Annotated in this window: 31 protein-coding genes and 1 pseudogene (2 of these 32 only partly in view); 18 read left to right on the top strand and 14 right to left on the bottom strand. The window is 62.9% G+C overall.

The genetic code is table 11. The features are described 5' to 3' along the window. Together DM807_RS07585 and DM807_RS07580 are read left to right on the top strand one after the other, a co-directional pair. Positions 1 to 415 carry the 3' portion of a class II glutamine amidotransferase gene (locus DM807_RS07585; RefSeq protein ID WP_060494509.1) on the top strand. Its footprint begins 359 nt before the window's first position, so the window shows 415 of its 774 coding nt (coding positions 360-774); the start codon falls outside the window, past its left edge; the stop codon is at positions 413 to 415. A gap of 9 nt (positions 416 to 424) precedes the next feature. Further along, a complete protein-coding gene (locus tag DM807_RS07580) occupies positions 425 to 946 on the top strand; it encodes a DUF2937 family protein (RefSeq protein WP_012273675.1) in 522 nt (173 codons plus the stop codon). Between the two features lie 276 nt (positions 947 to 1,222). Here the strand turns inward: DM807_RS07580 and DM807_RS07575 are convergent, their stop codons facing one another. Further along, on the bottom strand, positions 1,223 to 1,642 hold the full coding sequence (locus DM807_RS07575; RefSeq protein ID WP_179027224.1) for a hypothetical protein: 420 nt from the start codon (positions 1,640 to 1,642) through the stop codon (positions 1,223 to 1,225). A 209-nt stretch (positions 1,643 to 1,851) separates the two neighbouring features. Then, entirely contained in the window at positions 1,852 to 2,763 is a 912-nt protein-coding gene (locus DM807_RS07570; RefSeq protein ID WP_179027223.1) for a LysR family transcriptional regulator, read from the bottom strand. Between the two features lie 130 nt (positions 2,764 to 2,893). On the opposite strand from DM807_RS07570, the pseudogene DM807_RS07565 reads away from it, so the two are divergent. The 4 genes and pseudogenes from DM807_RS07565 (at position 2,894) to DM807_RS07550 (ending at position 6,566) form a co-directional block, all read left to right on the top strand. Beyond that, a pseudogene (locus tag DM807_RS07565) lies at positions 2,894 to 4,180 on the top strand (MFS transporter). A 9-nt stretch (positions 4,181 to 4,189) separates the two neighbouring features. Beyond that, complete coding sequence (locus DM807_RS07560) at positions 4,190 to 4,969, top strand: 5-oxoprolinase subunit PxpA (protein ID WP_012273671.1); 780 nt, start codon at positions 4,190 to 4,192, stop codon at positions 4,967 to 4,969. Then, positions 4,966 to 5,652: a 5-oxoprolinase subunit PxpB gene (pxpB, locus tag DM807_RS07555; RefSeq protein ID WP_012273670.1), complete on the top strand. Its 687-nt coding sequence runs from the start codon at positions 4,966 to 4,968 to the stop codon at positions 5,650 to 5,652. The genes DM807_RS07560 and pxpB overlap by 4 nt, the downstream gene beginning before the upstream one ends. Further along, positions 5,649 to 6,566 carry a 5-oxoprolinase subunit C family protein gene (locus DM807_RS07550; protein WP_060494507.1) on the top strand — a complete coding sequence of 306 codons (918 nt, stop codon included), beginning with the start codon at positions 5,649 to 5,651 and terminating at the stop codon, positions 6,564 to 6,566. The genes pxpB and DM807_RS07550 overlap by 4 nt, the downstream gene beginning before the upstream one ends. A gap of 51 nt (positions 6,567 to 6,617) precedes the next feature. Here the strand turns inward: DM807_RS07550 and DM807_RS07545 are convergent, their stop codons facing one another. The 3 genes from DM807_RS07545 to DM807_RS07535 all read right to left on the bottom strand — a co-directional run bounded on the left by DM807_RS07545 (position 6,618) and on the right by DM807_RS07535 (position 9,958). After that, the gene (locus tag DM807_RS07545; RefSeq protein ID WP_179027222.1) at positions 6,618 to 7,796 is read right to left on the bottom strand and encodes a vWA domain-containing protein; all 1,179 of its coding nucleotides are present in this window, start codon (positions 7,794 to 7,796) and stop codon (positions 6,618 to 6,620) included. A gap of 13 nt (positions 7,797 to 7,809) precedes the next feature. Continuing rightward, positions 7,810 to 8,655, bottom strand: a complete 846-nt coding sequence (locus DM807_RS07540) for an AAA family ATPase (RefSeq protein WP_012273667.1) — start codon at positions 8,653 to 8,655, stop codon at positions 7,810 to 7,812. A gap of 229 nt (positions 8,656 to 8,884) precedes the next feature. Then, the gene (locus tag DM807_RS07535; protein ID WP_179027221.1) at positions 8,885 to 9,958 is read right to left on the bottom strand and encodes a DUF748 domain-containing protein; all 1,074 of its coding nucleotides are present in this window, start codon (positions 9,956 to 9,958) and stop codon (positions 8,885 to 8,887) included. A gap of 135 nt (positions 9,959 to 10,093) precedes the next feature. Between DM807_RS07535 and cysK the strand changes: the two genes are divergently transcribed. Both cysK and DM807_RS07525 read left to right on the top strand, forming a co-directional pair. After that, a complete protein-coding gene (gene cysK, locus DM807_RS07530) occupies positions 10,094 to 11,068 on the top strand; it encodes a cysteine synthase A (protein WP_012273665.1) in 975 nt (324 codons plus the stop codon). A 173-nt stretch (positions 11,069 to 11,241) separates the two neighbouring features. Continuing rightward, on the top strand, positions 11,242 to 12,177 hold the full coding sequence (locus DM807_RS07525; protein ID WP_012273664.1) for an aspartyl/asparaginyl beta-hydroxylase domain-containing protein: 936 nt from the start codon (positions 11,242 to 11,244) through the stop codon (positions 12,175 to 12,177). A 53-nt stretch (positions 12,178 to 12,230) separates the two neighbouring features. Here the strand turns inward: DM807_RS07525 and DM807_RS07520 are convergent, their stop codons facing one another. From DM807_RS07520 to azu, 3 genes are all read right to left on the bottom strand, one after another. Next, the gene (locus DM807_RS07520) at positions 12,231 to 13,388 is read right to left on the bottom strand and encodes an ATP-binding protein (protein WP_179027220.1); all 1,158 of its coding nucleotides are present in this window, start codon (positions 13,386 to 13,388) and stop codon (positions 12,231 to 12,233) included. 155 nt (positions 13,389 to 13,543) lie between these two features. Further along, positions 13,544 to 15,196, bottom strand: a complete 1,653-nt coding sequence (locus DM807_RS07515; protein ID WP_012273662.1) for a cyclic peptide export ABC transporter — start codon at positions 15,194 to 15,196, stop codon at positions 13,544 to 13,546. A 36-nt stretch (positions 15,197 to 15,232) separates the two neighbouring features. Next, complete coding sequence (azu, locus tag DM807_RS07510) at positions 15,233 to 15,682, bottom strand: azurin (RefSeq protein WP_012273661.1); 450 nt, start codon at positions 15,680 to 15,682, stop codon at positions 15,233 to 15,235. 181 nt (positions 15,683 to 15,863) lie between these two features. Here azu and DM807_RS07505 point away from each other — a divergent pair, with 181 nt between their 5' ends. From DM807_RS07505 to DM807_RS07485, 5 genes are all read left to right on the top strand, one after another. Next, the gene (locus tag DM807_RS07505) at positions 15,864 to 16,847 is read left to right on the top strand and encodes a TauD/TfdA family dioxygenase (protein WP_069943261.1); all 984 of its coding nucleotides are present in this window, start codon (positions 15,864 to 15,866) and stop codon (positions 16,845 to 16,847) included. A gap of 183 nt (positions 16,848 to 17,030) precedes the next feature. Further along, positions 17,031 to 23,498: a non-ribosomal peptide synthetase gene (locus DM807_RS07500; protein WP_179027219.1), complete on the top strand. Its 6,468-nt coding sequence runs from the start codon at positions 17,031 to 17,033 to the stop codon at positions 23,496 to 23,498. A 1-nt stretch (position 23,499) separates the two neighbouring features. Next, positions 23,500 to 31,320, top strand: a complete 7,821-nt coding sequence (locus DM807_RS07495; protein WP_179027218.1) for a non-ribosomal peptide synthetase — start codon at positions 23,500 to 23,502, stop codon at positions 31,318 to 31,320. Position 31,321: 1 nt separating this feature from the next. Next, positions 31,322 to 34,666 (top strand): non-ribosomal peptide synthetase, encoded by a 3,345-nt coding sequence (locus tag DM807_RS07490; protein WP_179027217.1) that lies wholly within the window; start codon positions 31,322 to 31,324, stop codon positions 34,664 to 34,666. Positions 34,667 to 34,678: 12 nt separating this feature from the next. Then, the gene (locus DM807_RS07485; protein ID WP_179027216.1) at positions 34,679 to 46,507 is read left to right on the top strand and encodes a non-ribosomal peptide synthetase; all 11,829 of its coding nucleotides are present in this window, start codon (positions 34,679 to 34,681) and stop codon (positions 46,505 to 46,507) included. Between the two features lie 238 nt (positions 46,508 to 46,745). Here the strand turns inward: DM807_RS07485 and DM807_RS07480 are convergent, their stop codons facing one another. Next, the gene (locus DM807_RS07480) at positions 46,746 to 49,205 is read right to left on the bottom strand and encodes a TonB-dependent siderophore receptor (protein ID WP_012273655.1); all 2,460 of its coding nucleotides are present in this window, start codon (positions 49,203 to 49,205) and stop codon (positions 46,746 to 46,748) included. A gap of 127 nt (positions 49,206 to 49,332) precedes the next feature. After that, positions 49,333 to 50,193, bottom strand: a complete 861-nt coding sequence (gene pvdO / locus DM807_RS07475) for a dihydropyoverdine dehydrogenase (RefSeq protein WP_012273654.1) — start codon at positions 50,191 to 50,193, stop codon at positions 49,333 to 49,335. 165 nt (positions 50,194 to 50,358) lie between these two features. Between pvdO and DM807_RS07470 the strand changes: the two genes are divergently transcribed. Both DM807_RS07470 and DM807_RS07465 read left to right on the top strand, forming a co-directional pair. Continuing rightward, the gene (locus DM807_RS07470; protein WP_171577262.1) at positions 50,359 to 50,520 is read left to right on the top strand and encodes a hypothetical protein; all 162 of its coding nucleotides are present in this window, start codon (positions 50,359 to 50,361) and stop codon (positions 50,518 to 50,520) included. Between the two features lie 115 nt (positions 50,521 to 50,635). Then, positions 50,636 to 51,517: a DMT family transporter gene (locus DM807_RS07465; protein ID WP_012273653.1), complete on the top strand. Its 882-nt coding sequence runs from the start codon at positions 50,636 to 50,638 to the stop codon at positions 51,515 to 51,517. Positions 51,518 to 51,520: 3 nt separating this feature from the next. Here the strand turns inward: DM807_RS07465 and DM807_RS07460 are convergent, their stop codons facing one another. Together DM807_RS07460 and DM807_RS07455 are read right to left on the bottom strand one after the other, a co-directional pair. After that, the gene (locus tag DM807_RS07460; protein ID WP_012273652.1) at positions 51,521 to 51,979 is read right to left on the bottom strand and encodes a DUF4265 domain-containing protein; all 459 of its coding nucleotides are present in this window, start codon (positions 51,977 to 51,979) and stop codon (positions 51,521 to 51,523) included. 13 nt (positions 51,980 to 51,992) lie between these two features. After that, a complete protein-coding gene (locus DM807_RS07455) occupies positions 51,993 to 52,868 on the bottom strand; it encodes a DMT family transporter (protein WP_041166558.1) in 876 nt (291 codons plus the stop codon). Positions 52,869 to 53,035: 167 nt separating this feature from the next. Between DM807_RS07455 and aceK the strand changes: the two genes are divergently transcribed. Next, positions 53,036 to 54,745: a bifunctional isocitrate dehydrogenase kinase/phosphatase gene (gene aceK / locus DM807_RS07450; RefSeq protein ID WP_179027215.1), complete on the top strand. Its 1,710-nt coding sequence runs from the start codon at positions 53,036 to 53,038 to the stop codon at positions 54,743 to 54,745. A gap of 39 nt (positions 54,746 to 54,784) precedes the next feature. Here aceK and DM807_RS07445 read toward each other — a convergent pair whose 3' ends face one another. Both DM807_RS07445 and DM807_RS07440 read right to left on the bottom strand, forming a co-directional pair. Next, positions 54,785 to 55,141 (bottom strand): hypothetical protein, encoded by a 357-nt coding sequence (locus DM807_RS07445; RefSeq protein ID WP_060515018.1) that lies wholly within the window; start codon positions 55,139 to 55,141, stop codon positions 54,785 to 54,787. A gap of 126 nt (positions 55,142 to 55,267) precedes the next feature. Then, positions 55,268 to 56,137 (bottom strand): DUF6279 family lipoprotein, encoded by an 870-nt coding sequence (locus DM807_RS07440; protein ID WP_012273648.1) that lies wholly within the window; start codon positions 56,135 to 56,137, stop codon positions 55,268 to 55,270. A 147-nt stretch (positions 56,138 to 56,284) separates the two neighbouring features. Between DM807_RS07440 and DM807_RS07435 the strand changes: the two genes are divergently transcribed. Together DM807_RS07435 and DM807_RS07430 are read left to right on the top strand one after the other, a co-directional pair. Beyond that, positions 56,285 to 56,803, top strand: a complete 519-nt coding sequence (locus DM807_RS07435; RefSeq protein ID WP_305728966.1) for a sigma-70 family RNA polymerase sigma factor — start codon at positions 56,285 to 56,287, stop codon at positions 56,801 to 56,803. Further along, positions 56,800 to 57,671: the 5' portion of a FecR domain-containing protein gene (locus DM807_RS07430; RefSeq protein WP_060515019.1), read on the top strand. It continues 70 nt past the right edge of the window; only the first 872 of its 942 coding nucleotides appear in the window; it begins with the start codon at positions 56,800 to 56,802; its stop codon lies beyond the right edge, outside the window. The genes DM807_RS07435 and DM807_RS07430 overlap by 4 nt, the downstream gene beginning before the upstream one ends.

Here is a 57,671-nt window from a genome sequence, read left to right as displayed (position 1 = left end):
CTACCGGCCGGTCGGTGATACCGACAGCGAGGCGGCTTTCTGCGACCTGCTCAACCGCATTCGCAGTGCCTTTCCAGAGCCGGTGCCGGTGGAACAGCTGCTGCAGGTGCTGGTCGAAGCCTGTGCGGGTTACCGTGGGCAGGGCGTGTTCAACTGCATGCTCAGTGACGGCGACTGGCTGTTCTGCTTCTGCTCGACCAAGCTGGTGCACATCACCCGGCGAGCGCCGTTTGGCGCTGCACGCTTGAAAGATGTCGACCTGATCGTTGATTTTCATACCGAAACCACCCCCAACGACGTGGTCACGGTGATCGCCACCGAGGCCCTGACCGAAAACGAGACCTGGCACCGCTACGAGCCGGGTCAGTGGGCGCTGTGGCGCCATGGCGAATGCGTGGCGCACGGCCAAAGCTAAGGACGCTGCATGTTCAGAAGTTACCTGCGGTTGCTGCTGTTCACCTTCGGCCTGCTGGCCGGCATTCAGGTCCCGGGGCTGGTCAAGGACTATAGCCAGCGGGTCGAGGCGCACCTGTTCGAGTCGCGCGAGGCGCTCGACGGGTTTCGGCAAACGGCTGAGCGCTTTTTCAAAGGCGACCTGCAGGCGTTGCTGCAGCATTACCGCAGCAGTGACGACCCGGTGTTCAACAGTGATGCCAACAGCATCGAAAGCCTGATGATCCGCAACGAACTGCTGGAAAACGAATGGCAGGCGCTGCAAGGGCCGTGGGCCGAGCGTACCTGGCATGTGCTGGTGCAGGCCGACCCGCAGTTGCGCGAAGAAACCCTCAATGGTTACAGCTACCAGATTTTGCTGGTGCCCGAGGCGATTGGCTGGGGCGTTGGCGCAGGGTTTGTGCTGGCCTTTGTGGTCGAAAGCCTGTTGCTGGGGATTGGCTGGGTGATCCTGGGTGGGCGGCGCAGGGCGGTGAAAGAAAGCTGGCGCTAAGCTGCGCGCAGCGCCCCCAGGGCTTTAGCAGTGATGCCTAGATTGTCGGGCCGGCGACACTCTCTGGCTCCATGACCTGCAGGCCGTGGCCGGGCCTCTCATGCGAACGCAGTCGTCAGGACAAGGCGGTCGCATGAAAGCCATGTTGGTAATTGGAGAAGGAAACTGCATTTCATCACGTTTTGTCCGTGGATGATTTAGCAATATCCAAGAACTCAAAATTGCAGGATAGTTTGAACTTGGATGTTTCATTGTTTGTTTTGGGAGGGGCATTTTTCAGGGGGCGGGCATGTCTGGCGTCCTGCTGTAGTCAGCCTCGAAACTGCCAGAAACATCGGTAATCTTGAAGTTTCCCATTTTTGTATCAAACTTTACTGTTCCAACCATGCTGCCGGCAATCATGCCGTCATAAATGCATTTGACGAAGATATTATTGTTGAAATCGCTGGTCGAGTAAACTCCATCCGGAAGTCCTTTTTTTATAGATACGACGACGCGATCAAACGGTTTGTCTAGAATGGCGACACCTCTCCAATAGTTCGCATCACTGATAGTTAAATATACATCGATAGGTTTGAGAGGCGCTTCTCGTCCGAGTGGCCATTTCATCTTGCCTTTGAACTTTCCGGGGTGGCTGTCGGATGATTTGGGCTCACCGTAAAATGGATCCTCAAGCAGTTGCCGTTCACTTTTCATGATCGTTCACTCTACGCTGGTGTGCAGTAGTTGCACGAACGGTAAACTACGCGGCATAACCCGAATTTACTACTGGCAGAATTATCAGGTGCGGAGTTTGGCGTTTTCTCTGCTGGAACCGCCAGTTCAATCGTTTCCACAGGACTTGGGTGGCAGCCATTCACGGGATGAGAACCGTATGCGGTGGTCCAAAAACCACGCTGGTCGTATCAGAAGAGCATTATCCGCTGCCCCCCCACATCCCGCGCATACGCTTCCAGCACCTGTCGACAAACCCCAACCACCTCATCCACCAACGCCACCCCGGTCTGCCACGCCACCACCAGCTCCAGGCTCGGCGGCGGTTGCAGCCCCTCCAGCAGCACCAACTCACCCCGGCCCAGCTCGGCATCCACCAGCGCTGGGGGCAATGCGCCAATGCCAAAACCGTCGCGCAACAGCCGGGTGATCGCCGCCACCGAGTTCACGCAGTTCAACCGCGGCGCTTCTGCGCCCGCAGCTTGCAGCAGGCTCAGCACCTCTTGGTGCGGCCGTGAGTTCTTCGAGAAGGTGATGATGCGCTCGCGACCAAGCTCGGCCAGCGAGGCATAGTCCCGGTGCTGGTGCGAGCCGGCAGCCACTACCCAGCCCATCGGGTAGCGCGCCAGGTCGAGGCTGCGGATGGACTGCTCGCGCAGCAAGTCGGTCTGCAGAATCACGTCGAGAAAACCCTTTTGCAACTGCTCGCGCAGGTTCAGCGCGGTGTCGGCCACCAGCTCGATTTCCACCTGTGGGTAGCGCTCGGTCAGTTCCGCCACCAGCGCGCTCATCCAGGTGTGGATTACCGTGTCCATCACGCCAATACGAATTCGCCCGACCTTGGCCCGGTCGCTGTCCAGCGACTGCTTCATGGCCTTGGCGGTTTCCAGCATGCGCTCGGCATATTCCAGCACCTTGTCACCTTCCGGGGTCAGGCTGACACCCCGAGAATCGCGCAGCAGCAGTTTTACGCCCAGGTCGGCCTCCAGCGCGGCAATGCGGCTGGACACCGAGGCCTGGGTGGTGAACAGCTTTTGCGCCGTCAGGCGGAAGCTTTTGAGCCGGGCGACCCAGACGAAGGTTTCGAGGAAGCGAAGGTTCATGATCAGTTTTTCTTGTTCCAGACCGGCGGTTTTTATCGTTGGACTCAAGCGTCGCGGCCTCTGAACAATGGTGCCCAGGCCGCGACGCTTTATGTCGCCCATAAAACAATACCAACAAGCCGAGGCATCCATGAACCCCACCGGCGTGCAGCAGCAGGTCAGTTCCCCCCCTTCGTCCGGGCCCTTCGCCTGGTACCGCGACATCGACAAACAGCAACGGCGCACCTTCTGGAGCTGCAAGATCGGCTATGGCCTGGACGGCATGGACACGCAGATGCTCAGCTTCGTCATCCCCACGCTGATCATGCTGTGGGGCATCACCACCACCGAAGCCGGGTTGATCCACACCAGCACGCTGATCGCTTCGGCCGTGGGTGGCTGGGTGGCCGGTATTCTTTCCGACCGCATCGGCCGGGTACGCACCCTGCAGTTGACGGTGCTGTGGTTCGCCTTCTTCACCTTCCTGTGCGGCTTCGCCCAGAACTATGAGCAACTGCTGATCGCCCGCACCTTGATGGGCTTTGGTTTCGGCGGCGAATGGACCGCCGGTGCGGTGTTGATCGGCGAAGTGATCCGTGCTCAGGACCGAGGCAAGGCGGTTGGTATGGTGCAGTCCGGCTGGGCCATCGGCTGGGGCCTCACGGCGATTCTCTATGCGCTGCTGTTCTCATGGTTGCCGCCAGAGCAGGCCTGGCGTGCACTGTTCCTGCTGGGGCTGGTACCGGCGATCTTCGTGATTTTCGTTCGCCGCCTGGTCAAGGACCCCGAGGTATACCGCGAGGCCAAGTCGGTGGAAAACGCCGAGGCACCTTCGCACTTCTACGAAATCTTCGCACCGGGCATGCTCTGGACCACTGTACGTGCGTCCCTGCTGACCACTGGCGCACTGGGTGGGTACTACGCCATCACCTCGTGGCTGCCGACCTTCCTCAAGAACTAGCGCGGTTTGAGCGTGCTGGGCACGGGTGGCTACCTGGCCATGGTGATCGTCGGCTCGTACGTGGGTTATGTGGTCAGCGCGTACTTGTCCGACCTGCTGGGGCGCAAGAAGAACTTCATCCTGTTCGCCGTGGGCTCGTTCGTCATCGTGCTGCTGTATACGCAGATGCCGGTCAGCGATGGGGTGATGCTGTGGCTGGGCTTCCCGCTGGGCTTCTTCGCATCGGGTATCTTCAGCGGCATGGGCGCATTCCTGACCGAACTGTTCCCCACGCGCATCCGGGGCTCGGGGCAGGGTTTCTGCTACAACATCGGCAAAGTCATTGCGGCGCTGTTCCCGTTGCTGATCGGCATGCTCGGCCAGAACGTGCCCCTGGGCCTGGGTATCGGCGTGTTTTCTGCGGTGTCCTACGGCATTGTGATCGTGGCCGCCTTGAGCCTGCCGGAAACACGCGGCAAACAGCTGCTGGCGCGGTAAGGTAGACCTATGAACAACAACAAGGGAGACCGCGTGGTGGAACGCCTGCTACTCAATTGCGACATGGGCGAGAGTTTCGGCAGCTGGCGCATGGGCCTGGATGCCGAGGTCATGCCTTACATCGATTGCGCCAACATCGCCTGCGGCTACCACGCTGGCGACCCCAGCATCATGCGCCGCACCGTGGCTTTGGCGTTGGAGCACGGCGTGACCATCGGTGCGCACCCGGCCTACCCGGACCTGGTCGGCTTCGGCCGCCGCTCCATGGCCTGCAGCCCCGAGGAAATCCGCGACCTGCTGCACTACCAGATCGGTGCGCTGGACGGCATCTGCAAAGTGCTGGGTGGCCGCGTGGCCTACGTGAAGCCCCATGGTGCGCTGTACAACGACATGATGGCCGACCCGCTCAAACTGCGCACGGTGCTGGAGGCCGTGGCAGCCTACGACAGCACCCTGCCGCTGATGTTGATGGCCACCGCCGACAACCGCGCCGCCCAGGCCTTGGGCGATGAAATCGGCGTACCGCTGTGGTTCGAGGCGTTCGCTGACCGCGCCTACACCGCCAGCGGCCACTTGGTATCGCGCCGCTTGCCGGGTGCGGTGCATCACGACCCGGCGCTGGTGGTGGAGCAAGCCGTGCGCCTGGCCCGTGGTGACACACTGGTAGCGGACGATGGTAGCGCCCTGCGCCTGCAGGCAAGCACGCTGTGCGTACATGGCGATAACGACAGCTCGGTGGCGGCGGTGCGGCAGATACGCCAGGCCCTCGATGCCTTGGAGCCGCGATGAAAGCGCGCATTGAAGTGGTGGCCATCGACAGCCTGATGGTGCGCTTGTTCGACCGTATCGACGAGGCCAACATGCCGTGGATGCTTGCAGCCAGCCAGCGTTTGAGTGCAGCGTTCGGCGAGCATCTGCTGGACCTGGTGCCGTCCTACACCACGCTGATGGTGCAGTTCGCCCTGCCGCCTGGCGAGGCGAGGGCACTGATTGATCAGGCGCTGGAAGGTTTGCAGCCCGACGCCGGCGGCGGCGGGCGCCGACATGAGATCCCGGTGTGGTACGACGCCAGTGTCGGCCCTGAACTGCCTGTGCTGGCGGCCCGTAGCGGGTTGACTGAAGCCGAGGTTGTTCACTTGCACAGCGAACGTGATTACCCGGTTTTTGCTTTGGGGTTCGCCCCCGGTTTCGGTTTCATGGGCCTGGTGGACGAACGCCTGGCCAGCCCACGCCTGAGCACCCCGCGCAAGCGGGTGGCGGCGGGTAGCGTGGGCATTGCCGAGCGCCAGACGGCGGCGTATCCGGCGGTATCGCCGGGTGGCTGGAACCTGATCGGGCGTACCCCGGTGCGCTTGTTCGACCGAGAGCGTGAGGGCTACAGCCTGTTGCAACCGGGTGATCGGGTGCGTTTCGTGCCGGTTTCGCGTAGCGAGTTCCTGGCCTTGGGCGGTGATGTGGAGGCGCAAGGATGACGCAGTTGAAGATCGAGGCCAGTACGCCGTTGTGTCAGTTGCAGGACGCCGGGCGTTTCGGCGTGCGCCACCTGGGGGTGACCCAGGGCGGCGCGTTGGACTGGGTGGCGATGCACTGGGCCAACTGGCTGCTGGGCAACCCGTTGGACGCGCCGGTTGTCGAGGTGGCGCTGGGAGGTTTTTGTGCAGTGGCGGAGCAGGATTGTGTGCTGGCGCTGGCCGGTGCCGACCTGGACGCGCGCGTCGATGATCAGCCGATCGCACCTTGGCGCAGCTTTGCCCTGGGCCAGGGGCAGCGCCTGACCCTGAAGCAGCCCAGGCAGGGTGTGCGGGCATACCTGGCGGCACCGGGTGGGTTCATGGGCGAGGATGTACTGGGCAGTTGTGCCACGGTGGTCCGTGAAGAACTGGGTGGCATCGATGGCCAGGGGGCCGCGTTGGCTAAAGGTCAGGCATTAAGTTTCACCGGCAGCGATGCAACCCTGCGCGAGGTGCCGCACGCACTGCGTCCACAGTACCCGCAAAAGCCTGTACTTGACCTGGTGATGGGCGCGCAGATCGGTGAATTCAGCGGTACCAGCCTGTTCGAGGCCTTCAACCGGGAGTGGACACTGGACAGCCGGGCGGACCGCATGGGTATCCGTCTGTTGGGGCCGCAGCTGGTCTATCAGGGTGCACCGATGATTTCCGAAGGGATACCGCTGGGGGCGGTGCAGGTACCGCCGGATGGGCAGCCGATCGTGTTGCTCAATGACCGGCAGACCATTGGCGGTTATCCGCGGCTGGGGGCGTTGACGCCGTTGGCGCTGGCGCAGCTGGCGCAGTGCATGCCAGGGGCGGTGGTGCGGTTCAAGGCGGTGGTGCAGGACGAGGCTTGGCGGGAGCACCAGGTTTACCTGGACCGTTGGCGGTGAGGCTGCCAGCCCTTTCGCGGTAAACCCGCGAAAGGGCCCATAAAGGCTGCATCACTTGGACAGATACCGCATCCCTTCCTCCAACCCCTGCAAGGTCAACGGGTACATCTTGTCCCCGATCAAGTCCCTCACCAGATGGGTCGAAGCCGTGTAATCCCAGGCTTGCTTCGGATACGGGTTGATCCAGATGATCTTCCTGAATTTCTCCATGAACCGCTGCATCCACACGTACCCGGCCTCTTCGTTCCAGTGCTCCACGCTGCCACCTGGCTGGGTGATTTCGTAGGGCGCCATGGCCGCGTCGCCGACGAAAATCACTTTGTAGTCGTCGCCATACTTGTGCAGCAGGTCGAAGGTGGAATACCGCTCCGAGGTGCGGCGCAGGTTGTTCTTCCACACCGACTCGTAGAGGAAGTTGTGGAAGTAGTAGTACTCCAGGTGCTTGAACTCGGTTTTACAGGCTGAGAACAGCTCTTCGCAGACCTTGATGTGGGCGTCCATCGAGCCGCCGATATCGAACAGCAACAGCAGCTTGACGGTGTTGCGCCGTTCCGGGCGCATCTGGATGTTCAGCAACCCTGCGTCACGCGCGGTGTGGTCGATGGTGCCGTCGATGTCCAGCTCTTCGGCGGCGCCTTCACGGGCGAACTTGCGCAGCCGGCGCAGGGCCAGCTTGATGTTGCGTGTGCCCAGTTCCACCTGATCGTCGAGGTTCTTGTACTCGCGCTGGTCCCACACCTTTACCGCTTTGCCTTGGCGTTTACCGGCCTCGCCAACGCGAATGCCTTCGGGGTTGAAACCGCCCGAGCCGAACGGGCTGGTGCCGCCGGTACCGATCCACTTGTTGCCGCCAGCGTGGCGTTCCTTTTGCTCTTCAAGGCGTTTCTTGAATGCCTCGATCAGCTTGTCCAGGCCGCCCAGCGACTGGATCTGCGCGCGTTCTTCCTCGCTCAGCGAGCGCTCGAACTCCTTGCGCAGCCAGTCTTCGGGGATCAGTGCCTCGATATGCCGGTCGAGGTTTTCCAGGCCTTTGAAGTAGGCGGCAAAGGCCCGGTCGAACTTGTCGAAATGGCGTTCGTCCTTCACCAGGATGGCGCGGGCGAGGTAGTAGAATTCGTCCATGTCGGCGAACACCACGTGCTTTTGCAGGGCCTGATGCAGGTCCAGCAACTCGCGTACCGATACCGGCACCTTGGCCGCACGCATTTCATTGAACAGGTTGAGCAGCATGGCCCGGCTCCTGTCAGCGGTTGCCGCGCCGGCTCATGAAGGCCAGGCGCTCGAGCAGTTGCACGTCCTGCTCGTTCTTCACCAGCGCACCGGCCAGCGGCGGAATGGCCTTGGTCGGGTCGCGTTCGCGCAACACCGCTTCACCGATATTGTCGGCCATCAGCAACTTGAGCCAGTCGACCAGCTCGGAGGTGGACGGCTTTTTCTTCAGGCCCGGCACTTTGCGTACGTCGAAGAACACATCCAGCGCCTCACTGACCAGCGACTGGCTGATGTTCGGGTAATGCACGTCGACGATTTGCTGCAAGGTGGTGCGGTCGGGGAAGGCAATGTAGTGGAAGAAGCAGCGGCGCAGGAAAGCGTCCGGCAGCTCTTTTTCGTTGTTCGAGGTAATGATGATGATCGGGCGTTGCTTGGCCTTGATGGTCTCGTCGATTTCGTAGACGTAGAACTCCATCTTGTCGAGTTCTTGCAGCAGGTCGTTGGGGAACTCGATGTCGGCCTTGTCGATTTCGTCGATCAGCAGAATCACCCGCTCTTCGGCCTCGAAGGCCTCCCACAGCTTGCCCTTTTTCAGGTAATTGCGCACATCGTGCACCTTGTCCACGCCCAACTGCGAATCGCGCAGGCGGCTGACTGCGTCGTACTCGTACAGCCCTTGGTGGGCCTTGGTGGTGGACTTGATGTGCCAGGTGATCAGGCGAGCGCCGAACGAGGCGGCCAACTGCTCGGCGAGCATGGTCTTGCCGGTGCCCGGTTCACCCTTGACCAGCAGCGGGCGTTCGAGGGTGATAGCCGCATTTACCGCCAGTTTCAGGTCGTCTGTGGCGACGTAGTCGCGGGTGCCTTCGAACTTCATCGGTTTGTCCTCTGTTGTAAGCCTGTACAGGCCTCTTCGCGGGTAAACCCGCTCCTACACAGAACGGCGCAAGCTTGAGGGCTGCGCGGTCCTGTGCAGGAGCGGGTTTACCCGCGAAGAGGCCGGTACAGGCAACACATGAATTTATTTGTCACCGACTATAACGCGGGGTTAGGCAACTGAAAACGCAGACCGGGTATTCAGTCCCTGAATGCCCCGTCACGCCGACTCAGTCGGCATCCGGCGCCCCCCGCTCATACCGGGCATTGAACGCCTGGATAAACCCGTTGCGCAGGATCTGCAAGAACGCCTCGAAGGCGCTGATATCCTGCTTGTGCACGCTGCCACTGAGTTCCACGCGGGTGGCGAACTGGTTTTTCGGCTGGTTCTTCAGGACCGTCTCGGTCGCACCCACCAAGGCCTCCCACACCGAGCGGAAGAAGCCCTTGTCCTTTTCTTCGACGTCCTGTTGCCAGTCGAACACGTCGACATCGCGCAGCAGCGGCTTTATATAGCCATTTAGCCGGCCGTTTTCCGCCTGGGCCTCGATCACCACGTCACCATGCCCGGCATTGAAGTCGAACTTGCCATAGGCGCTGGCAAAATCATTCAGTTTGCGCAGTTCGATGCCGGTAGCGCGAAGCCTGAATTTGAAGTCATCGAAATCACTGAACGGGTCGAAGGTGGCACGGCTTTCTACCTTCGCATCGCCCGCGATGAGCGCCGTACCTTCGAAACTCGCATCGCGACGGCCTTTTTTGTCGCGAACATTGGTCAGGTTGCGGATGTTGGCGTTCAGTTGTGTGGCCTTGAGGTCGACCGGTGGTTTGGAGTTGAAGTTGCGGAAGGTCAGCACGCCGTTGTCGATTCGCACTTCGTTGAGGGTGATGGGCAGCAGTTTTTCCAGCTGCTGGCGCCAGTCGGTGCCCTGGCCCGTCTGCGATGCCTGTTTGCTGCCACCGTCGACGAAATTCAGCTCGGGGCGCACGAAGGTCACTTCGGCCACCACCGCTTTGTCGTACCACAGCGAACGCCAACTCACCGAAAGGTCGATCAGCGGCGCGTCGAGAAACGGTACCGGCACCTTGCCGCTGGTCTTGACGATTTTCAGGCCATTGATCTGGTATGCGCCGCGCCACCAGGCCAGGTCCACATCGGCTACCTGGCTGCGGTAGTCACCCATGTCGGCCAGTTTGTCGTTCAGGTAGTCGCGCACCAGGTAGGGCAGGGCCAGGTGCAGGGCAACCAGCAGCACGATCAGGCTGCCCAGGCCCAACAGCGGCCAGCGATAACGGGCTCTCATCGGAGCGTCTCCAAGGCAGGATGTGCGGTTGACCGCGACGCGCCCCGCTGAGTTCGAACAGGCTTTACGGGCCATCGGCCGGGGCTTACCCTTGAGGTCTTTCCCTGCTTTTTTTTCATGCCAAGGACCCCTGCCATGAGCCGTATCTTTGCAGACAACGCCCATTCCATCGGCAACACGCCGTTGGTGCAGATCAACCGCATCGCCCCTCGCGGTGTGACCATCCTTGCCAAGATCGAAGGGCGCAACCCAGGTTATTCGGTCAAATGCCGCATCGGCGCGAACATGGTCTGGGACGCCGAGAGCAGCGGCAAGCTCAAGCCGGGCATGACCATCGTCGAGCCTACCTCGGGCAACACCGGTATCGGCCTGGCCTTCGTTGCCGCTGCCCGTGGCTACAAGCTGATGCTGACCATGCCCGCTTCGATGAGCCTGGAGCGCCGCAAGGTGCTGAAGGCGCTGGGCGCCGAACTGGTGCTGACCGACCCGGCCAAGGGCATGAAGGGCGCCATCGAGAAGGCCAACGAAATCGTCGCCTCCGACCCCGCCCAGTACTTCCTGCCGGGCCAGTTCGAAAACCCGGCCAACCCGGCCATCCACGAAAAGACCACAGGACCGGAGATCTGGAACGATACCGACGGTGCGGTTGACGTGCTGGTGGCGGGCGTGGGTACCGGTGGCACCATCACCGGTGTATCGCGCTACATCAAGCACACCCAGGGCAAGGCGATCCTCTCGGTGGCCGTGGAACCCGTTTCGTCGCCGCTGATTACCCAGACCCTGGCCGGCGAAGAACTCAAGCCCAGCCCGCACAAAATCCAGGGCATTGGCGCCGGTTTCGTGCCGAAAAACCTCGACTTGTCGATCGTCGACCAAGTGGCGACGGTGACCGACGAAGAGTCCAAGGCCATGGCCATTCGCCTGATGCAGGAAGAGGGCATCCTGTGCGGCATTTCTTGCGGTGCGGCCATGGCGGCGGCCGTGCGCCTGGCCGAAAAGCCGGAAATGCAAGGTAAGACCATCGTCGTAATCCTGCCCGATTCGGGCGAGCGTTACCTGTCGAGCATGCTGTTCAGCGACCTGTTCAGCGAGCAGGAAAACCAGCAATAATCGGCGTTGCCGCTGATCCGGCGCAAGGTTGGGCGGCCTGGTTTATTGCAAAATCTTCATCAATGCGATCCCGCCCGGGTTGTTTTTACCTCGGCGGGATCGGTTTATGATGGCAGGATGATTTTTTGGAGAGCAGGCCGCGCAGCCCTGGCTCTTCCCCAAGGAGTGAAAGCATGACCTTTTCCTTTGCAGCCAAGGCGGGTGTCTTGCTGGTGTTTTTCGGCAGCGTGCTGTTCGTGCACCTGCGCGGCAAGGCCCGCCTGCCGGTGTTGCGCCAGTTCGTCAACCATTCGGCGTTGTTCGCCCCCTACAACGCGTTGATGTACCTGTTTTCCGGCGTGCCGTCCAAACCCTACCTGGACCGCCAGCGCTTCCCAGAACTGGACGTGCTGAAAGACAACTGGCAGGAGATCCGCGAAGAGGCCATGCGCCTGTTCGACGAGGGCTATATCCGCGCCGCCGAAAAGGATAACGATGCAGGCTTTGGCTCGTTCTTCAAGAAGGGCTGGAAGCGCTTTTACCTGAAGTGGTACGACAAACCGCTGCCGTCGGCCGAAGCTTTGTGCCCGCGCACGGTCGAGCTGGTCAGCAGCATCCCCAACGTCAAAGGCGCGATGTTCGCCCTGCTGCCCGGCGGCAGCCACCTGAACCCGCACCGCGACCCGTTCGCAGGCTCGCTGCGCTACCACCTGGGCCTGTCCACGCCCAACTCCGACGCCTGCCGCATTTACGTGGATGGCCAGGAATACGCCTGGCGTGATGGCGAAGACGTGATGTTCGACGAAACGTACGTGCACTGGGTCAAGAACGAAACTGACGTTACGCGGGTGATCCTGTTCTGCGACATCGAGCGCCCACTGAGCAGCCCGCTGATGACCCGCATCAACCGCCAGGTCAGTGCCTTCCTCGGCCGTGCCACCGCGCCGCAGAACACCGACGACGAGCGCGTGGGTGGGATCAACCAGGCGTATGCCTGGAGCAAGCGCTTCAGCAACAAGATCAGCAGCCACGTGAAGCAGTTCAAGCGCGCCAACCCCAAGGCCTACCGCGTGCTGCGGCCGGTGCTGGCGGTGGTGGTGGCTTACGCACTGTACCGCTGGTTGTTCTGATTGCGGCCTGCGTAGAGCGCCAGATTGATGGGGCGCTCTACGTACAGGAACCTTCAGCCAAGCCCTTCCAGCAAGCCATCAGCGCGGACCAGATCGACGATTACCTGCTCATCTACCGCGTATACGCCCCGTGATGCCCTCCACACCAGATGCTTGTCCTGCAAGGCGATGAGCGCTTGCTGAACCCCCGGCACCTCGGCCTTGATTTCGCTTTCCTGCACACCCGCCCGTTCCATCGCTTTGGCGTACAGTGCCAGGGTTGGGGCCTCAAACGGTGCGTATTCATTACCCTTTACGCACATGACGCGTAGAACGGCGGATTGAATCGGAGTGAGGCTGTGGATCACCTTTTTCAGGTTCGCGTTAAGGTCATTGGCTTGCGCCTGAACAAGCTCTCGGAACCGTGCCGGTACGGCTTCGGGCTCGATGCTGAAGTCGAAGCGTATTTCATCCGCTGCCGCGCCCAGTAACTCAGGGCGGTAGCCGCTTTCTTTGAACAGTTGGAACACCTCTACCGGGTCGAGTGCGCAGGGGAGATCGATGTTGGCGCAAAGCCAGTCGATGAAGCCCTGATCCAGCGTTGGGAACTGCACCATCGCAGCGCCGAAGAACGCCTGATCTTTGCTATTGCGCAGCATGGCCAGTTTGTCCCGGTTCGAGCCCGTGCAAACGATGCGCAACCCATGGTGCTTCGAGCTGTTGAGTTCGTCCCGGGCCGCTTTGAGGGCGAACAAGGCTGCTATTCCCTGGTCGGTCGTGATTGCATGTTGCGCCTCGTCGATGATCAGCACGATGATCTTGCGTGATTCGTCGGAGAGCGCGACCAGCGCACTGGTGAGATCGACATCTTGCCCCAGCCCGATCTTGTCCACGCTGAAATTCAGGCCACCTACGGTTACCTTCTCCATGCCAGTGGACTTTGCCAGCCGCGTAATGAAGCCTTCGTTACGCCCGAGCGCCTCACGCACGGTTTCCACGATGACTTGGCCTGGGTCTTTGGTCAGGTCTTTCCAGAGGTCGGCGTACAGCACGATTGCCTGCGCAGCTTCGAGAGCGGGTCGAAGGTCTTCGCGTGCAAAGGTGGATTTACCGGTACGCCTGGGGGCCGCCAGAAACACCCCCGAGCTTGCTGCACTGCCCACGGCAACTTGCATGATCAATTTCGACAGCCGCGATGCTAGCGCTGGGCGGTGATAGACGGTTTCCGGCATTACGGCCTCCCATACAGCTTTATAGTCAATTATAGAGTGATTATAGAGCTATTATAGGCCGTATGAGAGGCGTGGTTTATAGGCAATTATAGGTCGACTATAGATCGATTATAGGGAGCGTAAAGGTGATGGGGCGCATAGCGCCCCTCGGTCACTCAAGCCGGCTCCAATGCCTCGACCACCTTCCCACGGCTCAGGTGCACCACCTTGTCCGCCGTATCGAAGTACCGGTCATCATGCGAGATCACGATGATGGTCTTGCCCAAACGCTTCAGGTCCGGCAACAGCTCGGTGTAGAACACCCGGCGGAAGGTTGGGTCCTGGTCCGCCGCCCACTCATCGAACACCAGTACCGGCCGCCCATCCAGCCAGGCATTGACCAGCGCCAGGCGCTTGCGTTGCCCGGTCGACAAGTCGGTGGTGGTGAAGGCGCCATCGCGTACGCTGACCTTGTGGGCAATTTCCAGCCGTTCCAGGTAACGCGTGGCATCGCTGGGCAGGCTGTGCTCGTGCTCGGGCAGGTCTTCGAACAGGTAGTAATCGGCGAACACGGTGGTGAACAGCTGGCGATAGTCGTCCAGCGCCTCCGGGCCGACGGCCTTGCCGTTCAGGCGCACTTCACCGCGTTGTGGGGCGTACAGGCCCAGTAGCAGCTTGATCAGCGAAGTCTTGCCGCAGCCGTTTTCCCCGACGATGAACAGGATTTCGCCCGGTTCGATGCTCAGGTTCACAGGCCCAACGCGAAACGGCTCGTTGCCGTCCACGGGTGGGTACGCGTATTCGACGTTGTGCAGCTCCAGGTGCGCGGTAGCCGGGGTTTCGCGCTTGACCGGCGGCTCCAGCAGCAGGTGCGGTTCGGGCGAGGAGAAGCGTTCGGACAGGTCGGCTATACGGCGGAACGCCACCTGGGCGCGGCCGAGGATCGGCAGGTTGCCGATCAGCGTTTCCAGCGGGCCTTTCATGTACAGCAGCACCAGCACGAAACCGCTCATCACCGCTGGGTCATTGCTCGGCCACAGCGATTGCAGGGCCAGGGTCAGGCCGATGACCACGAAGAACAGCATCGACCCCAGGCTCTTGGCCGCCACGAAGATGTTGATGGCGCGGATGTGAGTGTTGGCGATGAAGTCGGCGGTGCCCTGGATGTTGCGCGTCAGCATGGCATGGCGGCGACGGCGGTCGATGCGCAGCTCCTTGGCCCCTTCGGCAATGGCCGAATAGTGCTTCTGCAGGTTGTCTTCGGCATCGCGGGCGGCGTTGAAGCCAGCCACGCCTTTTTGCCGTGCCACGTACTGGATGCCGCTGCCGATGCCGATGGCTGCCAGGGTGATGAGGAAGATCGGCCATGACAGCCACGCCAGGTAGGCCATGCAACCGGTTACCGTGGTGAGCGAAATGGCCAGCGGTGCAAAGGCGAAGGCAAAGTCGCTGATGGTGTCGACGTCGCGGGTCAGCACAGGGATCAGGCGGTGGGTGCGGTAGCGCTCGATCTGCTCGATCGGTGCCGACAGCACCTTGGCGCCCAGGTCCTTGCGCAACCGGGCAATGACCTTCTGGCCGACGTAGTTGGTGCCGCTGTCGGCCGCCACGCTACTGACCAGGGCCAATACACAGAGGCCGGCAAAGGCCAGGATCACACCCTGGCTCATGCCGCCTTCAGCGTGCAGGCCCTGGTTGACGGTGGCCAGCAACGCAGTGACGGCCAGGCCGCCGACCATGCCCAGCAGCACCGAGACGATGACCGCCGGGCGGTAAGGTTTGAGCAGGCCCAGCAGTTCGCGGATGGCCCCGGGGGAGGAGGTTTTCATGAAGCGTGATCTCGCTGGTGAAAGTGGGGGGCGGGGTCAGCTACCAAGGGTCAGGGTGCCCTTCATCAGGGTGCTGTGGAACGGGAACGAGCAGTAGAAGCTGTAGTCGGTACCGGCTTTCAGCGCCTTGGTATCGAGGGTGACGCTGTCCTTCTCGCCACCACCGATCAGGCGGGTATGAGCGATCACCCGTGTGTCGCCAGGCTTGACGTAGTCCTGTGCCTCGCCGGCCTTCAGGCCGTCATCCAGTACGCCCTGCATGTCGGCCTGGGTGCTCAATACCCAGTTGTGGCCCATCACGTTCTTGGGCATGTCGCCTGGGTGGGTGAGGGTAACGGTGAACGTGGTGCAGGTTTTGGGCACGCTGATGGCGGCCTTGTCGAAGGTCATCTGGTCGGTGCCGTGGATTTCCATGGCGCATGGCTCCGCCGACCAGGCGGCAGGGGCCGTGGCGAGCAGGGCTAGGAGCAGAAGCTGGCGAGTCATGTACGGTTCCTGGGCGATAAAAGGGTGCACATCGTTCAGACGAACCGGCACGCGCTGGCTTTACCTGTGAGTGCTGCCCTGGTGAATTTCCCGCGGGCCCGCTCGTTCACCTAGTCAGGCGCCGTGATGGCGCACAACCCGATTTCGCCGCCAACGCGGCCCTGGCTTGAGGTGACCGTACATGAGTGAACTGCTGAGCTTTGCCATCGAACCGCTGGACGCTGCGCGCGGCAACCTGCCGCTGCTGGTGCGCGCACCAGAGCCGGGGATCGACCTGCTGGAGGCTTTTGCCGAATTGCAGCCGCTGGTGGATCGGCACCTGCTGCAGGCTGGCGGCATCCTGTTCCGCGGCTTCGAGGTGGGTGGCGCCGAAGCCTTCCGCCAGTTTGCCGCCTCCTTCGGTCACCCACTGCTCAACTACGAGTTCGGTTCTACCCCCCGCAGCAACGTGACCAAAGGCGTGTACACCTCAACCGAATACCCGGCGCACCAGAGCATTCCCCTGCACAACGAGCAGGCCTACACCCTGGAATGGCCGATGAAGATCTGGTTCTACAGCGTCATCCCCGCCGAGACCGGCGGCGAAACGCCAATTGCCGATAGCCGCGAGGTGTACCGACGCATGCCGGCGCGCATTCGCCAGCGCTTGGAGGAGAAAGGGCTGATGTACGTGCGCAACTACGGCAACGGCCTGGATGTGGAGTGGTCGCAGGTGTTCAACACCGAAGACCCGCGCCAGGTCGAGGCGTACTGCCGGGCGCATGCCATCGAGTGCATCTGGAAGGACGACGGCGAGCTGCGCACGCGCCAGCGCTGCCAGGTGGTGGCGCGCCATCCGGTAACCGGGGATGACGTGTGGTTCAACCAGGCCCACCTGTTCCATGTGTCGAACCTGCAGCCAGAGGTGCGTGAATCGCTGATGGACATTGTCGAGGAAGAGGACCTGCCACGTAACGTGTATTACGGCGACGGTACGACCATCGAGGATTCGTTGCTCGATGAAGTGCGCGGGGTGCTGGATGAATGCACCATCAGCTTCCCCTGGCTGACAAACGATGTGCTGATGCTCGACAACATGCTCGCGGCCCACGCCCGCTCGCCGTTTACCGGTAAGCGCAAGGTGGTGGTGGCGATGGCCGAGGGGCACAGCGAGGTGTTGGGCTGATAGGTGTTTGTCGTGGGAGGTGCAGCGCCTGTGAGATCGAGCGCCGCCCGCGCGGCGCTCGATCTCACAGGCGCCAAATTCCCAACGGCGGGCCCCTGGTGGCCCTGCTTCAATCCCCCCCTAAATCAGCCCCCCATGCCTTCGTCTGACAGTTACCGCTCGACTGCCAGGACACCGCTCGACATGAATGCTGATCAAACGCTCAAGCTCGCCCGCCGCTTCATCGAACTCAGCCCCGACAAGCGCCGCCTGTTCCTCAAGGCGCTGCAGGGCGAGGGCATGGATTTTTCCGTGCTGCCGATCGCGCACGGGGTGGAGGTGGCCGAGCGCGACCAGCTGTCGTATGCCCAGCGGCGCATGTGGTTCCTCTGGCAGCTCGACCCGCAGGGCGCAGCGTACAACCTGCCGATGGCCGTGCGCCTGCATGGTCCACTTGACCTGGCCGCTCTACAGCAGGCTTTCGATGCCCTGGTGGCGCGCCACGAAACCCTGCGCACTCGGTTTGTCGCCGACGGCGATGACGTGCGCCAGCAAGTAGACGCCGTGGCTGCTCCGTTGCAGCTGCGCCAGGACGCCTTGGCCAGCTTGGACGAAACCGCCCGCCAGGCCGCGGTCGAACGCATCGCCGAAGCCGAAGCTCTGGCCCCGTTCGACCTGGCCAGTGGCCCATTGCTGCGCGTACGCCTGCTGCAACTGGCCGCACAGGAGCATGTACTGCTGCTGACCCTGCACCACATCGTCGCCGACGGCTGGTCGATGAACGTGCTGATCGATGAATTCCTGCACCTGTACGAGGCCGCCGTGGCCGGCACCGAGGCCACACTCGACGCGCTGCCAATCCAGTATCGCGACTTCGCCCTGTGGCAACGCAGCTGGCTGGAGGCTGGCGAGCAGGAGCGCCAGCTGGCCTACTGGCAGGCCCGCCTGGGCGAGGACCATTCGCCGCTGGAGCTGCCACTGGATCGTGCCCGCCAAGGCCGGCCCAGCTACCGGGGCGCGCGCCACGAATTCCCCGTCGCCGCAGACGTTGCCGAGCGCCTGCGCGGTGTGGCGCGCAAGCACAACGTCACCCTGTTCATGGTGTTGCTGGCTGCCTTCAAGCTGCTGTTGCAGCGCTACAGCGGTCAGGCCGCGATCCGCGTCGGCGTGCCCATCGCCAACCGCAACCGTGCAGAAGGCCAAGGGCTGATTGGCTGCTTCATCAACACCCAGGTGCTGCACACCGAGATCGACCCGCTGCTGGATATCGCCGGCCTGCTGCAGCGCGTGCGCGAAACCGCCGTGGGTGCACAAAGCCACCAGGACTTGCCCTTCGAGCAGTTGGTCGAAGCCCTGGACCTGCCGCGCAGCAACGAAAGCCCGCTCTTTCGTGTGCTGTTCAACCACCAAGCGCAGGTGGCGGATGTGCAGGCCATCGAGACTCGCTCCGGCCTGAGCCTGGCGCCCATTGCCCTGGAAAAGCACAGCGCACGCTTCGACCTGGCGTTGGACACCCACGAACGCGCCGGGCAGTTGCATGCCGCGTTCACCTACGCGACGGATGTATTCGAGGCGGCCACCATCGAAGCCCTTGGCGAGCAGTGGCTGGCGCTGGTGCAGGCGCTGGCTGCCGAAACGGCTGGTGCTGTAGGCGAGCTGGCATTGCCGGGCCTGGCCGCAACCCTGGGCGCCCCCGCGCAGGCCGCCGAGTCGCCCAGTGTGCAGCAACGCTTTGCTGCAGCCGCCAGTCGTCACCCCGAGCGCATCGCGGTAGTGGCTGCGGGCGAACAGGCGAGCTTCGCCGAACTCGATGCCCGCGCCGAGGCCATTGCCAGCCGCCTGGTCAAAGCCGGGGTAGGGCCAGACACACTGGTTGGCGTACTGGCCGACCGCAGCGTCGGCATGCTCGCCAGCATTCTGGGGGTACTCAAGGCGGGGGGCGCCTACCTGCCGCTGGAGCCCGAGCAGCCGGCTGAGCGCCTCGCCTACATGCTGACCGACAGCGGCACCCGCCGGGTGCTGGCCCCCGGTAACTGGCAGGCCGAGTTGCCCGCGGCTGTGCAGCACCTTGACTGGGCGCAAGCGGGCAACGGCAGCGTCGCACGCACCGCGCCGGCTGCGGCAAACCTGGCCTATGTGATCTACACCTCTGGCACCACCGGCCAGCCCAAGGGCGTGGCGATCAGCCACGGCGCCCTGGCCAACTATGTCGATGGCATGAGCGCACGCCTGCCTGTCGAGCGAATCCGCAGCATGGCCCAGGTCTCGACCCCGGCTGCCGACCTTGGCCACACCATGCTGTTCGGCGCACTGTGCGGCGGCCACACCTTGCACCTGTTGCTGCGCGAACAGGTGCTGGATGCCGAAGGTTTCGCCGCGTACCTGGCCGAACACCAGGTGGATGCCCTGAAGATCGTGCCTTCACACCTGGAGGCCATGCTGGTGGCTGGCCGCGCGGCGCTGCCGAGCCAGTGCCTGGTATTGGGTGGCGAGGCCATCAGCCCAGGCCTGCTGGGCAAGATCCGCCAACTGGCCCCGGCGCTCAAGGTGTTCAACCACTACGGCCCGACCGAAACCACCGTCGGCGTGCTGGTTGCCGAACTGAGCGAACAAAGCAGCCTCGGCCAGCCGTTGGCCAACACCCGCGTGGCAGTGCTTGACCGCTGCCTGCAGCCACTGCCGGCCAAGGCCAAGGGCGAGCTGTACATAGGCGGTGCAGGCCTTGCCCGTGGCTACCTGAACCGCCCGTCGCTCACTGCTGAGCGCTTCGTGCCCGACCCGCACGGCAGCCACGGCCAGCGCCTGTACCGCAGCGGTGACTGGGTACGCCAGGGCAACGACCTGCAATTTGCCGGGCGTATGGATGGCCAGGTGAAGATTCGTGGCTACCGTGTCGAGCTGGCCGAAATCGAAAACCAGCTGCGCGCACTGGACGGTGTGGCCAATGCCCTGGTCCGCGTGCAGGGCCAGGCGCCGCAATTGCAACTGGCTGCCTGGCTGGTGCCCAGTGAAATGCCTGCCGACTGCCAGGCCTGGCAGGATTCGACCCGCGCCACCCTCAAAAGCCGGCTGCCCGAACATATGGTGCCGACCCACTTGATGGTGCTGGAGCACCTGCCGGTCACCGCCAACGGCAAGGTCGACGTCAAGGCGCTGCCCGAGCCGGTCGCCACCCTGCAGGCCTACCAGGCACCAGAGAGCCCGCTGCAAGTGCAGTTGGCAACGATCTGGGCCGAAGTCCTGCAAGTGCCGCAGGTTGGCCTGACCGACAACTTCTTTGCCCTCGGTGGCCATTCGCTGCTTGCAACCCAGGCCGTATCTCGCGTGCGCAAGCAGTTGGGCGTAGATATCCCGCTGCGCACCCTGTTCGACACCGTCGACCTGCTGGCCTTCGCCCAGGCGGTGGCGGAGGGCGAGCAGGGCACGGGCCTGGACATCGAAATCCTCGACCGCCAGCAGCCGCTGCCGGTGTCCCGTTCGCAGAACCGCCAGTGGTTGTTCTGGAAGCTCAACCCACAAAGCCTGGCCTACAACACGCCGATGGCCGTGCGCATGCAGGGCAACCTCGATCGTTCGGCGGTGCAGGCCGCACTGGATGCACTGGTGGCCCGCCACGAGTCACTGCGCACGGTGTTCGTCGAAGCCGACGGCTTGCCGTGGCAGCGCATCCTGCCAGCCGCCACGGTGCCGATCGGCTTCGAAGACCTCAGCGGCCAGGACCACGCGGCGCAGCTGCGCAAGCTGGAAGCCGAAGCCTTTGTCCCGTTCGACCTGGAGCATGGGCCTCTGCTGCGTGCCCGTCTGTTCAAGGTGAATGCGCAAGAGCACCTGTTGTCGCTGACCCTGCATCACATCGTCTCCGATGGCTGGTCGATGAGCCTGCTGGTGCGCGAGTTCGCTGCCGTCTACAACGCGGCGGCCACAGGCCGGCAGCAGGCCATCGAACCCTTGCCGGTGCAGTACGCCGACTTCGCCGCGTGGCAGCGCAAGTGGCTGGCCGAAGGGCAGATGCAGGCGCAGATCGATTACTGGAAGGCCCGCCTGGAAGACGACTTCGAAGTGCTCGAACTGCCCGCCGACCGCATTCGCCCGCAGGTCAAGAGCTACCAGGGCAGCCGCTTCGACGTGCGCCTGCCGCTGGCCCTGACCGAGCGCCTGCGGGCCCTGGCAGTGGCGTCCAACGCCACGCTGTTCCATGTATTCCTGGCGGCCTATGCCATCGTACTGTCGCGTTACAGCCGCAAGGACACGTTGAACATCGGGGTACCCGTCACCAACCGCAACCGCCTGGAGCTGGAGGGGCTGATCGGCTTCTTCATCAACGTGGTGGTAGCCCGCATCGGCGTCGATGGCAGCCAGCCGTTCCCGCAACTGCTGGCGGCGATCAAGGAAACCACCTTGCAGGCTCAGGCCAACAAAGATGTGCCGTTCCTTGAAGTGGCCGAGGCGCTGTACCCGGACCGCGACCAGGGTGTGAACCCGTTCTTCCAGGTGCTGTACAACCACTTGCGCGACCTGGGTGAGCAGGTATCCAGCGATGCCCTGCACGGCTTGCAGGTCAAGGAAGTGGACCTGCTGGAGCCCGGTGCGCAGTACGACATCTCGCTCAACACGCTGGAACGTTCCGATGGGGTGACGGCCTCGTTCAACTACTCCACCGACCTGTTCGACGCCGCACGCATCGAACGCATGGCCGGTCATTGGCAGGCGTTGCTGGAAGCTATCTGCGCCGAGCCGCAGCGCTGCATTGGCGAGCTGGGCTTGCTAGGCAGTGCCGAACACCAGCAACTGACCCATGGCTGGAACCCGGCGCCGCAGGCCTGTAGCGGCCTGTGCGCACACCAGTTGCTGGAGCGCCAGGCAAGTCTGCGACCAGACGCTGTGGCGTTGATCTTCGACGACCAGCAAATGACCTACGCCGAGCTCGACCGCTGCAGCAACCAGCTGGCGCATCGTTTGCGGGCGCTGGGCGTGGGCCCGGACCGTCTGGTCGGCGTGGCTGTCGAGCGCGGCCTGGGCATGGCCCTGGCGCTGGTTGCCATCCACAAGGCGGGTGGCGCTTATGTGCCGCTGGACCCGGACTACCCGCAGGAGCGCCTGGCCTACATGGTCGAGGACAGCGACATCGGTTTGTTGCTGGCCGACGTGCCTTCGCGTGAACGCCTGCAGTTGAGCACACCGCTGCCCTGCGTGGTGCTGGAGCCGGGTAATGACTGGCTGAGTGCCTGGCCTGCCGAGCCGCTGGCCAACCTGGCCGCGCCGGAGAACCTGGCCTATGTGATCTATACCTCCGGCTCCACCGGCATGCCCAAGGGCGTGGCCATCGATCACCATGCCTTGTCGGTGTTCTGCCAAGTGGCTGGTGACTATTCGCGGCTGAGCCCGAATGACCGCGTGTTGCAGTTCGCCACCTTCAGTTTCGACGGCTTCATCGAGCAGTTCTTCCCGCCGCTGGCCCAAGGCGCTTGCGTCGTGCTGCGCGATCTGCGGCTGTGGGACACCGCGACTCTGCTGGATGAAATCAACCGCCACGATGTCACCGTAGCCGACCTGCCAGCCGCCTACTGGCGTTTACTGGCACTGGAGCGCCGCGCACCGGAAGCCTATGGCCGGCTGAAGCAGATTCACGTCGGTGGCGAGGCGGTGCCAGAAGACGCCCTGCGTGCCTGGCTGGCCGATGGCCCAACCGCAGTGCGCCTGTTGAACACCTATGGCCCGACCGAAGCCACCGTGGTCGCCACCACCTATGACTGCTCGCAGATGACCCCGCAGCAGATCAGCCAGGGTGGCGTACCCATTGGCCGTGCCATACCAGGCCGCAGCCTGCATGCCCTTGACGATGGCCTGGCGCCAACCCCGGTGGGGGTGCCAGGCGAGCTGTTCATCGGCGGGGCAGGTTGCCTGGCACGCGGTTACCACCAGCGGCCATCGCTGACTGCCGAGCGCTTCATCCCTGACCCGTTCGACCCGGTTGGCGGCGGCCGCCTGTACCGCACCGGTGACCTGGGTTGCTATGACGAAAACGGCCAGCTGGCCTATCGCGGCCGGGCCGATCACCAGGTGAAAGTGCGCGGCTTTCGCATCGAACTGGGCGAGATCGAGCAGTACCTGCGCGCGCACCCGGACGTGCGCGAAGCCACTGTACTGGCCATCGACCTGCCTGCGGGCAAGCAGCTGTGCGCCTATGCCGTGCCGGTTGAAGGCCATGACGGCGACCTGCGCCTGGCCTTGAAGCACTACCTCAAGGCCAGCCTGCCGGACTACATGATTCCGTCTTATCTGGTGACCCTGCCGAGCATGCCGCTGACCCCAAGCGGCAAGCTCGACCGCAAGGCCCTGCCGCTGCCTGACCCGAGCCAGCCGCAGCATGACTACGAGGCGCCGCAGACCGAGCGGCAACAGCAGTTGGCCAATATCTGGGCGCAATTGCTGAGCGTCGCCAGGGTCGGCTTGAACGACAACTTCTTCGAGCTGGGCGGCCACTCCTTGCTGGCCGCCCAGGCAGTGTCGCGGATCAACGTCGAGCTGGGGCTGGACATCCCACTGCGGCTGATCTTCACCCACCCCGAGTTGCGCGCCTTCGCCCTGGCGCTGGATGAACAGGCCCTGTCGCTGACCGACGATGGCCTGAGCGATATCGAAAAAATGATGAACGCATTCACAGAGGCCTGACATGGAACTCACTGCAGCACAACGCATCGCCCAACGTTTCGTCGGCCTCCCCGTGGAGCAACGCCAGCAGATCCTGGACAAGATGCAGGCCAGCGGGCAGAGCTTCCGCCTGCTGCCCATCGTGCCGGCACGCCAGGGCCTGGCGCGCATCCCGCTGTCGTACGCCCAGCAGCGCCTGTTGTTCCTCTGGCAACTGGAGCCCGACAGCCCGGCCTACAACGTGCCCATTGCCGTACGCTTGAAAGGCGCACTGGACCAGGCGGTGCTGCAACAGGCGCTGGACGCCCTGGTGCAGCGCCACGAATCGCTGCGCACGCGCTTCGCCTCCGTGGAGGGTGAATTCCACCAGGAAATCCTCGACCCGTGCCCGCTGCCCCTGGAGCTGGTGATGTTCGACGGCGAGCCCGACGCAGCATCGCTGAGCGTGGCCGTGGACGCGGCCCTCACGCAGCCGTTCGACCTGCTGAGCGGGCCGCTGCTGCGGGTGACCTTGCTGCGTGTGGCGGACCAGGAGCACGTACTGGCGCTGAGCATGCATCACATCATCTCCGACGGTTGGTCCAGCGATGTGCTGGTGCAGGAGTTCATCCAGCTGTACACCGCCCTGGCCGAGGGGCGGCAGGCCGATTTGCCGGCTTTGCCGATCCAGTACGCCGACTACGCCATCTGGCAGCGCGCCTGGCTTGAAGCCGGTGAAGCACAGCGCCAGCTGGCCTACTGGCAAGCGCAGTTGGGTGACGAGCAGCCGGTGCTGAGCCTGCCACTGGACTTCGAACGCCCGGCCACGCCAAGCCAGCGCGGTGCGGTGGTGCGCGTGGATATTGCGGGCGAACGGGCCGAGGCCCTGCGCAGCCTGGCACGCAAGGGCGGCCACACGCTGTTCGTGCTGGTACTGGCGGCCATGGCGGTGGTGCTGTCGCGCTACAGCGGCCAGGCCGACATCCGTATCGGTGCACCGAATGCCGGGCGTAACCGCAAGGAACTGGAAGGCCTGATCGGCTTTTTCATCAACACCCAGGTGCTGCGCGTGCAGGTGGACGAGCGCGCCACTTTCACCGCACTGCTGGAACAGGTGAAAGAGGTGATCGGCGGCGCCCAGTCGCACCAGGAGTTGCCGTTCGAGCACCTGGTCGACGCCTTGTTGCCTGAGCGCAACCTGGCCCACAACCCGCTGTTCCAGTTCAAGATCAACCAGCATGTGGCCACCAGTGAGGCGGGGCGTCAGCGCCTGGGCGCGCTGGAGGTGGAAGGCTTTGCCCGTGACGGCGGCGATGCTCGCTTCGACTTGGCCTTCGACTTCGCCGACAAGGCCGACGGTATCGAAGGCTACTTTACCTTCGCCACCGACCTGTTCGAGCAGGCCACCATCGAGCGCATGGCGGTTTCGCTGCGACAGGTACTGGAGGCACTGGTCCGCGACCCGCAGCAGGCGATCGTCGATTGCCCGGAAGTACCAGTAGTGTTGCCAATGGCCGGACAGGCCTATCCACAGGGCGACTTCCTGGGGCTGTGGCGCCAGGCAATGGTTCAAGGCCAGGCGCGCGGCGGCGTGCGTGCTGGTGACCGGTTCATGACCCAGGCCGGGCTGGAGGCAGGGTCCAACCGCCTGGCCAATTACCTGCGCCAGCGCGGTGTTGGCGCAGGCAGCGTCGTTGCCTTGTGCCTGCCGCGCTCCATCGAATGGGTCAGCGCCTTGCTTGCGGTGCTCAAGACCGGTGCGGCCTACCTGCCACTGGACACCCAGCAACCGCAGGAGCGCCTGCAGCAACTGCTTGCCGACAGTGCTGCCACAGTGCTGCTGCACGAGCCAGGTGATTCGCGTTTCGTGGGCCTGGATGGCCTGCAGGTGATTGCCTGCGACCACAGCGCCTGGGCAACCTGCAGCGACAGCCCGCTCGACGTGGCAGTCGCCCCCGAACAGCCGGCTTACCTCATCTACACCTCGGGCTCGACCGGGCAGCCGAAAGGCGTGGTGATCAGCCATGGGGCGCTGGCCAGTTATACCCAGGCGGTGCTGGAGCGCCTGCAATTGCCGGCAGAGGCAAGCATGGCAATGGTCTCCACCACGGCGGCCGACCTTGGCCATACCGTGCTGTTCGGCGCCTTGGCCTCGGGCCGCCTGCTGCACTTGCTGCCACAGGAATTGGCTTTCGACCCGGATGGTTTCGCCAGTTACATGGCGCAGCACCAGGTTGGCGTGCTGAAACTGGTGCCGAGCCACCTGCAAGGCTTGCTGCAAGCAGCCCGCGCTGCCGATGTGCTGCCTGGCGAAGCGCTGATCCTTGGCGGCGAAGCATGCAGTTGGGGCCTGTTGGAAAAGATCCGCGAGTTGCGCCCTGGTTGCCGGGTGATCAACCACTATGGCCCGACCGAAACCACGGTTGGCGTGCTCACCTTCGAGCCCGGCCAGCCCGTGCCAGGCTGCCGCACGGTGCCGGTCGGTCGCCCACTGGGCAACGCTAGCGCGCAGGTGCTGGATGGCTATCTCAACCCGCTGGCGGCGCATGTGCCCGGCGAGTTGTACCTGGGCGGGCAGGGCGTAGCCCAGGGTTATCTCGGCCAGCCTGGGCTGACGGCCGAACGCTTCGTGCCCACCGAGGACGGTGCCCGCGTGTACCGCACCGGCGACCGTGCGCGTCTGACTGCCGATGGCCTGATCGAGTTCGTTGGCCGTGCCGACGACCAGGTGAAGATTCGTGGCTACCGCGTGGAGCCGGGCGAAGTGGCTCGCCTACTGGCGGGCTTGCCCGCAGTCCATGAGGCCGTGGTGCTGGCCCTGCCGCTGGACAGTGATGCCGAGCGCCTGCAACTGGTGGCTTATGTGGTCGCCGAGGCTGGCGTCACCGAGCAGCAACTGCTGGCACAGTTGCAAGCACGCTTGCCTGAGTACATGGTGCCGGCACAGATGCTGCTGCTCGAACGCCTGCCACTGACCGCCAACGGCAAGCTCGACAAGCGCGCACTGCCGGCACCGGGCGCTGTCAGCCGAGGCTTCGTGGCGCCGCAAGGTGAAATCGAAGAGAAGCTGGCCGCCGTATGGGCCGATGTGCTCAAGCTGGAGCGGGTCGGCAGCAGCGACAACTTCTTCGAGCTGGGCGGCGACTCGATCCTCAGCCTGCAGATCATTGCCCGGGCCAAACGCCAGGGCATCAAGATCACCCCCAAGCAGTTGTTCGAACAACAGACCATCGCCCAACTGGCGCAGGTGGCCAAGCGTATCGAGGCCAAGCAGCCAGCGGCGGCGCTCGTGGACACGGCCCTCAGCGGCGAGGTAGCCCTGCTGCCGGCCCAGGCGCGGTTCTTCGAGATGGATGTGGCGCAACCGGCGCACTGGAACCAGTCGGTACTGCTCAAACCCGCCAGCCCGGTACAGTTGCAACAGCTGGAGGCCGCCTTGCGTGCGGTGGTCGAGCAGCATGATGCCCTGCGTTTGCGCTTCACCCGTGGCGATGGCCAGTGGCGGGCACGCTTCCAGCCGTTGGGCAGCGCACCGTTGCTGCACCAGCGCCAGTTGGCTGCGCTAGGCGAGCTGGATGCTGCCGGCAACGAGGTACAAGCCAGCCTGAACCTGGAACAGGGGCCATTGCTGCGTGCCGAACTGTTCGATTTCGCCGATGGCCAGCAGCGTTTGCTGCTGGTGGTTCACCATCTTGTGGTCGACGGCGTGTCGTGGCGGGTGCTGCTGGAAGACCTGCAAGAAGCCTACAAGCAATTGCTGAACGGCCAGGCCGTAAACCTGCCCGCCAAGACCGCTGCAGTACAAACCTGGGCCGAACGCCTGGTCGCCCACGCCGGCAGCCCTACGCTGCAAGCCCAGTGCGACTACTGGTTGCAAGCGCTGGCCGACAACAATGCTGAATTGCCACGCGATAACCCACAGGGCAGCCTGGACAATAGCCACGCCCGCACCGCCGCTACACGGTTGGATGCCGAGCGCACTGCCAAGCTGCTGAAGCAGGCTCCGGCAGCCTACCGCACGCAGATCAACGACCTGCTGCTGACCGCACTGGCGCGCACGCTGTGCCAGTGGAGCACGCAAGACAATGTGTTGGTCCAGCTCGAAGGCCATGGCCGCGAAGACCTGTTCGACGACCTCGACCTAAGCCGCACCGTGGGCTGGTTCACCAGCCTGTTCCCGGTGCGCCTCACGCCGGGCGTGGACCTTGGCCAGTCGATCAAGGCCATCAAGGAGCAACTGCGCGCCGTACCGGACAAAGGCATTGGCTACGGCCTGCTGCGCTACCTCGGCGATGCCCACGTGCGTGGGCAACTGCAACGCGCCGCCCAGGCCCGTGTCACCTTCAACTACCTGGGCCAGTTCGATGCCAGCTTTGCAGGTGAGGCTGGCGCACTGTTCACCCCAAGCGGCGAAAGTGCGGGCCGCACTCAATGTGCAGGCGCGCAGCTAGGCAACTGGCTGAGCATCACTGGTCAGGTGTATGGCGGCGAGCTGTTCCTGGAATGGACCTACAGCGCCGACGTGCACCACCCGGAAACCATCGAAGGCTTGGCTAACGCCTATGAACTGGCCCTGGTCGAGCTGGTCGAGCACTGCTGCGATACCCGCCACCAGGGGGTGACCCCGTCGGACTTCCCGCTGGCCGCGTTGACCCAGGCGCAACTGGACAACCTGCCGCTGGCGGCAGCGCAGATCGCCGATGTTTACCCGCTGTCGCCCATGCAGCAGGGCATGCTGTTCCACACCCTTTACGACCAGCAGGCCGGCAATTACATCAACCAACTGCGCGTGGAAGTGCAGGGGCTGGATGTGCAACGCTTTCAGCAAGCCTGGCAGGCCACGCTGGACGCCCACGACATCCTGCGCAGCGGTTTTGTCCTGCAGGGTGAGCTGGTGCAGGCCGTACAGGTGGTACGCAAAGCCGTCGACCTGCCCTTCAGCGAGCACGACTGGCGCGGCCAGCCTGCCCTGGAGCAAGCCCTGCAGACGCTGGCCGAGGGTGAGCGCCAGCGCGGCTTCGACCTGGCCGCCGCGCCGCTGCTGCGTCTGGTACTGGTGCGCACCGGCGATGCCAGCCACCACCTGATCTACACCAACCACCATATCCTCATGGACGGCTGGAGCACTTCGCGCCTGTTGGGTGAAGTGCTGCAACGCTATGCAGGTGTGGCGCCGCAAGCGCCGGCCACGCATTACCGCGACTACATTGCCTGGCTGCAAGGCCAGGACGCAGCCGTTGCCGAAGCGTTCTGGAAGGCCCAGCTTGCCACGCTGGACGAGCCGACCCGCCTGGCCCAGGCCATCGCCGGTAGTGCAGGCGTCAGCGCCAGCGGCTACGGCGATTACCGCCTGGCCTTCGACCGCGAGCACACCACACGCATCGAAGCCTTCGCCCGGGCCAACCGGGTCACGGTCAACACCCTGGTGCAATCTGCGTGGCTGCTGCTGTTGCAGCGCTGCACCGGCCAGGCCAGCGTGTGTTTCGGCGCCACCGTGGCCGGGCGACCGGCAGACTTGCCAGGCGTGGAAGAGCAGATCGGCCTGTTCATCAATACCTTGCCGGTGATCGGCACACCGCGTGCAGAGCAGCGCGTGACTGAGTGGATCGGCCTGGTGCAGGCCGGCAACCTGGCCGTGCGCGAGTTCGAGCACACGCCGCTGTACGACGTGCAGCGCTGGGCGGGGCAGGGCGGCGAGGCGCTGTTCGACAGCATCCTGGTGTTCGAAAACTACCCGGTGGCCGAAGCGTTGCAACAGGGCGCGCCGGGTGGCCTGCGCTTTGGCGACGTAGCGGTGCAGGAGCAGACCAACTACCCGCTGACCCTGGTGGTGGAACTGGGCGCCACCTTGTCGATGCACTACAGCCACGACCGTGCGCTGTGGAGCGACGAGACAATCGGCCGCCTGGCTGGCCACTTTGCCAACTTGCTGCAGGCGCTGGTCGAGCGTCCAGATGCCGTTATCGGCGAGCTGCCAATGGTGGGCCAAGCGGAACAACAACGAATGGTCGAAGGCTGGAACGATACCCAGGCCGCGTACCCGGATGAGCGCAGCATTCATCAGCTGATCGAGGCCCAGGTGTTCGCCACCCCGGATGCTCCGGCGCTGGTGTTTGGCGAGCAGAGCCTGAGCTATGCCGAACTGAATGGCCGTGCCAACCAGCTGGCGCACAAGCTGCGCGAACAGGGCGTTGGCCCCGATGTGCTGGTGGGCATCGCCATGCAGCGCAGCCTGGAGATGGTCATCGGCCTGCTGGGTATCGTGAAAGCCGGCGGCGCTTACGTGCCGCTGGACCCTGAGTACCCGCAGGACCGCCTGAGCTACATGTTCGACGACAGCGGCATTGCCTTGCTGCTGACCCAGTCGCACCTGCGCGAGACCCTGCCGATTCCAGCCGGCCTGCGCAGCCTGGACCTGGATACCGAGGACCTGAGCAGCTATAGCGATGCCAACTTAAACTTCGACGTGGCGCCGCTGAACCTGGCCTACGTGATCTACACCTCCGGCTCCACTGGCCGCCCGAAAGGCGCCGGCAACAGCCATCAGGCGCTGGTCAACCGCCTGTGGTGGATGCAGAAAACCTATGGCCTGGATGCCAGCGACAGTGTGTTGCAGAAGACCCCGTTCAGCTTCGACGTGTCGGTGTGGGAGTTCTTCTGGCCGCTGATGACCGGTGCCCGCCTGGTCATGGCCCAGCCGGGTGCTCATCGCGACCCGCAATTGTTGGTGGAAACCATCAATCACCATGGCATCAGTACGCTGCACTTCGTGCCGTCGATGCTGCAGGCGTTCATGACCCACGAAGCGGTCGAGAGCTGCGTTAGCCTCAAGCGCGTGGTGTGCAGCGGTGAAGCGCTGCCGGCCGAGCTGGCGCGCCAAACCTTGCAACGCCTGACGGCGGCGGGCCTGTACAACCTCTACGGCCCGACCGAGGCGGCCATCGACGTCACTCACTGGACCTGCCAGCCAGACGAAAGCATCAGCGTGCCGATCGGCCAGCCGATCGACAACCTGAAAACCCACATCCTCGAAGGCAGCCTGCAACCCGCCGTGCGCGGCAGTGCCGGCGAGCTGTACCTGGGCGGCGTGGGTTTGGCCCGTGGTTATCACCAGCGGCCAGCACTGACCGCCGAACGCTTCGTGCCGGACCCGTTCAGCGACAACGGTGGCCGTCTGTACCGCACCGGTGACCTGGCGCGCTACCGCGCCGACGGGGTGATCGACTACGCCGGGCGTATCGACCATCAGGTGAAGATCCGTGGCCTGCGCATCGAGCTGGGCGAGATCGAAGCGCGCCTGCTGGAGCTGCCGAGCGTGCAGGAAGCTGTGGTGCTGGCCCAGGACGGGCCGAACGGCCAGCAACTGGTGGGCTACGTGGTGCCTGTCGACAGCACGCAAGACCAAAGCGCATTGCGCGACAGCCTGCGCGAGGCCCTCAAGGTTGGCCTGCCGGACTACATGGTGCCGGCGCACCTGCTGCTGCTCGGCAAGCTGCCGGTGACGCCGAACGGCAAGCTGGACCGCAAGGCCCTGCCGCAGCCGGATGCCAGCTTGCTGCAGCGTGAATACGTTGCTCCACACAGCCAGCTGGAGCAGCAGATCGCGGCGATCTGGGCGGATGTGCTGAAACTGGAAAGGGTTGGGCTGACCGATAACTTCTTCCAACTCGGCGGGCATTCGCTGTTGGCCACACAAGCGGTGGCGCGCCTGCAGATGGAACTGGGGGCCGAGACACCACTGGCCCTGATTTTCCAGACCGACAACCTACGCGATTACGCCGCCGCGGTCAGCGCTGCAAGCACTGACCGCACGGCTGACCTGGACGAGTTCCGCGACTTCATGAATGAGCTTGAGGCAGTTTGAGATGAGCACCGATACCCGCAACACCGACCTGGTTCACCGCTTCATTCGGCTGCCACTCGAGCAGCGCAGGCTGTTTCTGGAAAAGCTGGCCTCCAAGGGCAGCAGCCTGGCGCAGTTGCCCATCCCGCAGGTGCGTGGGGAATTTGCGCAACTGCCGCTTTCCTTCGCCCAGCAGCGACAGTGGTTCCTGTGGAAGCTCGACCCGAACAGCGCGGTGTACAACATCTCTTCGGCCTTGCGCTTCAAGGGCGAGCTGGACCGGGCCGCTCTGCAGCGTGCCTTCGACACGTTGCTGGTCCGGCATGAAGCGCTGCGTACAACCTTCAGCCAACAGGGCGAGAAGGTGGTACAAGTGGTTCACCCGAGCCTGCCATTGACCGTGGCCTACGAGCACTTGAACGGTGCCGGCGAACATGCCCTGCGCGAGCAGGTGGAGCGTGAGGCCCGTCAAACCTTCGACCTGGAAAACGGCCCATTGCTGCGGGTGAAACTGCTGCAATTGAATGCTCAAGAGCATGTGCTGGTGCTGGTGCTGCACCACATCATTGCTGACGGCTGGTCCATGCCAGTGATGGTGGAAGAGTTGGTGCGCCTGTATGCAGCATACAACCAGGAGGGCGACGTGCAGTTGCCTACCCTGCCGATCCAGTACGCCGACTATGCTATCTGGCAACGCAGCTGGATGGAGGCCGGTGAGCAGGAGCGGCAGCTGGCTTACTGGACCGCCCAACTGGGGGGCGAGGACCCCGTGCTGGAATTGCCGACGGACCGCCCGCGACCTACGGTCAGCAGCCTTAAGGGCGAGCGGCTGGCGATCGACCTGCACGAGCAGCAAGCACATGCACTCAAACAGTTCGCCCAGCAACAGGGCGTGACGCCATTCATGGTGCTGCTGGCCAGCTTCCAGACCCTGTTGCACCGTTATTCGGGGCAATCTGATATCCGCGTCGGAGTGCCGGTGGCCAACCGCAACCGTGTGGAAACCGAGCGCCTGGTGGGGTTGTTCGTCAACACCCAGGTGCTGCGCGCCGAGTTCGATGTGCAGATGTCTTTCAGCGAGTTCCTCGGCCAGGTCAAACAGCGGGTCGTCGAGGCCCAGGCTCACCAAGACCTGCCGTTCGAACAGCTGGTAGAGGCCCTGCAGCCAGAGCGTAGCCTTAACCACAGCCCGCTGTTCCAGGTGATGTACAACCATCAGACCCAGGCCCGGGGCGAGCAGCACAGCTTGCCGGGGCTGGAAGTGCAAGCCGTGGCGTGGGACAACCATACCGCCAAGTTCGACCTGACCCTGGAAACCTACGAGCATGACAAGGGTATCGGCGCGGCGCTGATCTACGCCACCGACCTGTTCGATGCTTCGACTGCTCGCACGTTCGCCCGGCATTGGCAGAATCTGCTGACGGTCATCATTGAACAGCCTGCTCAGCGCATCGCCGACCTTGTCCTGCTGGACGATCATGAGTATCAGCAGATCGTCGAAGGCTGGAACGCGACCCTGGCCAGCTACCCTGATGACAGCTGTATTCACCAGCTGTTCGAAGCACAAGTGACGAAAGCCCCAGATGCGCTAGCGCTGATTTTTGGCGAGCAGACGCTGAGCTATGGCGAACTCAATCGCCGGGCCAATCAACTGGGGCACAAGCTGCGCGAGCAGGGTGTCGGCCCGGATGTGCTGGTGGGCATTGCCATGCAGCGCAGCCTGGAGATGGTCGTGGGCTTGCTGGCTATCCTCAAGGCGGGTGGCGCCTACGTGCCGCTGGACCCGGAATACCCGCAGGACCGTCTGGAATACATGCTCGATGACAGCCAGGCGATCCTGCTTTTGTCAGAGACCAGCCTGATCACGCGCATGCCTGCGCAGTTCCAGTCGCGTACGCTGCTGCTCGATCAGTTGACGCTCGACGGCTACCCGGATACTGACCTGGCCTGTTTGACCACCGCCCGCAACCTCATCTATTGCATCTACACATCAGGCTCCACCGGCAAGCCCAAGGGGGTGCAAATCGAGCACCGCAGCGTGGCGGCCCTGATCGGCTGGTCGCTGTCGGTATACAGCCAGGCGGACCTGTGCGGTGTGCTTTTCTCCACCTCGATCTGCTTCGACCTGTCGGTATGGGAGCTGTTCGTCACCTTGTCGGCTGGTGGCTATGCGGTGTTGGCTGCCAACGCCCTTGAACTGCCTGACCTGGCGGCCAGGGACCGGGTGCGGCTGGTGAATACCGTGCCGTCGGCCATCAAGCAGCTGTGCGAAACCGGCAACATTCCGCCGTCGGTAAAAATCATCAACCTTTGCGGCGAAGCGCTAAAGCAGTCGATCGTCGACGATTTGTACCGCTTGGAGCATGTGAGCGATGTGTACGACCTTTACGGCCCGTCCGAGGACACTACCTACTCTACCTGCACGCTCAGGGCCGCTGGCGGCAAGGCCAATATCGGCCGGCCGTTGGACAACAGTGCAGCCTATGTGCTCAGCGGCGGCTTGCAACCTGTGCCGGTGGGGGCGGTAGGCGAATTGTACCTGGCCGGTGCCGGGTTGGCCCGTGGTTACCTGAAACGCCCGGGGCTCAGTGCTGAGCGGTTCTTGCCCAACCCTTTCGATGAGCAGGGCGGGCGTATCTACCGTACCGGTGACCTTGCCCGCTATCGCCCCGACGGTGTGCTGGAGTACGTCGGCCGGGTGGATCATCAGGTGAAGGTCCGCGGCTTTCGGATCGAACTGGGTGAGATCGAAACCCGCCTGCAGCAAGAGGCGGTGCGCGAAACCGTGGTCATGGCCATCGACGGGCCGGCGGGGCAACACCTGGTGGCCTATGTCGTGCCTACCGATGCCCGCGTGATGGCCGATGTGGCCGCACAGGAGACGCTGCGTGAAAACCTACGGGCTGCGCTGCGCAAGAGCTTGCCGGAGTACATGGTGCCCTCCCACCTGGTGCTGATGGACAGACTGCCACTCACGCCCAACGGCAAGCTGGACCGCAAGGCGCTGCCGCGCCCGGACACTGCCCAGCTCGCAGAGGCCCATGTGCCGCCGCGTACGCCGCTGCAGCAGCAGGTGGCCGCTATCTGGGCCGATGTACTGAAAATCGAACGGGTTGGCCTGAACGACAATTTCTTCTTCCTTGGCGGGCACTCGCTGATCGCCACCCAGGTGACCGGTCGCGTCCAGGAGCAGGCGGGGTTGGCGGTCAGCCTGAAGGCACTGTTCGAAAACCCTGTGCTTGGCGACTACTGCACGCAGTTGGAGCAACTGGCACCGCTGGCGGACCCCGTTCAGAACGAACTGGCTAAATCCCTGGAGGCCTTGAAACGTCTATCTACGGAGGAAATTGAAAAGCTGCTTTCTTAGGAGATTTTTACTGTGCAAGAGCTGCTTGAGTCTGTAAAGCTACTGTCCACCAAAGAGCGCCAGGCCCTGGCAGCCTTGCTCAAGCAGCAGGGGGTGAACCTTTATGGCGTCACCCCGATCTTCAAGCGTGAGCCTGAAGCCTCCCTACCGCTGTCGTATGCCCAGCAGCGGCAGTGGTTTCTGTGGCAACTTGACCCTGGTGCACCGACGTACAACGTCCCGGCCGCGCTGCGTCTGCGCGGCCGCTTGGATGCCGAGGCTTTGCAGCGCAGTTTCCAAGCCTTGATCGCCCGCCACGAGACCCTGCGTACACTCTTCAGGGAAGAGGCACAGGGTACCGTCCAGGTCATTCACCCCGAAATCACCTTGGTGCTCGACATCCTGATGCTGCAGAGCGCCGCTGAGCGTGACGTGCTGGAGCAGGTGCAGGCCGAGGCGCGTCGCCCATTCGACCTGCAGCAGGGGCCGCTGCTACGGGTCAAGTTGCTGCGCCTTGCGCAGGACGAGCATGTGCTGGTGGTGACAATGCATCACATCGTCTCCGATGGCTGGTCGATGCCACTGATGATCGACGAGCTGATGCAGCTGTATGCGGGATACAGCCAAGGTGAAGACGTGCAGCTGCCAACGTTGCCAGTGCAATATGCCGACTATGCGATCTGGCAGCGTCAGTGGATGGAAGCGGGTGAGCAAGAGCGCCAACTGGCGTACTGGAAGGCGCAGCTTGGCGATGACCAGCCGGTGCTTGAGTTGCCGACCGACCGCCCACGTGCTGCCGCCAATAGCCACCGTGGCGCCCGGCACGAGGTTCGGCTGCCGGACGCGTTGGTGCATTCACTCAAGCAGCTTGCCCAACAGCAGGGTGCGACCTTGTTCATGCTGCTGCTGGCCAGCTTCCAGACATTGTTGCACCGCTATAGCGGGCAGCCGGACATTCGCGTCGGGGTGCCGGTTGCCAACCGTAATCGGGTAGAAACCGAGCGGCTGATCGGCTTTTTCGTCAACACCCAAGTGTTGCGCGCTGAGTTCGATCTGCAGATGACCTTCAGCGAGTTGCTGGAGCAGGTCAAGCAGCGAGCGTTGGGGGCGCAAAGCCATCAGGACTTGCCCTTCGAGCAACTGGTCGAGGTTTTGCAACCAGAGCGTAGCCGGAGCCACAGCCCGCTGTTCCAGGTGATGTACAACCACCAGATGCAGGCCAAGGGCAAGCAACGCAGCGTGCAAGGGTTGCACGTGGAGGGGCTGAGCTGGGATCACGACACGGCCAAGTTCGACCTGACCCTGGATACCTTCGAATACGAACACAGCCTTGGCGCCGCGTTGAGCTACGCGGTCGACCTGTTCGATGCTGCCACCATCGAGCAGATGGCACGGCACTGGGTGAACCTGCTGGAGGCCATCGTTCGCCAGCCTGGGCAGCGGATCGTCGAGCTGCCGTTGATCGGCCAGCAGGAGCAGCAGCAGATCGAGCGCGCCTGGAACCCGGCGCTGGCCCACTACCCGGCAGAGCGGCCGCTTCACCAACTGATCGAAGCCCAGGTCGAGGCCGCCCCAGATGCCGTGGCGCTGGTGTTCGGTGAGCGTTCCCTGAGTTACGCCGAGCTCAACCGCCGCGCCAATCAACTGGCACACAAACTACTGGAACTGGGCGCCGGGCCGGATGTGCTGGTTGGCCTGGCTGTGGAGCGCAGCCTGGAAATGGTCATCGGCCTGCTGGGCATACTCAAGGCTGGCGCTGCCTATGTGCCGTTGGACCCAGAGTATCCACAGGACCGTCTCAGCTACATGTTCCAGGACAGCGGCATTCATCTGTTGCTGACCCAGCAGCATTTGCGTGATGCGCTGCCAGTACCGGCAGGGGTGAAAACCCTTGTGCTGGATGGCCACGCCGGCCTCGCGGGCTACAGCGACGCCAACCCCGTGTGCCGAGTGACCCCAGACAACCTGGCCTATGTGATCTATACCTCCGGCTCAACCGGCAAGCCCAAAGGCACGCTGTTGCCACACCGCAATGTGGTACGCCTGTTTGCGGCCACCCAGCACTGGTTCAACTTCGATGCCAGCGATGTGTGGACGGTGTTCCATTCCTACGCCTTCGACTTCTCGGTGTGGGAGTTGTACGGCGCGTTGCTGTATGGCGGTAAGGCAATCATCGTACCCAAGGATGTGGCGCGCTCCAGTGAAGACTTCCACGCATTGCTGGTTCGCGAGCAGGTCACCGTACTCAACCAGACACCTTCTGCGTTCAAGCCGCTGATCCCGGTGGCCTGCGAGGCGATGAAAGCGGGGCAGGGCCTGGCCCTGCGGCACGTGGTGTTCGGTGGCGAAGCCCTGGAAGTGAGCAGCCTGAAGCCTTGGTTCGAGGTATTCGGCGACCGTCGGCCGCGCATGATCAACATGTATGGCATCACCGAAACCACCGTGCACGTGACGTATCGGCCGGTCACTTTCGAAGACTTGCACAAAGGTGCCAGCAGCCCGATTGGCGAGGTGATTCCCGACCTGTCGTGGTACTTGCTCGATGCAGCATTGAACCCGATTCTGCCGGGTTGCACGGGGGAAATGTTGATTGGCCAGGCGGGCCTGGCGCGTGGCTATCATGGCCGCCCCGGGCTGACAGCCGAGCGCTTCGTACCGAACCCGTTCGATGGCAATGGCGGGCGCCTGTACCGCTCGGGCGACCTGGCGCGTTACCGCAGCGATGGCGTCATCGAGTACATCGGGCGAATCGATCATCAAGTGAAGATTCGCGGTTTCCGTATCGAGCTGGGCGAGATCGAAGCACGCCTGATCGAACAACCAGCGGTACGGCAAGTGGCGGTGCTGGCGGTGGATGGCGCCAGTGGCAAGCAACTGGTGGGTTACGTGGTGCCAGTTGAGTCTGAGGTGCTGCAGGACACCGAGCAGCAGGCCAGGCTACGTGACAGCCTGCGAAGCGAACTGAAGGCAAGCCTGCCCGAGCATATGGTGCCCGCGCATTTGCTGTTCCTGGAGCAGCTGCCGCTGACCGGCAACGGCAAGCTCGACCGCAAGGCCTTGCCTGCGCCTGATGCGAGCTTGTTGCAGGGCGAGTACGTGGCACCGCAAACCGAGCTGGAACGAGAGATCGCGGCCATCTGGGCCGACGTGCTCAAGCTGGAAAGAGTCGGCCTTGCCGACAACTTCTTCGAGCTGGGCGGCGATTCGATCATGTCGCTGCAGGTGGTCAGCCGTGCTCGCCAGGTGGACATACAGTTCACGCCCAAAGACCTGTTCCAGCACCAGACCGTGCAAGGTTTGGCTGCGGTTGCTCGGCGTGAGGTGAGTACGTTGATCGACCAGGGACGGGTAGTGGGGAGCATGCCGCTGACGCCGATCCAGCACTGGTTCTTCGAGTCAGATATCGTCGAGCGCCACCACTGGAACCAATCGGTGATGCTGCAAACCAGCGAGGTGTTGGACGAACATCACCTACAAGCGGCCGTGCAGGCGTTGGTGGCGCACCATGATGCCTTGCGCTTGCAGTTTACCCAGGCGCATGGCCGCTGGCAGGCCGAGTTCGGCGATGCAGAGCACGCCCTGTTATGGCGTCGTACGGTGGTAGATTCCGAGGCGTTGACGCAGCTGGCTGACGAGGCGCAACGCAGCTTGAGTCTGACGCATGGGCCGCTGCTGCGCGCCGTTCTGGCCGATTTGCCAGGCGGCGGCCAGCGCTTGCTGCTGGTCATCCATCATCTGGTGGTGGACGGTGTGTCGTGGCGTGTGCTGCTGGAAGATCTGCAGCAGGCTTATGAGGCGCTGCGCGATGGGCAGCCGTTGAAACTGCAGCCCAAGACCACCTCGTTCAAGGCCTGGGCCGAGCAGCTGCAGGACTATGCAGCCAGCGCGCAGCTGCAAGCGGAACTGGGGTATTGGCAGGCGCAACTGCAAGGCGCCAGTGATGCCTTGCCGTGCGACCGCCCGCAAGGCAGCAACCTCGAACGCCATGCCGCCTCGGTCAGCACCCAGCTGGACCGCGAACTGACCCGACAACTGCTGCAGGAAGCGCCGGCCGCCTACCGAACGCAGATCAATGACTTGTTGCTGACAGCCCTGGCGCGAGTGATCAGCCGCTGGACCGGTCGTGCCGAGGTACTGGTACGCCTGGAAGGCCATGGCCGTGAAGACCTGTTCGAGGGCGGCGACCTGAGCCGCAGTGTGGGCTGGTTCACCAGCATGTACCCGGTCAGGCTCAGCCCACAGGCCGGGCTGGTCAACTCGCTCAAGACCATCAAGGAGCAGTTGCGCGCGGTACCCAACAAAGGCCTTGGCCATGGCCTGCTGCGCTACTTGGGTAGCCCTGAAGCGCAAGCGACCCTGGCGGCATTGCCACGGGGTGAGGTCGTGTTCAACTACCTCGGCCAGTTCGACGCCAGCTTCGACCAGCAGGCAGGGTTGTTCGTGCCGGCCAAGGAGTACGGCGGTGCCACCCAAGATGAAAGTGCCCCGTTGGGCAGCCTCTTGGCACTGAACGGGCAGGTGTACGGTGGGGAGCTGAAACTGGGTTGGCGCTTCAGCCGGGACATTTTCGATACAGCCACCATCCAGCACCTGGCCGACGATTATGCGCAAGAGCTGGCGCTACTGATCGATCATTGCCGCCAACCGCAGCACCGTGGCGTGACGCCTTCGGACTTCCCGTTGGCTGACCTTACCCAGGCGCAACTGGACAACCTGCCGATAAAGGCCGAGCAGATAGCCGATGTGTACCCGCTGTCGCCGATGCAGCAGGGCATGTTGTTCCATACGCTTTACGAACAGCAGTCCGGCGACTACATCAACCAGTTGCGCGTGGATGTTCAGGGGCTGGACGTGGAACGCTTCCGCCAGGCCTGGCAGGCGGCGGTGGATAAGCACGCGATCCTGCGCAGTGGCTTTATCTGGCAGGGAGAGCTCGACCAGGCTGTGCAAGTGGTACACAAGCAGGTCGTGCAGGCCTTGGCCGAGCACGATTGGCGTGGTCAGCCAGCGTCGGAGCAGCTGCAACGTCTGGCCGAGAGCGACCGACAAACCGGCTTCGCGCTGGACCAGGTTCCGTTGCAGCGGCTGACCCTGGTGCGCACGGCAGATGACAGCCACCACCTGATCTATACCAACCATCACATCCTGATGGATGGCTGGAGCACTTCGCGCCTGCTGGGCGAGGTGTTGCAGCATTACGCCGGGCAGCAAGCAACGGCGCCGGCCGCACCTTATCGTGACTATATCGCCTGGCTCCAACGCCAGGACGCGGCAGCAGCCGAAGCGTTCTGGAAGGACCAACTGGCACCGCTGGAGGAGTCGACCCGGCTGGCTCAGGTAGTACGCCGAAGCACTGCGCCGCAGTCAGGCCAGGGTGAGCACTATCAGTTGTTCGACCACTCGACGACCCAGCGCATCGAAAATTTTGCACGTGCCAACCGGGTCACCGTCAATACCTTGGTGCAATCAGCCTGGTTGCTGCTGCTGCAACGCTATACCGGTCAATCTGCCGTTTGCTTTGGCGCCACTGTGGCTGGGCGTCCGGCGGATCTGCCAGGGGTGGAAGAACACATCGGCCTGTTCATCAATACCCTCCCAGTCGTCGGTGCGCCGCGCAGCGAACAGACCGTTGCCGAATGGGTTGCCCAGGTGCAAGCCTGCAACCTGGCCTTGCGTGACTTCGAGCATACCCCGTTGAATGAGGTACAACGCTGGGCCGGCTTGGGTGGCGAAGCGCTGTTCGACAGCTTGCTGGTGTTCGAGAACTACCCGGTTTCCCAGGCCTTGCAGGAAGGTGCACCCGATGGCTTGCGCTTTGGTCCGGTGGCCAACCTGGAGCAGACCAACTACCCGCTGACCCTGGCGGCCACCTTAAGTGACACCTTGGCCATTCAGTACAGTCACAACCGCGGCAGTTGGGACGACGAGGCTATCCAGCGTTTGGCCGAGCACTTCGGCAACCTGCTGCGGGCGCTGGTAAATGATGCCTCGGTGGCGATCGGCGAGCTGCCGATGCTGGGAGATGCAGAGCGCCAACTTTTGCTGCATGACTGGAACCAAAGCGAGGCAGTTAGCCCGTCGGGCCTGTGCGCTCACCAGTTGTTCCAGTTGCAGGCCCGAGAGCGCCCCGGTGCGACAGCGCTGGTGTTCGGCGAGCAACAGCTGACTTACCGAGAGTTGGACCTGCGCACCAATCGTCTGGCGCATCTGCTGACTGCGCACGGTGTTACCGCCAACAGCCTGGTTGGGGTTGCCGCCGAGCGTGGGTTGGCGCTGGCCGTGGCCTTGATTGCCATCCACAAAGCCGGGGCGGCATACGTCCCGCTGGATCCAGATTACCCGCAGGACCGCCTGACCTACCTGATCGAGGACAGTGGCATCGGCCTGCTGCTGGGTGACGCCGAGGCGATGGCGCGCATGCCGGTCCCTGCTGAGTTGCCATGTATCGAGCTACAGTCAGGTGAGGACTGGCTGCAAGACTGCAGTGAGCAGCCGCTGTCATGTGAGGTCTCGCTCGACAGCCTGGCCTATGTCATCTACACCTCCGGCTCCACGGGCATGCCGAAAGGGGTGGCCATTGCTCACCAGGCACTGTCAGTCTTCTGTGAAGTTGCCAGTGGTTATTCGCGACTGACGCCGGATGACCGGGTGCTACAGTTCGCCACGTTCAGTTTTGACGGGTTCATCGAGCAGTTCTTCCCGCCATTGTCACGGGGCGCCTGCGTGGTGATGCGCGATCAGCAGCTGTGGGACACAGACACATTCAGCACGCAGGTCATCCGCCACGGCATTACGGTGGCTGACTTGCCGGCAGCCTACTGGCGCTTGTTGGCGCTGGACCGTCGCGCTGCAGCTGCCTATGGCCAGCTGAAGCAGATTCATGTGGGGGGTGAGGCGGTGGCCCTGGACGGGTTGCAGGCCTGGCTGGAGGATGGGCCGGCGCAGGTGCGTCTGCTCAACACCTACGGCCCTACCGAGGCCACCGTGGTGGCGACCACGTACGATTGCTCACGGCTTGCGCAGGTGCCTGCGGCACATAGCGGTGTACCGATTGGCCGCGCGTTGGCCGGGCGTACCCTGCGTGCCTTGGACGACGGCCTGTTGCCTACACCGATTGGCGTGCCGGGTGAGTTGTACATCGGTGGTGACGGCTGCCTGGCACGCTGTTATCACCAGCGCCCGTCGTTGACGGCGGAGCGCTTCATCCCTGACCCGCTGGCCGAAACAGCGGGGGCTCGCTTGTACCGCACCGGCGATTTGGGTTACTTCGATGAGCAGGGTGAACTTGCCTACCGTGGTCGGGCCGACCATCAGGTGAAAGTTCGCGGTTTCCGCATCGAGCTGGGGGAAATCGAGCAGCACTTGCAGGCGCACCCACAGGTTCGCCAGGCTGCAGTGATCGTTGTCGACCACGCCGGCGTCAAGCAGCTGTGCGGCTATGTGGTCGCGGTTGACCAGGGCGCGGATCAGGCGGAGCTGCGGGCAACGCTGAAGCAGTCTCTGAAGGCCGGCTTGCCGGATTACATGGTGCCGACCTACCTGATGCTGCTCGAGCACATGCCCATGACGCCAAGTGGCAAGCTCGACCGCAAACGCCTCCCGGATATCGATCAGACGCAGTCGCAGGGCGAGCATGTGGCTCCGCGCAACGCGCTCGAGCGGCAGTTGGCGGATATCTGGGGTGCCGTATTGAAAGTGGCGCAAGTCGGGGTAACGGACAACTTCTTCGAGCTCGGTGGTGACTCGATCATTTCGATACAAGTGGTGAGTCGCGCGCGCCAGGCGGGTATCCGCTTCACACCCAAGCAATTGTTCCAGTATCAGACCGTTGAGCAATTGGCCGCTGTAGCCGAGGTGGGTGAGCAGGTTGCCGATGACCCGGTGACAAGTAGCCAACAACCTTCGCTGGCCGGCCTGACCCAGACGCAGTTGCAGCACTTGCCGGTGCCGGTGGCGCAGGTTGACGCTATCTACCCTCTGTCGCCGATGCAGCAAGGCATGTTGTTCTACAGCGACCAGGGAGGGGACGCTGCGCTCTACCTCAACCAGACATCGGTTGCGGTCGACGGCCTGGATATCGAACGCTTCACCCAGGCATGGAAGCAGGTGGTGGCGCGTCATGACATTCTGCGCACCAGCTTCTGGTCAGACGCGCAACTGGCACAGCCACTGCAAATCGTCCATCGCCATGTCGAGCTGCCGATCCGTGTGCTGGACTGGCGTGCGCGTGATGACCAGGCCGACGCTTTGCAGGCACTGGTCGATGCTGATGCCGAGCTGGCCTTCGACCTGTCGCAGGCACCGTTGATGCGGGTAACGCTGGTGCGCCTGGATGAACAGCGCATGCAACTGATCTGGACCCGCCATCACATCCTGATGGATGGCTGGAGCAACTCGCGGCTGTTGGGTGAAGTGTTCCAGGCTTATCACGGGCAAGCGCTGGATACCCTGGTACCGCGCTTCGGAGACTATATCCGCTGGCTCGAGGCGCAGCCCCAGGATGAGCTGGAGGCGTTCTGGACGCGCAAGCTTGGCAGCCTTGAAAGCTCGACCCTGCTGGAGCAGACGTTGCTGCCACGACCGGATGCCAACTTGCCTGGGCATGCCGCGCTGTACCTGCATTGGGATGCCAGGCGAACCGAGCGCCTGCGCGCCCAGGCTCAACGCTTGCGGGTAACGCCCAATACGCTGGTACAGGCTGCCTGGTTGCTGCTGCTGCAGCGCTATAGCGGGCAGCAGGCTGTCTGTTTTGGCGCCACCGTGGCTGGCCGGCCGGCGAATTTGCCGGGGGTGGACAACATGCTCGGTTTGTTCATCAACACACTGCCTGTCGTCCAGGCGCCTGCTGCACATTGGCGTGTCAACGACTGGTTGCAGCAACTGCAAGCCTACAACCTTGAGCTGCGTGACCATGAACATGCCACGCTGTCGAATGTTCAGCGCTGGGCGGGGCGCCCGGGGCAACCGTTGTTCGATAGCATTATCGTGTTCGAGAACTACCCGCTGGACGAACGCCTGAACGACAGTGGCGACAGTGCGTTGCAGTTTGGTGCAGTGAGCGAGCGCGGCGTCACCAACTATGCGATGGACCTGGCCGTGCACTTGAGCGAGACACTTTCGGTAGAGTTCATGTACCTGCGTGGCAGCTTCAGCGAGGCCGCAGTGGCTGTTATCCGCGGCAGCTTCGAGCGGCTGCTCGAGGGCATGCTGGATAACCCGGATGCCACGCTGGGCAGCCTCGACATGCTGACACTGGAGCAGAGCCAGCAGACCCGTCAGCGCAACACGCTGGCGGCAGCTACGACGCATGTTGCGCATCTGGCCCGGAGCATTGCCGAGCACGCTCGGTTGCGGCCTGACGCCCTGGCCGTCGTATGTGGTGATCAGCAGTTGAGCTATGCGCAACTCGACCAGCGCGCCAACCGCCTGGCGCACCATCTGATCGCCTTGGGCACCAAGCCGGAGAGTACGGTCGGTATTGCCCTGGAGCGTTCGGTCGAGGTGATCGTTGCCTTCCTTGCCGTGATGAAGACCGGTGCTGCCTATGTACCGCTGGACATTGATTATCCGCAGGACCGTTTGCAATGGATTGTCGAAGACTCGGCCATGCACCTGCTGCTGACCAACAGTGCCTTGAGCCAGCGTTTCGACACGGTTGGGCGAATCGTAGAGCTTGACCGCCTGGCACTGGCGGGCCTGCCCGACGGTGTGCCACGCGCGCGGGTGGAAGATGACAACCTGGCGTACCTGATCTACACCTCGGGTTCGACTGGCAAGCCCAAGGGGGTGGCCGTCAGCCATGGGCAGATCCGCATGCACTGCCAAGCCATTGCCGAACTTTATGAGATGGACGAAAGCACCCGTGAGCTGCTGTTCATGTCATTCGCTTTCGACGGCGCGCAAGAGCGCTGGCTGTCGACGCTGTCGTCGGGTGGCTGCCTGGTGATCCGTGGCAATCGCCTGTGGACGGCAGAGGAAACCTGGCAGGTGCTGCATGAGCAACGCATCGATATCGCCTGCTTCCCTCCGGCGTATCTGCAGCAGTTGGCCGAGTTCGGCGAGAGCCAGCAACAGGTTGCACCGCCAGTGCGTATCTACTGCTTTGGTGGCGATGCGGTGCCCGATGCGTTGTTCGAGCTGGTCAAGCGCACGCTAAGGCCACAGTACCTGACCAACGGGTACGGGCCTACCGAGACGGTGGTGACACCCCTGCTGTGGAAGGTATCGGCCGATCAGTCCTGTCAGGCGGTGTATGCGCCGATTGGCGATCGTGTGGGCCTGCGGACCTTGCAGGTACTCGACCAGGACCTCAACCCGTTGCCTGATGGCGTGGCGGGTGAGCTCTATATCGGCGGTGAAGGGCTGGCGCGGGGGTATCACCAGCGTGCAGCGCTTACCGCCGAGCGTTTTGTCGCGGACCCGTTCGCGGAAGGCGCGCGTCTTTATCGCACTGGTGACCGCGTACGCCGCCGTGCCGATGGCACCTTGGACTTCATCGGCAGGCTGGACAACCAGTTGAAAATCCGCGGGTTCCGTATCGAGCCGGGCGAGATCGAGGCGCGCTTGCGCAACTTGGCCGATGTCCGTGATGCGGTTGTGGTGGCGCGTGAAGGCGCCACCGGCAAGCAGCTGGTGGGTTATGTGGTCAGTGGCAGCGAGAATACGAACCCGGCACAACTGCGTGAAGCCCTGCGTACCGAGCTGCCGGACTACATGGTCCCGGCGCAACTGGTGGTGCTGGAGGCGATGCCGTTGACGCCCAATGGCAAGGTCGACCGCAAGGCGCTGCCGGCGCCTGATTTTGCCGCGCATCGGCAGCACCGGGCACCGCGCAATGAAGCCGAGTTGGCCTTGGCGCACATCTGGCAAGACGTGCTGGGTGTTGAGTCGATTGGAGTCGACGACAACTTCTTCGAGCTGGGGGGGGATTCGCTTCGGGTGCTGAAAATGCTCTCCAAAGTGCGTGCGCACAGCGATTTGGCGCTGGATCTGAAGTTGCGTGACGTGATGGCCAAACCGACCATTGGTGAGCTGTCAGGTTATTCGGCGGATGAAGCCTGCCTGGATCCTGTGTTGTTGCTCAACACCCGCGTGGCCCATGCCACACCGTTGTTCTGCCTGCATGCAGGTTTCGGCACGGTATTCGATTATGAGCCGCTGGCGCGTCGCCTGGAGGGGCATTGCAGTGTTTATGGCGTGCAGTGCCGAATGCTGCTCGACCGCACGTGGCAAGATGAATCGTTGCAGGCGATGGCCATCGACTATGCCCAATACATCCGCCAGAAGCAGCCGGCAGGCCCATACCGCTTGGCAGGCTGGTCGTTGGGGGGAACCCTGGCGGTGCTGGTAACCAAGGAGCTGGAGCGTCAGGGCCAGACGGTAGCATTGCTCGGCCTGGTGGACAGCTTCGTGCCCTGTGCATTGCATACCGAGGTGGCCGAGGACTGGACGGAGGATTTGCAGGGCTTCCTCAGTGTATTGCTGGGTGTGCCAAAAGACCGCCTGGCAGTACCTGAGCTGGCCGTGGGGACGGACGTTTCGACGTTGCAGGGTGCCATCGAGGCCGTTCGTGCTGCGCAGGCCGAGCCATCGCTTTATGCCGATATCGACAGTTCGGAGCTGGCCCATACCTTTGCGGTGGCGATGCGTCTGAAAGCCTTGTCATTGAACCTGACCAGCCTGCCTCCCACCCAAGCCTTGGCGACATGCTGGTGGGCGGGCCGCAATGGCGACGCGGCCTGGACTTTCGCAACGAAGGCAAGCCATGCAGTGGAGGCAGGGCACTACGACATTCTCAGGCAGCGTGAAGTTATCGACGGTCTGGCCATGCACTGGTTGAAAGAGGGCTCCATGGTCGAGTAACGGTCACTGTCAGGTTTACAGGGCACCATCACCTCTCGCCCCACGCCGACAGCACACAGGCTGTCGGCGTGGGGCGATGTCGTTTGCTCAGCGCGTAGACGTGACCTTGCTGTCCTGGGTAAACATGCGCAAGGGCAGCGCTTTAGGTGTGCGGCGGGAAGTTGAACGCAGTGACGGGGAGGTGACGCGGGGAGTGTGTGGCCAGACCCAGGACTTGCGTGGGTCTGGCCAGCGCGGCTTAGAAGTCGTAGCGCAGTGACACCGTAGCGTTGCGTGGTGCACCGTAGTGGCCATAACTGCCGGCCATGCCTGCATAGTACTTCTTGTCGAATACGTTGTTGACGTTAAGCGTGGCCGCCAGGTTCTGGTTGATGCGGTAGCGAGCCATCAGGCTGGTGACGAAGTAGTCATCCTGGGTGACGTGGCTGTTATAGCGCGCATATTGCAGTGTGGATTTGGAGTTCCAGTTCACGCCCCCACCCACAGTCAGCTTGTCCCATTCGCCTGGCAGGCGGTAGGTGTTCCAGAGGCGGAAGGTGTCCATTGGCAGTTGGGTGGTCAGCCTGTTGCCGTCAGCATCCTCGGTGCGGGAGTGGCTGTAGCCGGTGAAAACGTTCCAGCCAGGTAGCACTTCGCCCGAGAGTTCCAGATCCACGCCTTTGGTTTGCGCACCATCCACTGCTTTGTAGGCATTACCGCCGTTGGGTGCAGGTTCGGTGGTCTCTTCGGCGAAGTTATCCCTTTGTACCAGGTAGATGGCAACGTTGGCGTTCAAGCGGCCATCCAGGAATTCGCCTTTCCAGCCCATTTCGTAGTTCTTGCCGACTTCCGGGTCAAGTGGTTTGCCGCTGGCGTCGATATTGCTTTGTGGCTTGAAGATGTCGGTGTAGCTGACGTACACCGATTGCTCATGGGTCAGGTCATAGACCAACCCCGCATACGGCGTCACTACACCATGCTCTTTCATGTTGTAGGTGGTCGGCGCATCGGGGCTGTCGATGATGCCAAGGCTGTAGTCGAAGCGGTAGTCGGAAGCTCGCGCGCCCAGAATCAGATGCAGGTCATCGGTGAAGTTGAACCGCCCGGCTAGGTAGTAGCCGCTTTGGCGGTTGAAAATGTCATATTTGATGCTTGGCGAAAGCTCGTCTTTACCGGGTTTTGGGGTCACGTTTTCCCACGTGAAGTAGTTGATATCCTGATCAGGCCCGGCGTATTCGCGATGTTTGTTCTCGTACTCAAGATAGTTGTAGCCAAAAATGAGTTCGTGACTTTGGCCAAACAGTTGAAACGGCCCTTGCAGGGAGGCGTCAACACCTTTTTGGTATTGATCCGCCGAGGCCACGCCAGCACTGATGGTTGTTGAGCCATCCGGTTCCAGGTATGACCTGTTGGTTCTTGTCGAAACGTAGGAAGAGAACGTATTGCGATCAACGTCCATGTACAGGGTCGAGACTTTCAACTGCCAGTCGTTGGCCAGTTGCTGTTCGAGCGTCATGGTGTAGTTGGTGGTTTCGTAGTCGTCATAACCCCAGCGAGCGTCGGAACTTTTCGAACGAGAAAAGTGGGTGGGCTGGCCGTTGGTGAAAATGAGTGGAACACCCGAGGCACCGTTGACCTTGTAAGTTTGCCGGTCAATGCCGAAGCGAACCAGGGTGGTGTCGGTCAGGTCGGCCTCCAGGGCACCGTACAGGATGCTGCGGTCCTGGGTGTACCAGTCCATGAACGTGTGGTTGTTTTGCTGCGCAGCGACAAAACGCCCGCGCACGTTGCCTTCCTTGGTCAGGGGACCAGAAACGTCAGCCTCGGCACGGTAGTAGTCCCAGGAGCCGATATCGCCCTGGATGTAGGACTTGAACTCGCGCGTCGGGCGCTTGCGGATCAGGTTGACCACCGCACTGGGGTCACCGGCACCCGTCATCAGGCCCGTTGCACCACGGACGATCTCCACTCGGTCATAAAGGGCCATGTCCAGCAAGGTGCTGGGCATGTTGCGAGTCTGGTTGTCCTGAAACGTGGTAACACCATCGAACTGGTACGTGTTGATGGCACTGCCACGAGAATAGATGTTGAAGCGCTCACCACCATCCTGGGACATGGTGATGCCAGGTGTCTGCTTCAGCACATCGGTCATGCTGCTCAGGTGCTGGTCATCCATTCGCTGGCGGGTCACCACAGTGATGGTCTGTGGCGTCTCGCGGATCGACAGGTTCATTTTGGTGGCTGTATTGGTCACACCCGTGGTGTAGGAACCAGTGCCTTCGGTAGTGGCGCCAAGGCCAGTGCTATTGACGTTGGTCGCCGAAAGCTCGACCTGACCGTCCTTTCCCGCCGAACTCGCCGTCACGGTCACGGTGTTGCCATCGATCTGATAACGCAGCCCGGTCCCCTGCAGCAGGGTGCGCAGCGAGGACTGCAGGTCATGCCGGCCCTTGAGCGCCGTGGAACGCAGCCCGCTGATGTCCTCCGGGCTATACAGCAATTGCATATCGGTCTGCTTGGCCAGTGCCTGCAACGCCGAATTCATCGACTGTGCCGGAATATCCAGGGTCCACTCCTGTGCCTGCACCTGGGCAACCAGCGCCGTGGACAGCGCCAGGCCCAGACCGACGCGAGACAACGCGTGCCGGGGGCGAAGGGAGTGACGGATCAGTAACGCTTTGGCAAGCGGGTTGAGCGGGCCGGGCAAGGACTTGGACATCTATTGCGGTCTCGTTGGCAGAGGGGTTTTTTTCTATGTCTGGTATGTGACGCAGCAACCGTGAAAAACCGGAACGATTCTTATTGACTGTATTTTTCACCACTGCTGCGTTAACCGCGTCACAACTTCACAATTCGCGTGCTACACGAAAACCGAGGAAGTCGCCGCGGGTGGTCTTGAGGCGGTCGTTGCGGTTGGCTGAGCGCGAGAAGATCGGCGGCTCGCCCCAGTCGTTGCCACGCATGTGCGCGCGGATGCACGTGGGGTCCTGGATCCAGGCACTGCCGTCGCTTGGGGCGCCTTCGTAGCTTTCGTGGTAGCAGTCGGCAACCCACTCGTAGACGTTGCCGTGCATGTCGTACATGCCGAAGGCATTGGCCGGGTAGCTGCCCACCGGCGCGGTGTAGGTGTAGCCGTCGCGGGGGCCGTAGGTGTTGGCGTGCTTGCTGATCTCATACTTGCCCGGCTCGTCGAAGGGGAAGGGGAACGGCCCGGTGGAACCACCGCGGGCGGCGTATTCGCGCTCGGCCTCGCTGACCATGCGGTAGGGTTTGCCGGTGGTCTTGGCCAGCCACTGGGCGTAGGCCTGCACTTCGTCGTAGTCGACGCACACCGCCGGCTGGCGGGGGCCTTGCTTGTAGGTCGGCTTGCTGGCCTCGCACCAGCGGCCGGGGCGGTCGTCACCGCTTTTGATGACGGTGCCGGTGGCCTTGATATAGGCATCCAGTTCGCCGGCGGTAACCTGGTAGCGGCTCATGGCGAACGGCTTGGCGAAGGTCACGGTGTGCAATGGGCCTTCGTCGGGCTGGCGGCCGACTTCGTCGTCGGGCGCGCCCATCACGTAGCTGCCGGCGGGCAGCACGACCATTTCCGGGCAGTCCTTGCAGTCTTTGAACACGTCGCCGGGCTTGGCGGCGTGGGCGTAGGCGCTGACCAGCAGCAGGCAGGTGATCTGGGCTGGCCGGTAGAGCCAGGTGGATACGTTCATTGGTGATCCTCGAAACGGGTGAATGCGTGCTGCGTTTCGCATTCAGACGAGCCGGGGCGGTGGAAAATTAACCAGCACTGGCGCCGCACCTATACCGACGAGGTTGTCAGCCGTGAGTCGCCGGGCTATAGTCCAACCCATTGTTCTCTTCCCGAAGACCTGTTCATGCCAGCCAGCCCTTCCACCCCATGCTTTGCCATCGCGCCCGTCGCGGGCATGGTCGTGCGTGGTAGCCAGCAGCCGGTCATGATCAGTCATTACCCACCACCTGTCAGTGGCGTTGTAGGCGGCGTAGCTCCGCCTCCTTGCGTGGTCGTGCTGGGCTGATCGGCTTCTGGCCGCTCCCTTTCGCACACGCAACCTACTGAACACGGTCGGCTACTTCCCTCGCTGAAGCGCACGCCGTCCGTTTGGCTTATCTGCCTATATCAGGTGGCAATACATGTCTGTCTTTAACAAAGCATCCGTGGCCTCGGCGGCCACTACCAGCCTGTTCGTCCTGCTGTGGAGCAGCGGGGCGATCGTCTCCAAGCTGGGCCTGGCGCATGCCAGCCCGTTCGCCTTTCTGCTGTTGCGCTCGGCGCTGGCCCTGGCCGGCCTGTTGATGGTCAGCCCGCTGCTGGGGCTGCGCTGGCCGCGTACACGCGGGGGCATTCTGCGCGCCCTGGGTACTGGGTGTGTGCTGCTCGGCGCTTACCAGATCTTCTACTTGCTGGCGCTCAACACCCACGTCACCCCTGGCGTCATGGCCACGGTGATGGGGGTACAACCGATTCTCACCGTGGTGCTGATGGAGCGTCAGCGCTCCTGGAGCCGCCTGTTCGGCCTGGGGTTGGGGCTGGGCGGCTTGATCATGGTGGTCTACCAGGGCATCAACCTGGGCGGGGTGTCGCTGGCGGGGATGCTGTTCGCCCTGCTGGCGCTGGTCAGCATGACCTTTGGCTCGATCCTGCAGAAGCGCATTACCGACAACCCCATGGGCACGCTGCCGCTGCAATACCTGGCGGGCTTCGCCATGTGCGCGCTGTTCGCACCGCTGCAGCCACTGCAGGTGGCGTGGACCGGCGGTTTTGTCGGTGCGCTGCTGTGGATGGGGCTGGTGGTTTCGCTGCTGGCGACCTTGCTGCTGTACCGCTTGATCGCCAAAGGCAACCTGGTCAACGTCACCAGCCTGTTCTACCTGGTGCCAGCGGTAACCGCGGTGATGGACTTCCTGATCTTCGGTAACCGCCTGGCACCGCTCAGCCTGCTGGGCATGGGGCTGATCGTGGTGGGCTTGCTGTTCGTGTTTCGCAAACCCGCCGCGCGCTTGGCAGAGGCGTAGGCCTTAGCGGAACTCTTCGGGGATGGCGTGGTGCAGTACGCCTTCCTCGAAGTCCAACAAGCCGGCCTCGCGCTGGGTGAGCAGGTAATAGAGCAGGGTGTCGAGCGAACGCTGCGGCGGGACCTCGACCGCCAGCATCTTCACTGCCTGCTCGGTTTCGCAGTTGCAGCCGAAGTCCTGCAAGGCGGCGCGCACCTGGTCGAGGGTTTCCGGTGGTTTGACGATCACCCGGAACACCGAGCTGCCGCTGCTGTGGCACAGCTCGGCGAACCAGGTCTCGCCTTGTTCTTCACGGGTAGCGATGACGTCACCCGGGGCGATGCCGTAGACATGGAAGGGAATGTTGTCGACGGCATAGCCACCTTCCACGGCCTTGGCCCACAGGCCCTCGACCGAGGCCGGTGGGTAGCCGTTTGCGTCCTGCTCCAGGCGGAACAGGACCTTCTTGTATGCGCTGCTCATCGTGTGCTCCGCCTCAACTGCGCGCCGGCCGCAGTACCAGCCACAGTGCCATGCCAATCAGCAAGCCGCCGTACAGGTGTGCCATCGACAGCGGCTCGTCCAGCAACCACGCCCCCCACAATACGCCGAATACCGGGATCAGGAAGGTCACGGTGCTGGCTTTGACCGGGCCGATTTCTTCGAGCAGGCGGAAGTACAGGATGTAGGCGAAGGCGGTGCACAGCAGGCCCAGGCCCAGCAACGACAGCCATACCTGCCAGCCGCCCCAGCTGGCGGGCGGCTGGCTGAGCGCGCTCCAGGCGAACACTGGGCTTAGCAGCAAGGTGGCGCCAAGCATGCTGCCCAGGGCCGACAGGCGGCTGTCCAGGCCGCTGACCCAGCGGCGCGCGAGGAACCCGGCAAAGCCATAGCAGGTGGTGGCCGCCAGGCAGGCGAGGGCGCCTTGCAGCAAGGCCATGTCCAGCGCTACCGGGCCGGCGCCGCTGAGGATGCCGACGCCAAACAGGCCCAAGAAGATGCCGCACAGCTTCGGCAGGGTCATGGGTTCACGGAAGAACAGCATGCCGATCAGCACGCCCATCAGCGGCGTGGTGGCATTGAAAATCGCCGAGTAACCGGCCGGCAATACCTGAGCGGCGACGGAATAGAAGGTGGCGGGGATACCGGAGTTGATCATGCCCAACACCAGGCAGGCGCCGAGCTTGCCCTGGAAGTCCCAGCGCACGCGGGCGGCGGCAACGATGGCGACCAAGCCGAGGCAGGCGATGGACACACGGAAGAACGCCGTCGGCACCGTGCCGAGTTCGGGGGCGATGATGCGCATGAACAGGAAGCTCGCCCCCCAGACGGCGGCAAGGGTCAGCAGGCGGGCTAGGGCGATGGGGCTCACGGCGGTCTCCGGGTACAGGGCAGGGGCGCGAGTGTACGTCAGGGGGCAGGGGGATTCTTGTGCTTTCTTGCGGTGCAATTCGGATCCCTCGAACAGGCCGGTGCTGGCGACACTCCCTCGAGAGTGCGGCTAAGCTGTCTATCTCACCCCGCACCGAGGTGTCCCGCATGACTCAGCACTGGCCTGCCGGCGAGATCGCCCGGATGATCCTCGATGGCTTCGACGACTATCGCGAGCACTTCCGCCGCATCACCCTCGGCGCGCGCGAGCGCTTCGAACAGGCGCGTTGGCAAGATATCCAGCGGGCCGCCGCTGCACGGATCAACCTGTACGAACAGAAGGTCGGCGAGGTCAATGGCTGGTTGCGTGATGCATTCGATGATGAGGTGCTGCTGGAGGTGGAGCAGTGGCCTCTGGTGAAAAGTGCCTACATCCGCCTGATCGACCCACGGCTGGACGATGAACTGTCGGAGACCTGGTACAACTCGTTGTTCTGCAGTTTGTTCAGCCATGACCAGATCAGCGACGGCTGCATGTTCATCCACACCACCCGGCCATCGATCCGCAGCCACCAGCGCGCTGCGCAAACCCGTACCTATCGCCTTGATGCCAGCCTCCAGAGCCTGTTGCGGGCAATCTTCGCTGACTACGCGTTCGCTTATGGCGACCTTGAAAGCGACGTGTCACGGCTTGAAGCGCAACTGCGTGAACACCTGCCGGACTGGGTATGCAAGGACTCGACGCTGACGGTTGAGCTGTTTTCGCCTGTGCTGTACCGCAACAAGGGGGCCTACCTGGTCGGCAGGCTGTACAACAGCGATGAGCAGTGGCCGCTGGTGATCCCGCTGCTGCACCGCGAAGGCCATGGGGTGGAGGCCGATGCGTTGATCACCGACGAGGCCGAGGTGTCGATCATCTTTTCCTTCACCCGCTCGTACTTCATGGTCGATGTGCCGGTGCCGGCGGAGTTCGTCAACTTTCTCAAGCGTATCCTGCCGGGCAAGCATATTGCCGAGCTGTACACGTCGATCGGTTTCTACAAGCACGGCAAGTCGGAGTTCTATCGGGCGTTGATCAACCACCTGGCCAACAGCGATGACCGCTTCATCATGGCGCCGGGGGTGCGTGGCATGGTCATGAGCGTATTCACCCTGCCGGGCTTCAATACGGTGTTCAAGATCATCAAGGACCGTTTTTCGCCGTCGAAAACAGTCGACCGGGCCACGGTGATCGACAAGTACCGGCTGGTGAAAAGCGTCGACCGAGTGGGGCGCATGGCAGATACCCAGGAGTTTGCCGATTTTCGCTTCCCACGTGACAAATTCGAGCCGGAGTGCCTGGCCGAACTGCTCGAGGTAGCACCGTCGACGGTGGTGCTGGAGGGCGACACGGTGCTGATCCGACATTGCTGGACCGAGCGGCGCATGACGCCGCTGAACCTGTACCTTGAGCATGCCAGCGAGGGCCAGGTGCTGGAGGCGCTGGAGGATTATGGCCTGGCCATCAAGCAGTTGGCGGCGGCGAACATCTTCCCCGGCGACATGTTGCTGAAGAACTTCGGCGTTACCCGCCATGGCCGGGTGGTGTTCTACGACTATGACGAAATCAGCTTTTTGACCGAGGTGAATTTCCGCCACATCCCGCCGCCGCGTTACCCGGAGGACGAAATGTCGGGCGAGCCGTGGTACTCGATCGGGCCCCATGACGTGTTCCCCGAGGAGTTTCCGCCGTTTCTGTTTGCCGATATGGGCCAGCGGCGGCTGTTCAGCCGTTTGCATGGTGAACTGTATGACGCGGATTACTGGAAGGGGCTGCAGGCGGCGATACGCGAGGGGAAGGTGATCGATGTGTTTCCCTATCGGCGCAAGGGGCGTTAGGCCTCAGCGAGCGTTGGTCCGCCGAGACCTGGGGTGTTGTTACAGCAGCCTGAGTACGAGGTTGGCACCGGCCCGCAGGTACTCGACCTGGGCCATCAATGCATCGCGGACAATCGCTTCGCCAGTATCCGTGAGTTTGGCGTTCTTGGCCTGTAGCGCTGTCAACTGCAGCAGTTGCATGGTGACGTCCATGGAGTTCATGTAGGCCTTCAGCGTGCTGTTGCGGGTGCCGAACAAGCCAATGAGGTTTTCCATGCGTTTGTCCGCTTCTTCGCGGACCTGCTGGTATTCTTCTATTGATATCACACCGTCTGACGCTATGGTCTTCAACAGTTCTTCAAGCGTGCCTGAAATGAAAGGGTTGAACTCTTTTTTGATTGTCGATTCAGCGTTCATGCACCTGATCCTCGCGATAATGGTAGGGGCATGGCCTGGGTTTCAGGCCAAGCCGACAGCGTGCATGAGCCGATCCAATGCTTGTGTTAGATAGCTGCCACACCGCTACCGCATCAAGGTGATAGCTCAGGCGGGTGCACCTTTCAGGCACTTCAAATCACTGAAATCGGTACGTACTTTGCCCAACCGCTCCTGTAAGAACCGCCGCTGCTGCGGGGTGCTTTGCTGCACCAGATCCACCAGCAAGCTGCGCGCCTGCCGCTCGGTGTTCTGATAGGCCGCCTGGTATTCGGGTGTCCACAAACTCTCCTTGTGCTGCAACAAGGTCGCCAGGCGCGGCTCGAAGCTCGCGTCGTTGCGTTGGTTCATCGCCAACAGTAATTGCTGCTGCCAGTGGGCCCGGTTGGCGATCCATTCTCGGTTCTGATCGCCCAGCGCTTCGGACCAGGCCCGCACACGTTGTTTTTGCACCGGGGTCAGCTCGCCAAACCACGGTGTCAGGCGTTTTTCCATACGTTCGGTACGGCGGGCGATCTGCTTCGGCAGAGGGGTATCCACGTATTGCTTCTGCCGCTCACTGATGTCGTCGCGGAAGGCCGCGCGCATCTCAGCTACCTGGCTGTCGCTCATACCACGCAGCAACTCGGTGGCCGAAGGGGTGATTTCCTCGGCCACCCGGCCAATCGCTTCGCGGGCCTCGCGGGTGCGTTGCTGCAGGGCCTGGTCGGTAACCTGGTCGTCGGCGACCATGCCGCGTATTCGGTCCAGCCAGTCGAGGTAGCCGGGCAGCTGAGTCTTGCAATGCCAGGCCAGGTGCTCCTTGAGCCGGTCGTCGAGCAAAGCCTTCTGCTCGCGGTTCATGTCCAGGTAATCACCCAGCGACCATGGCACCAGGCGGTCGAGGTTGCGGTAGGCCAGGTCGATACGGCTGCAGGCGGCCAGGGCCGCAGCGAAGCCGATGGTGATGAGCAGGGCTTTGGACAGGCGTAGGGGCATGTGCTGTTCCTTGCATTGGCAACCAATCGGTAGAGGTAAGGGTAGCCGCAGGGTTCCACCGTATCGTTGCAATGGCGGTTTCCTTCCATCGGCAATCTCACTATTATTGCGACTAATTCTTATCCGCATCGTTACAAGGATGATTGCGTGTACAAGGTCCCGCCTGCACCGCACGATGACATGCACTGCCTGTACCGCGACCACAGCGGCTGGCTGCAAGGCTGGCTGCGCCGGCGTCTGGGCGATCGCGAGCGGGCGGCGGACCTGACCCATGACACGTTCCTGCGCCTGATCGCCAGCACGGTGGCCCACCCGCTGCGCGAGCCGCGTCATTTTCTGGCGACGGTGGCCAAGCGGGTGATGGTCGACCATTTGCGCCGGCGCTCGCTGGAGCAGGCCTATCTGGAAGCCTTGGCGCTGGAGCCAGAACTGGTTGAGGCGTCACCCGAGCAACGGGTGCTGCTGCTGGAAACGCTGTTGCAACTCGATGCCATGCTCGATGGCTTGAACCACAAGGTGCGCCAGGCGCTGTTTCTTTCCCACCTCGAAGGCTTGAGCTACGCCGAAATTGCCGAACGCCTTGGGGTGTCTGTCAGTTCGGTGACCAAATACATCGCCAAGGCCACCGAGCAGTGCCTGCTGTTTGCGCTGGATGCCGAACTGTGAGCCCGGCGCAGCAACGCCAGGCCCTGCGTGATGCGGCGCAGTGGCATGCCCGCTTGAGTGCCGGGGCGGACTATCAGACGCTGTACCAGCGTTGGCAGGCCTGGCATCAGGGCGACCCGATTCATCAGTGGGCCTGGCAGCGCCTGGAGGCCTTTCACGCCGAGTTGAGCAGCGTGCCGTCGACTGTGGCACAACGAACGTTGGCGGTGGAACAGCCGTTGACTGGCCGGCGCACTGTGCTCAAGGGCCTGGTGCTAGGCCTTGGCGTGTCGGGCCTGGCCTGGACCGGCTACCGCCAGACGCCACTGTGGCTGGCCGATGTACGCACCGCTACGGGGGAACGGCGCCAGCTGCGGTTGGAGGATGGCACACAGCTCACGCTTAACACGGCCAGTGCCGTGGACATCCGCTATGACCACCAGCAGCGGCTGATCATCCTGCGCGCTGGAGAAATCATGGTGACCACGGCCAAGGATGCACGGCCACTCAGCGTGCGCAGCCAGCAGGGCGAGATGCGTGCGCTGGGCACGCACTTTGTCGTGCGCCAGTTGGACGGGCAGACCGAACTGGACGTGCTGGAACATGCCGTTGCCGTGCGTAACCGCCCAGAGACCGAGCCGTTGCGGGTGGAGGCGGGCATGAGCCTGCGCTTTGGTTCCGGGCCACTGCCTGCGCCACAAGTGCTCGACCCCAATCGGGATGAGTGGGTGAATGGCCGGCTGGTGATCGACAACTGGCCGCTGGGCCAGGTGCTGGATGAGTTGCAGCGCTATCGCCCCGGCTTTATCGAGTGTGCCAAGGAGGTTGCCCATCTACGCCTGTCTGGGGCCTTCCCGCTGGACGATACCGCGCGCGCGTTGCAGGCGAT

The organism is Pseudomonas hunanensis, assembly GCF_013393325.1.
Lineage (GTDB): Bacteria > Pseudomonadota > Gammaproteobacteria > Pseudomonadales > Pseudomonadaceae > Aquipseudomonas > Aquipseudomonas putida_P.
This window is presented reverse-complemented; position numbering and strand designations above follow the sequence as displayed.

Bases quoted from the DNA above. Each gene is read 5' to 3' on its own strand.
- DM807_RS07505 (WP_069943261.1), top strand. From the start codon at position 15,864: ATGAGTGAACTGCTGAGCTTTGCCATCGAACCGCTGGACGCTGCGCGC.
- DM807_RS07570 (WP_179027223.1), bottom strand. From the start codon at position 2,763: ATGAACCTTCGCTTCCTCGAAACCTTCGTCTGGGTCGCCCGGCTCAAA.
- DM807_RS07540 (WP_012273667.1), bottom strand. From the start codon at position 8,655: ATGAAGTTCGAAGGCACCCGCGACTACGTCGCCACAGACGACCTGAAA.
- DM807_RS07465 (WP_012273653.1), top strand. From the start codon at position 50,636: ATGTCTGTCTTTAACAAAGCATCCGTGGCCTCGGCGGCCACTACCAGC.
- DM807_RS07480 (WP_012273655.1), bottom strand. From the start codon at position 49,205: ATGTCCAAGTCCTTGCCCGGCCCGCTCAACCCGCTTGCCAAAGCGTTA.
- DM807_RS07520 (WP_179027220.1), bottom strand. From the start codon at position 13,388: ATGCCGGAAACCGTCTATCACCGCCCAGCGCTAGCATCGCGGCTGTCG.
- aceK (WP_179027215.1), top strand. From the start codon at position 53,036: ATGACTCAGCACTGGCCTGCCGGCGAGATCGCCCGGATGATCCTCGAT.
- DM807_RS07460 (WP_012273652.1), bottom strand. From the start codon at position 51,979: ATGAGCAGCGCATACAAGAAGGTCCTGTTCCGCCTGGAGCAGGACGCA.
- DM807_RS07495 (WP_179027218.1), top strand. From the start codon at position 23,500: ATGGAACTCACTGCAGCACAACGCATCGCCCAACGTTTCGTCGGCCTC.
- DM807_RS07525 (WP_012273664.1), top strand. From the start codon at position 11,242: ATGACCTTTTCCTTTGCAGCCAAGGCGGGTGTCTTGCTGGTGTTTTTC.
- DM807_RS07500 (WP_179027219.1), top strand. From the start codon at position 17,031: ATGAATGCTGATCAAACGCTCAAGCTCGCCCGCCGCTTCATCGAACTC.
- azu (WP_012273661.1), bottom strand. From the start codon at position 15,682: ATGACTCGCCAGCTTCTGCTCCTAGCCCTGCTCGCCACGGCCCCTGCC.
- DM807_RS07535 (WP_179027221.1), bottom strand. From the start codon at position 9,958: ATGAGAGCCCGTTATCGCTGGCCGCTGTTGGGCCTGGGCAGCCTGATC.
- pvdO (WP_012273654.1), bottom strand. From the start codon at position 50,193: ATGAACGTATCCACCTGGCTCTACCGGCCAGCCCAGATCACCTGCCTG.
- cysK (WP_012273665.1), top strand. From the start codon at position 10,094: ATGAGCCGTATCTTTGCAGACAACGCCCATTCCATCGGCAACACGCCG.
- DM807_RS07470 (WP_171577262.1), top strand. From the start codon at position 50,359: ATGCCAGCCAGCCCTTCCACCCCATGCTTTGCCATCGCGCCCGTCGCG.
- DM807_RS07560 (WP_012273671.1), top strand. From the start codon at position 4,190: ATGAACAACAACAAGGGAGACCGCGTGGTGGAACGCCTGCTACTCAAT.
- DM807_RS07515 (WP_012273662.1), bottom strand. From the start codon at position 15,196: ATGAAAACCTCCTCCCCCGGGGCCATCCGCGAACTGCTGGGCCTGCTC.
- DM807_RS07445 (WP_060515018.1), bottom strand. From the start codon at position 55,141: ATGAACGCTGAATCGACAATCAAAAAAGAGTTCAACCCTTTCATTTCA.
- DM807_RS07550 (WP_060494507.1), top strand. From the start codon at position 5,649: ATGACGCAGTTGAAGATCGAGGCCAGTACGCCGTTGTGTCAGTTGCAG.
- DM807_RS07580 (WP_012273675.1), top strand. From the start codon at position 425: ATGTTCAGAAGTTACCTGCGGTTGCTGCTGTTCACCTTCGGCCTGCTG.
- pxpB (WP_012273670.1), top strand. From the start codon at position 4,966: ATGAAAGCGCGCATTGAAGTGGTGGCCATCGACAGCCTGATGGTGCGC.
- DM807_RS07575 (WP_179027224.1), bottom strand. From the start codon at position 1,642: ATGAAAAGTGAACGGCAACTGCTTGAGGATCCATTTTACGGTGAGCCC.
- DM807_RS07545 (WP_179027222.1), bottom strand. From the start codon at position 7,796: ATGCTGCTCAACCTGTTCAATGAAATGCGTGCGGCCAAGGTGCCGGTA.
- DM807_RS07490 (WP_179027217.1), top strand. From the start codon at position 31,322: ATGAGCACCGATACCCGCAACACCGACCTGGTTCACCGCTTCATTCGG.
- DM807_RS07440 (WP_012273648.1), bottom strand. From the start codon at position 56,137: ATGCCCCTACGCCTGTCCAAAGCCCTGCTCATCACCATCGGCTTCGCT.